Origin of the sequence: Paenibacillus sp. Lou8.1 (assembly GCF_024213565.1) — a bacterium.
GTDB lineage: Bacteria > Bacillota > Bacilli > Paenibacillales > Paenibacillaceae > Paenibacillus > Paenibacillus polymyxa_B.
In genome coordinates, this window is sequence record NZ_JANAVN010000016.1 from 1 (window position 1) to 57671 (window position 57671).

The window sequence follows — 57671 nt, forward strand, 5'->3', positions numbered from 1 at the left end:
TTCTCCAGAGACCAGAGCCTTATGATGTAAAGAAAAAGAAACCCACGTCTCAAAAGACGGGGTTTCTCGACAATCTGGGGATACCCGTTTTTGGGTATCCTTTTTTTAAGTTTGATGGAATAAGTGAATAAAGATTTTCAGCATCTCCCTCCCTATATGACGGTACAATTGTTGGGGATTATAAAACATAATGCTCTCCACGAGGTTATAAAATAAACCTGAATCAGTTGCACCAACCATCACGAAGAAAAATTTCCCTTTTGTAAACAGTTCTGAAATTCTCTTTAAATTTGATATAAACAATGTGTCGTTTGTTGTCGATATAGTATCTAATATAAAGAGAACTGAGGAGCGAATATATGAAATTTAACATTCGAACAAAATTGATATTGGGTTTTCTTGCAGTAATAATATTATTGATTGTCATTAGTACAACATCTATCTCAAAAATGAAAAATTTAGGCGACACTTCGATGGAAATAGATAGCCATTGGATGCCAAGTGTGACTATCCTGGGAACACTAAATGGCGATATATCTGATGTAGAGCGGATCTCATTAAACATTATTGTAGAACGTGACCCAGAGGAAATGGAGAAGGTTCAGGCCGAATATGATAAGGTTTTAAAAAAGGTTGAGGACGATCGAAAAATATACGAAAAATTAATTGCTACCCCTAAAGAACGTGAAATGTATGAAGAATTCTCCAAAAATTATACGGAGTATTTGGCTAAGTTGCCAGAAATGATTGAAGCGGGGAAAGCTAATGATTACACTCAATCAAGCATCCTTCATCAAGAGTCCTATAAGTTATGGTATAGTTCAAACGATATGATCAGTCAGCTCATTAAATTGAATGCAGATGGATCTAAACAGACTACGAAAGAAGCTGTTGACAACTTTATTTCAGGTAGACAACTGGTCATCGTTTTGAGTATAGCAGCCGTTATATTAGCATTGATCATGGCAATCATCATAGCCCAAATTATTTCTAAACCTATCTTGCGAATCAGTCGTGCTGCTGAAAGTATCGCATCGGGTGATCTTACAAGTGAAGCTATCATTGTGAAGGGCAAGGATGAGATCAGTACGTTGGCACATTCCTTCAATGTCATGGTTGAGAACCTTCGTGAACTGATTCAATCTGTGAGTAAGACGACTGAGTTGGTAACCACTTCCTCAGAAGAATTGACGGCCAGCGCAGAGCAAAATAGCCAAGCTTCTGCACAAATAACCGAAACGGTGCAAGAAGTAGCTACTGGAACAGGAGACCAGGTAGATATGGTGACGAAATCGTCCCAAGCTATTGAGGAAATGTCTATCGGTGTTGAGCAAATCGCCATCCGCGCGCAAAATGTATTCGCATCTGCGCAAGATGCGGCCCATAAATCTGCTGAAGGTAACCAGATGATTCAACAGGCAGTTACGCAGATGAATGCCGTGAATGATTCGATGAATGGATTGGCAGATCTCATGGCTGGATTGGGAGAGCGCTCAGACGAAATTGGCAAGATCATTGATGTTATCACCAATATTTCTAGTCAGACCAACCTTCTTGCCTTGAACGCTGCAATTGAAGCGGCCCGTGCAGGAGAACATGGTCGCGGATTTGCTGTAGTTGCAGGCGAAGTTCGCAAGTTGGCTGAACAATCGGCTCATTCTGCTCAACAAATTACGGAGCTTGTGGGATTGATTCAAAAGGATACTACCCATGCTATTGAGGCGGTAGCGTCCAACGGGAAGGATGTCATGACAGGTCGTGAAGTTGTACAAAATGCAGGCGCATCCTTTGAATTAATTCAGGAAACTGTAAATAAAGTGGCCAGTGAAATTGAAGAGGTTTCTGCCGGATCAGAACAAATGTCTGCAAGTACTGATGAGATTGTTGGTTTTGTCAGACAAATTTCAGCGATTGCTGAAGAAGCCGCAGCAGGGACACAACACGTATCTGCCGCAACTCAGGAACAGCTGGCATCTATGGAGGAAATTGCTTCTTCTGCAAGAAATCTGTCCCAAATGGCGGAAGACCTGCAAGGGCAAATTGGTAAATTCAAAGTATAATTCGTATACTGCTTTTTATGTTTCAGAGGAACTAGCTGCTCTATTGTGAGCGGCTTTTTTTCTATTTTTTATTAATATATTATGATTAAAGAGTGGAGATATGAGGAGCCTGTAATTGGAACGATATGATATAATGGTGTGAAATTCTTTGGGTTGGAGTGACATGATGGATAATAAGACTGAACTTAAAGCAAGTGAACTACGTCAGTTAGCGATAGACAAAATCATAGCTACACCATTTTTGAATGATTTTAAATATCTGAAAGGCAGAAAAGTTTTGAAAAAAGTAACCAAGGAATTTATATTTGAAATTAGTTTTGGTGCGACTAAATATGGTGCATTAAAAGTTTATATTATCGTAGAATCCAAAAGAATAAAAAAGAAGTATAATACTGACGCTTGTTTTCACAGTGAGTTGATTGCTCTTACCAAGAAATATACGGAAAACAGGGATTACCTTGTGTCCACAGAAGCTGAAAGAGAACGGGTGATCCAAGAGATTATTGAAGATATTTACACTTTCGCGTTGCCCTTTTTCAAGCGATTTGAACATGTAGAAACACTAGCAGAACAAGTACATAAGTCAGGCTTTTTACCGCACCGCAAACGCTTTGATAAGTTTAATCCGTTGACGAAAAGATTCATTGATTTTTATTATCAAGGGGAGTAATGTAGCCATCTGGGCCATTTTTATTCTCACCATTGGGCTATGATAAGGAGAACGATCTTCATAGAGGGGATATTATCGTTTTTCAAAAGGATGATGTACAATTTGTAAAACGGGTCAATGTACTCCTCAGGAAAAGATGATTTACCTAATATGCTCAGTTAGAGGCGAGTCGGATGTTGCACGGGAGGGTACGATTTTTATATGGAGACAATCGGATGAACAGCACAGAGGCTGTATACACGGGTATATTTCAATGGATAAAGCTATAGGCTAAGTCATCGCAATGAACGGGCTAGTGGTATTAACCCAATTAATTCTAAAGCAAAGGCGGGAATGAGAGCATGTGGAATAGTCTGACTTGGGTGTTCTTCGGCGTGTTGTTGGTGGCATTGGGTTGGATTGTTAAAGTAAGGCGTAGTCGCAGCAGCAACAAACAATTGAATGAACAGCGGGGCAGTAATGTCGTTGAATTTCGTCCTCGTAAGTCCGCTCGACAATCCCGTACCGGTAATGAATCTAAGTCTAAAGTGTCTTTCGGTCCACGCGCAAATACAAAATCAGCAGGTATTCAGGCCCAAACTGGATTTGGACTGTCTGACTCTATCCAGGGCACAGGCAAGCAAAAATGCTCCTTTTGTAAAAAAGAAGACAAATTAACCTTCTATGCGGATGACAATGGATCGCTGTATGGGGTATGCAAAGAGTGTAAGCATAAGGCGGAAAGACAGGATATGTTGCCACTTTAGTCTATACAGACGATTGAGGACCATCATTAAAGAATTCTTTTAATTAATAAAAACTCCCAACCGATGTAGTAAATTGGTTAGGAGTTTTTTGTTTGTATTTTACATTGTTATCTAATTTGCCTGTCAATTAGTTCCTCGAGTGCATCCGCTATGTGATCGGGTCCATAGGAGAGCTCTTCCCGGCTTAAACTCAACCAGGCATGACGCTCATCCATATCAAATGCAGTCTCAAGCCAACCAGATAACCCTCTGCCCCTGCGGTCTACTTCTACAAGCACATGCACACCCTCGGGTTCCAACTGCATAACCAGCTCCAGCTCCTCGATATCACGTGCATATTCTGATCCGGGCGTAAATTCAAATTCCTGTACGTACGGAACGCCGCGTCCCAGCTTAGGATGACGTTCGCAGGTGGAGGAGCGGAATCGGAAGCCCAACAGGTGAACCGCCTCAAACACTGTATTCATATAGGGATGTGGCTCGATTTTGAGTGAATCACGATCGGTCGGGTCCAAAGCCATGCCAATATCTAATGCTGTTTCCAGCCAGACGGGCTGTTTGGCGTGAGTAACAGGAGTTTCCAACGGCAATCTGAAGGAAAAAGGAATTTCAAGCTCCTGTCCTTGCTCTAGATGAAAGCCGTCAGATACCTTAATCCGTGCAATGCAGCAGGTGCTGATAGTTTTTTTATCATCGTGCTCCACGATATATTCTGTCTTGAGCTCGATGTCAATTTTGCCGATTTCCTGATCAATTTTGCCGCCTTTGATGCGCATGATGCCACTAAGTTCTTCCCCAGGCACATATACAGCTTGATCCACCAACGTATCGACTTTAGCTGAACCGATTCCTGCGCTTGCTAAGATTTTGTTAAAAAAACTCATTATTCCGTCCCCCCAGATAATCTCATGGTCATGATATACAAACGAAAACTAAAAACTTGTACAGCTTAACCGGATATACGGGGCAATGGTTCGATTCGTTCCAAAAAAATGCAAGAAAAAAGTTACTGGTACTCACGTAGGCATATTGCAGCTTGTCGATCTATCTGTCCACTAATCGCAGTTCACTTTATGAGGAGGTATAAAGCAATTTCGACAACGAGGCTCATAAGCCTCAGAGTCGCCGATCATCACAATAGGTCCCACAGTGGAAGGTTTACCATTTACCATACGTTGCGTAAATACTGCTTCCGAGCTACCGCATACAGCGCAAAAGGAAGTCAGCTTCTCGATGTCATCCGCCATGGCGAGCAGACCACCGACATAGCCGAACTCCTTGCCTCGATAATCCAGATTCAGCCCATCGGCAATTACATGCTTGCCGCAATAAGCTAGCTCTTGTACAAGCGACATAATATGACGACTGAAAAACTGGACTTCGTCAAAGGCAACCACGTCGGCATCTTTTGTTTCTTGCAAAATACGCTGAACGAGCTCATCTGTAAGTTTTCTTGGGATAGAGATAGCGGGTAGCCGATATCCGATCCGGCTTACTATTTCGTCCTCGGCATAGCGGTTATCTTCAGCGGGTTTGTAAGCGACCACTTTATGATGCCCGTATTGGATTAGTTTTTGACAGCGGCGAATCAATTCGCCGGATTTTTCACTGAACATGGGGCCTGTAATAATCGTAATTCGTCCTGTAGGCAAAGCGAATTCCCCTCTCTGTAACATGTACATAACACTGTAAATCTTCTTCTCCGAAAGAAAACGCCATTATAGATTACCATAACCAGCCGTATACAGACTAGAGAAAATATATTGATTTTCGACATGTTTTTGTATGTTCATTCCTAAAACGTAAATGTGGTCGTCATTGCTCTGCCGCCGCGGGCATGATATGGTGAAGCGTAGTGGAATGAAGGGAAGAGTGAAAGGCATGGACGAAAAAAATACGGATTATAGTGCCAAAAAAGGAGCATTACTGGAGCAAGGGCTGATCAGCCCGCAAGCTCTAGAACTCATCACTGAGCTGGAGACAGAGCTGAACTTTCTGCGCAAGCAAAATGAATCATTTCGCAAGGCGCTGCGAGCCAAATCAGCACAAAGTCCAAGGATGTCTACCAAATTACGAGATGCACTGTATGAATGATATGGAAAGATATCTGGATTAAAGGGTTAGCTTTTTTGTTGCCTATGCCTAAACGCTATATTTTGTACAGTGAAATAAAGAGAGTACAATAAGCTATATATAATCAATTGTTAATGGAGGAGAAACATGACTATACATTGTGATGTCGCTATTTTGGGTGGAGGAACCGGGGGGTATGTAGCAGCCATTCGTGCCGCCCAGCTAGGCAAAGAAGTGGTTATCATCGAAAAGGACAAGCTTGGCGGAACCTGTCTGCACCGTGGTTGCATTCCGAGTAAGGCCTTGCTACGCAGTGCGGAAGTATATGCCACGATTAAAGAAAGTGCACAATACGGTATCGAGACATCGGGAGCACAGCTTGTATTTCCCAAGGTTCAGGAACGTAAGGAAGCCGTTGTGGAACAACTGCATCAGGGCGTTCAATTTTTGATGCGTAAAAATAAAATTACGGTACTGAGCGGTAAGGGGCGCGTGATTGGTCCGTCTATATTTTCTCCAAAAAGCGGGGCAGTTGCCGTGGAACTAGAAGATGGTGAGATGGAAACGATTGTTCCTGCACATCTCATTATTGCAACAGGATCACGCCCGCGTGTGCTGTCCGGACTAGAGCCAGATGGCGAATTTATTCTGAGCAGTGACGAAGCGTTAACGATGGAGGAGCTACCAGCATCCCTGATTATCGTGGGCGGTGGTGTTATTGGCGTGGAGTGGGCTTCCATGCTAAATGATTTTGGCGTGGAGGTTACGGTGGTTGAAGCTGCGAATCGACTTATTCCCACGGAAGACGAAGACGTTTCGCGTGAAATGCAGCGCTTGTTAACCAAGCGTGGTGTCAAGGTGCTGACGGGTTCACAAGTGCTGGCTAAAACATACGGCAAAGATGAGGAAGGTGTGCAGATTGACGTGCAAAAAGGGGAAGAAACCGAAACCCTCAGCGCTACCAAACTGCTCATTTCTGTAGGGCGTCAGGCAAATGTGGAAAATATCGGGCTGGAAAATACGGATATCCGCGTAGAGCGTGGCTTCATCTCAGTTAATGAACATTTGCAGACGAATGAACCACATATTTACGCCATTGGGGATTGCATCGGCGGCTTACAACTGGCGCATGCAGCGAGCCATGAAGGCTTGCAGGCGGTTCATCATCTGGCGGGCGAAGATTTTCACAGTGTACCTAACCATCTGATTCCGCGGTGTATTTATACACGTCCTGAAGCCGCAAGCGTCGGCTTAACGGAGCAAGAAGCTCGCGAGCGTGGACATCAGGTGAAGACAGGGAAGTTCCCTTTTCAAGCTATCGGAAAATCGCTAGTATACGGCAGTCGGGACGGCTTCGTCAAAGTAGTGGCCGACGAGAAGACCAATGATATTCTCGGTGTACATATGATCGGTACGCATGTGACGGACCTGATCAGCGAGGCGGCTCTTGCGCAACTGCTGGATGCTACGCCGTGGGAAGTCGGACAGCTTATTCATCCGCATCCGACGTTGTCGGAGATTTTGGGAGAAGCGATGCTGGCCGTTGATGGACAGGCGATTGGCATATAAACGTTTCAAATAAATCGGTGCTTTTCTTTTTGGGGAGAAAAGGATTATAATGGGGTTAGTCAGAGTTTAGTACCAGGTTTTAAGACAAGATGGTACTAGGTACTGGAAGTAGGATGTTTGACACTTAAGGAGGTGCCTCAATGAGTTCTAAAGGCGCTGTAGACGCTGGCTTCAGACATGAACAGCTGGGACTTACTCACGGACAAGTTATTGATATGTACAGATATATGTTGCTTGCAAGAAGATTTGACGAGCGCAACATGCTCCTGCAACGGGCAGGGAAAATTAATTTCCACGTTTCCGGCATTGGACAGGAGGCGGCACAAGTAGGTGCAGCTTTCGGCCTTGACCGGGAAAAGGACTATTTTCTTCCCTATTATCGGGATTATGGATTCGTGCTTGCGGTAGGAATGACGCCGCGCGAACTGATGCTGTCGGCATTTGCTAAGGCAGATGATCCCAATAGCGGTGGTCGCCAGATGCCAGGACATTTTGGTAGTAAACGGCTGCGTATTGTGACAGGCTCCAGCCCAGTAACAACACAGGTTCCGCATGCAGTAGGTGTAGCTTTGGCTGCCAAAATGCAGAAAAAGGATTTTGTTTCGTTTGTTACGTTTGGAGAAGGCTCCAGCAATCAGGGAGATTTTCACGAAGGCTGTAACTTTGCTGGTGTACAAAAGCTGCCAGTCATCATTATGTGTGAGAACAATCAATATGCGATATCGGTTCCGATTCATAAGCAGTTGGCAGGCAAGGTAAGCGACCGTGCTTTGGGATATGGATTTCCAGGGATTCGAGTCGATGGTAATGATGCATTGGCGGTATATGCGGCGGTGAAGGAAGCACGCGAACGTGCTGTCCGCGGTGAAGGTCCTACGCTGATCGAAGCCATGATGTACCGACTGTCTCCTCACTCCACCTCGGATAATGATCTGGCTTACCGGACCAAGGAGGAAGTGGATGAGAACTGGGCCAAGGATGGCGTAGCCCGTATGAAAAGCTACTTGATCGAATGCGGCATTTGGGATGAGGCCAAGGATGCGGATCTGTCGGCTGAGCTGCTGCTCGAAGTCAAGGAAGCGATTGAATATGCAGATAAAGCGCCTTTTCCAAAGCCCGAAGATACGCTGCTGCATGTGTATGCAGATAGCGATGGGGAGGGCCGGTAACGATGGCGATTATGGAATATATTGATGCGATTCGTCTTGCCATGAAAGAAGAGATGGAGCAGGATGAAACGGTTTTTGTATTAGGTGAGGATGTTGGGGTGAAGGGCGGTGTATTTACAACGACAAAGGGGCTTATGGACCAATTCGGTGAGCAACGTGTCATGGATACGCCATTGGCTGAGTCGGCTATTGCCGGGGTTGCGATTGGTGCGGCCATGTACGGAATGAAGCCGATTGCCGAAATGCAATATTCGGACTTCATGCTTCCGGCGACCAATCAGATTATTAGTGAAGCTGCTAAAATCCGCTACCGCTCTAACAACGATTGGAACTGTCCTGTGGTAATCCGCGCGCCAATCGGTGGTGGGATCTTTGGCGGTTTGTATCACTCTCAGTGTCCAGAATCGATCTTTTTTGGTACGCCGGGTTTGAAAATTGTTGCTCCATTTACCCCTTATGACGCAAAAGGATTGCTGAAAGCAGCCATTCGTGACCCTGATCCGGTGCTGTTTTTTGAAAATAAAAAATCCTACAAGCTGATCAAGGGTGAAGTGCCTGAGGATGATTATATCGTTCCGATTGGCAAGGCTAATCTATTACGTGAGGGTGACGATATTACGGTCATCGGTTATAGCCAGCCTTTGCATTTTGTCATGCAGGCTGCTGAGGAATTGGAGAAGGAAGAGGGCATTACCGCACATGTTGTGGATTTGCGCACACTCCAACCGCTGGACCGCGAAGCCATTGTTGAGGCTGCACGACATACAGGTAAGGTATTAATCGTGCATGAGGACAACAAAACGGGCGGCATCGGTGCCGAGGTATCGGCTATTATTAATGAGGAGTGTCTGTTCGAGCTGGATGCGCCGATTGAGCGTCTATGTGCTCCTGATGTACCAGCCATGCCGATCAGTCCACCGATGGAGAAGTTTTATATGTTAAACAAGGATAAAGTTAAGGAAGCCATGCGCCGTCTTGCAATGTATTAATATAGGGCAGATTGGACGAAAGCATTCCAAAAGTATAGCGGGGGTAGCGGTAAAACGCGCCCTCCTATGATGTTAAGGAGTTGAAAAAATGTCAGACCAAACACAATGGAACGACGTGACCATGCCACAATTGGCAGAATCGCTCGTATCGGCGACAATTGCCAAATGGCTCAAACAACCTGGTGAAACGGTAGAGCAATTCGAGCCGATTTGCGAGGTTATTACAGATAAAGTGAATGCAGAAATCCCATCCACGTTGGACGGCATTATGGGTGATCTGTTGGCAGAGGAAGGTCAGACAGTAGCGGTAGGAGAGTTGATTTGCCGTATCCAGACGAAGTCGGCTGCACCTGCGGCGGCATCAGGGGCGACACCTGTTGCACCAGCATCTCAAAGCACCGTACAAACACAATCTCAGCAGGGTGCTGGATCGGATCAGTCCATGAGAGGACGTTTTTCCCCAGCGGTGCAAACCCTGGCTGCTGAGCATAATGTGGACTTAAGCCAAGTATCAGGCACGGGCATGGGGGGAAGAATTACCCGCAAAGACGTGCTGAATTATGTGCAGCAGGGCGGTTCTGCTCCTACTGGAGTATCTGGACAGCCGACTGCGACGACATCAGGACAAGGGTCTCCTTTTGCAGGAAGACAGCAGTCTGCCACTCAGTACAGTACACCGATTCAAAATATGGACCCTGCTATTCCGGTTCGTAACAGTGGGATTCATTTGACGGAGGCTCCAAAAGCTCCTGTGATCGAAGTTGAAGGTGGCAACAACAACAGATCCGAGTATTTTATTGATGTTACACCCATTCGCAGTGCAATTGCTCGTAATATGCGACAAAGCGTTTCCGAAATTCCACATGCTTGGACGACGATTGAGGTGGATGTGACCAACCTGGTGATGCTCCGCAACAAGATCAAAAACGAATTTAAGCAAAAAGAAGGCATTAATATTACGTATCTAGCTTTCCTCATGAAAGCAGTCGTGAATGCAATCAAGGAATATCCGATTATGAATTCGGTCTGGGCAGTGGACAAAATTATCGTCAAAAGAGACATCAATATTTCGCTAGCCGTAGGTACGGAGGACTCCGTTCTTACCCCTGTTATTAAAAAAGCGGATCAGAAAAATATTGCTGGATTAGCTCGTGAAATTGACGATTTGGCACGTAAAACCCGGGAAGGCACGCTCAAACTGGACGACATGCAAGGCGGAACGTTCACTGTAAACAACACAGGCTCCTTTGGTTCAATTTTATCTTATCCGGTGATTAATTATCCGCAGGCTGCAATTCTTACCTTTGAATCCATTGTCAAAAGACCCGTGGTTATTGATGATATGATTGCGGTTCGCTCGATGGCTAATTTGTGCTTGTCGCTGGATCATCGCATTTTGGACGGAGTGATTTGCGGACGATTCTTGCAACGGGTTAAAGAAAATCTAGAAGGCTACACTTTAGATACGAAGCTGTACTAATCATCCGAACAGTGGGGGAAATGTACGGAGAGGAAGTGACAGGCCGTGAACAGACGACCGCTTGATGTAACCTATACGAATAGGATGGAATATGCCCATGCATGGGATGTCCAGAAGGAGATCGTGGGAAAGCTGGATGCAGGAGAGGCAAGAGAAACGCTTATGCTTCTCCAGCATCCGCCGACCTATACGATTGGTTCTCAGCGGCATCCTGAACATTTGCTCCTCACACCAGAGCAGCTGAAGGAGCAGGGAATCAGCGTCTTTCAGATTGACCGTGGGGGAGACATTACATATCATGGGCCGGGGCAGCTTGTCGGATACCCTCTACTTATGCTCGGCAACCGGGAGGCGTTGAATCTGCACGGATACCTTCGAAGTCTGGAAGAAGTGATCATCCGGTTGTTGGCATCTTATGGAGTTGAAGGAAGCCGTAAGCCTGAATATACGGGGGTATGGATCGGGAATCTTAAAATTGCGGCCATTGGCGTCAAATTCAACAAGTGTAAGCACCGTCGGGGCTTCGTAACCAGCCATGGCTTTGCCTTTAACATCAAATCAGGGATACAGCATGAGGGCTTTGAGGGTATTGTCCCGTGCGGAATTCAGGAATACGGTGTGACATCATTGGAGGACTGCATACAGAAGCCTATATCGGTGGAGCAGATTGCGAAGGAAATTGTACCGTACTTTGAACAGCAATTTTCATTTGTTGCGCAATGGCAAACGCATTCTTTCCAATAAAGTAAGGCGGGCTATTGTGTATCTACACGGAAGCCCGCCTGTTTGCTTTACGTAACAGCTCGTCCACTTCAAGGCTTCAATAGTGCCTTAGAGCAGCCGGATACCTTGAGCGGTAATTTATTATAGTGGCATAATAAACGGCTCAATTACCATGAACAGCGTAGAACCAATCATAGCTGCGAGCATAATGTAGACGAAAAAACGAACCCATTTTTTGTTCGACATGTGTAACTCCTTTAGGATAGGTTTAAGTCATAGATAAGAACATCTATCCGTATTGTAGCGTAATCGGGAAAGAGAGGAAAGTTTAATGACAGTAAAAGTAGTAAAAGACCGAATCGTACAGGAATTTATGGAACTCGTACAGGTGGATAGCGAAACGAAAAATGAGCAGGAAATATCACGTGTTCTAAAAGAAAAGTTTAATGCACTCGGGCTGGAAGTAATGGAAGACGATTCTCGTGAAAGAACCGGACATGGTTCAGGCAATCTGATCGTCACCTGGAAAGCGGAAGGTGTGGAGCAAGCACCCAAATTGTTTTTTACCTGCCACATGGATACCGTTACTCCGGGTAAAGGCATTAAGCCGCAGTTGGGTGAGGATGGCTGGATTCGTAGTGACGGTTCAACGATTCTGGGGTCTGACGACAAGGCGGGAATTGCTGCTTTGTTCGAGGCGATTCGTGTCGTGCGCGAGCAGAATATTCCCCATGGTCAAATCCAGTTCGTGATTACGGCTGGCGAGGAATCTGGATTAATGGGTGCACGGGCGATGAAGCCGGAAGTGCTAGATTCTGATTTCGGATATGCTTTGGATTCAAATGGTGAGGTCGGCTCTATTTGTATAGCTGCCCCAACGCAGGCACGTATTGAAATGAAGATAACTGGGAAGTCCGCTCATGCGGGGGTAAATCCCGAAGATGGCATTAGTGCCATTCAGGTCGCTTCTAAAGCAATTTCTAAAATGAAACTAGGACGGATTGATAAGGAAACGACCGCTAACATTGGCAGTTTCGAGGGCGGCGGTGCGACAAATGTGGTCTGCGATTTTGTATTGATCCGTGCAGAGGCACGTAGTATTGTGCAAGAAAAGGTTAATCATCAAATCCAGCATATGCGTGAAGCACTGGAAACCACCACACGTGAATTTGGTGCACAGGGAGAGTTCCGCAGTGAAGTCATCTATCCGGCATTCAGCTTTACGGAGCATGATGAAGTTGTACAGGTTGCTCAGCGTGCGATTCAAAGACTGGGACTGGCAACGCCAACCTTCCATTCCGGTGGTGGCTCAGATGCTAATGTATTCAACGGGCTTGGAATTCCAACGGTGAATTTGGCTGTGGGCTACCAGAACATCCATACAACAGAGGAAAAGATTAAGGCTGATGACCTGGTGAAGGTTGCTGAAGTTGTCGTAGCTCTGATTCAAGAAACCACAAAATAAATTTGTATTATACACTTGCAACATACTGAAAAAAGGTTCAGGTTAAAGACAGGAACAGCGTTCCTTCGTCTTTAGACCTGAACCTTTTTTGGAACAGCTAGCGAAGCGATGGTGGCTGTAGGTCCATGTTCCTTTTGCCATTGACGCAAGAGTGCTTGAATCTGCCAGGCTTTACCAACGATATGGAGGGTGCTTTCAGTACAGTAGCTTTTCATTTCTGCATCTCCTCAGGACAGGAAGTTTGTTATTCTACCACCAGCATATGTACAAAGTGGACAAGTTAGACTAACTTTGGTGATAATTAATAAAGAAAGATAGATATGAAGGAGGAAACTTACCGATGAACGAGCAAACGAACGGACAATTGAACAATCCAACAAACGATGCACATCGCAAGCCTTATTCCAATCCTGCGCTGGAGGAAAAGACCGTGTCAACACAGCCTATCTTTGAGGGAAAGGTCATTACATTACAGGTAGACACGGTAGAGCTTCCCGACGGCTCCACTGGCAAGCGAGAGATCGTAAAGCATCCAGGTGCGGTGGCTGTTTTGGCTCTACATGAAGGGAAAATGCTGGTCGTGGACCAGTACAGACAGGCGATGGGGCGCTGTGAGGTAGAAATTCCTGCAGGTAAGCTAGAGCGGGGTGAAGACCCGATGGAAGCAGCGGGGCGTGAGCTGAGAGAAGAGACAGGTTATACTGCTAAGTCGTTGAAGCTGCTGCACTCCTTTTATACCTCTCCTGGCTTTGCGGATGAAATCATTCATCTGTATGTGGCCGAAGAACTGGAGTTAGGTGAGATGGAACCGGATGAGGATGAATTTCTGGAGCTGTTTGAGGTGACGCTGGAAGAAGCACAGACGCTCATTCATGAAGGACGGATAAGTGATGCTAAAACGATTCTGGCCGTCTATGCATGGCAACTCCGCCAACTTACAGGGAGCTTCTAAGCGTATGGATGAAAATATAGTAGAACTTAACGACTACTTTGCAGACTTGCATATTCATATTGGCAGAACAGAGAAGGGAAATCCGGTCAAAATTAGTGGCAGTCGCGATCTGACCTTTGCCAACATAGCTAAGGAAGCCTCCGGTCGCAAAGGAATTGGGCTGATCGGTATCATTGACTGCCATGCACCTAATGTACAGGAGGATATTCGTACCTATTTACATACGGGTGAAATGAAGGAAATCAGCGGCGGAGGTATCGCATACCGGGATACGGTCATTCTCCTTGGCACGGAGCTGGAAATACGTGCTGAAGGTCGTCCTGAGGCGCACGTACTGGCCTATTTTCCAGATCTGGCGGCGATGGAGGATTTTACCCAATGGCTGGCTCGGCATATGAAAAATGTTAATCTCAGCTCACAACGAATCTATGCACCGCCACGCGAGTTGCAGCAGCAAATTTACGGACGTGGAGGCATTATGGTGCCTGCGCACGTCTTTACTCCTCATAAGGGCATATACGGCAGTTCAGCGGCTCGTATGGAAGAACTGCTGGATATGGAGCTCATTAGTGGGGTGGAGCTGGGGCTGAGCGCAGATTCATCTATGGCCGGTTTGATTTCGGAACTGGATCGCTTCAGCTTTCTCACGAATTCAGATGCCCATTCACTTGGGAAAATCGGACGAGAATACAATAAATTATCACTGGCAAAGCCGTGTTTTGATGAATTCAGAATGGCTTTGGAGCGGCGGGAAGGACGACAGGTGCGTGTCAACTACGGATTAAATCCGAAACTGGGCAAATACCATCGTTCTTACTGTCAAAGCTGCGGTACGATTATTGACGAGCAACAGATGGCGGATGAACGTTGCCCTGACTGTGGTCATACCAAGCTTGTGCGAGGTGTGTTGGATCGAATATGGAGCATTGCCGACCGTGAGCAACCCATGATTCCGCCCCATCGTCCGCCGTACATTTACCAGATTCCACTGGAGTTTATTCCAGGTCTGGGCAAAGCCAAGCTGAACCAGCTATTGGCTGCATTTGGAACAGAAATGAATATTTTACATGAGGTTACACAGGAGGAGTTAGCAGCAGTCGTCGGAAAAGTGCTGGCAGAGCAAATTGTGCTTTCACGCGAGGGGCGACTGTCGCTTGTATCCGGTGGTGGTGGAACATACGGCAAAATAGCTAAGTCCTAGTAAAGTCTTGTCCCTCTAAAGGCATATCAGCGTCTGCTTGTTCATAACCATAAATTATCTATGCCGCTGGCCTGGCACATCATTCGTGATGTTTGATCTGCAGCGAAAGCTACCCCATTTCTAGCCATCAGCCGTCGGATTACGGTTGTTTTTTGGACAAACAAGCAGATGAAAGGGGCAGGACGCCGATGCAATGGTTTCGTCATACGTTAAAGGATCAGACGCCGTATTATGTTTTCTTGGCTGTGCTGTTTCTGGTGGGAGTCGTCTTTGGCGCACTTATGGTAAACGCGCTCTCGCTGGAGCAGTTACAGGATTTGTCCCGTTACCTGAAGGATTTTTTTGTAACGGTCAATCAAAACGAACAGGGCTTCGCTGATTCGCAGGCGGCCTCGACCTTTTGGGATAGCGTATCTTTACATCTGAAATGGGTCGGCCTAATTTGGGTGTGTGGCCTTTCGGTTATTGGTCTACCGGGCATTCTTGTATTGAATTTCCTCAAGGGTGTGCTAATCGGATTTTCAGTAGGTTATATGGTGGGGCAATATTCGTGGAAAGGACTGCTATTTTCTTTGGTTTCAGTTGCTCCCCATAACCTGCTCGTGATTCCGGTACTGCTCGTCTGCAGCGTGGCTGCGATGACTTTTTCCATCCATATGATCAAAACCAAAATACTCGCTACCCGGCCGTCAGACGGAATGCTGCGTCCGTTGCTGTCTTACGCAGGATTGACTGCTGTGATGATGGTGCTTCTTATTGGTAGCGCGTCCTTTGAAACTTGGATCACCCCGGTTATGATGCAATGGGTCACTCCTATGCTGACAGCTTCCGTGTCATCTTAATCCGTTTCAAAATGTTTGACTTTATTTGTATAGACCCCCTATAATAATAGGAGTGAAAAAAGTGCAGTAGGCAGTAGCTTTGCAGGGGGAGGGAGACACATGGAAGCACGGATCGAAAAAATTAAGCAGCAACTACAATCCCAGGGCTACAAACTAACGCCTCAGCGGGAAGCCACCGTCAGAGTTTTACTTGAGAACGAAGATGATCATCTGAGTGCGGAAGATGTATTTATGCTCGTCAAAGAGAAAGCTCCCGAAATCGGTCTGGCAACCGTATACCGTACCCTAGAACTGCTAAGTGAACTGCATGTCGTGGAGAAAATTAATTTTGGTGATGGCGTTGCGCGTTATGATTTGCGCGGCGATACAACCAAACATCACCATCACCATTTGATATGTGTGCAGTGTGGCAGTGTAGATGAAATACTGGAAGATTGGCTTGGACCATTGGAGGAGCGCCTGGAACGGGAATATAATTTTACCGTAGTGGATCATCGTTTGGACTTCCACGGTATTTGTTATCGTTGTAAGGCGAAGAACGATACGACCGCTCAGAAATCTTTGGGCAAATCCAAAAAAAACAAATCTCAGGACTAAAAGCTGACTACCCAAGCTCTCACCGACGAAGATGCGTTCGGGAGAGCTTTTTTGGTTCGGGATCTGTTGTTCGGGATTAAGCGGTATAAAAAGGAATAGCTTGTCATACCCTTCCATAGAGAGTCCTAATTAGGGCCATATTCTGGGGAAAAGGCGGCTGATTCACATGGTACTATCGTTGCGGAGAGGACTAAAATGGCTGCGTTTGGTAATCTTGTTCGGGGTGCTGGCATGTATGCTCTTTTTTAGCCTCAGGCTCTTTACAGATTGGATAACACCTGTAGATCATTACCGAATACCGGAAGGACATGCAGTTAAGGTATTTGGCGGACAAAAAGTAAATGAAGGGTCCGAGCATCGAATAGCAGTGTTGGAACGTTTACGTTTCTTTTACTGGTATGGTGAATAGTCTAAGTAATCGGTCTTGATGAGCTTATGAAATGAAGGCAGCACACGAAGAAGCAGACGCTGAGACTGAACCGCTGTATGCAGAACAAGGAGACTTTTGGAACTCATGAAAATGTACATTCAACCTTTCGCTCAATATATGGAAGAGGAAAAGGGTTTGTCGCGCAGCACTTTGGAAGCGTATCAACGAGACGTACAGCAGTTTGTCGAGTTCGCAGAAAGCTGTGGTATTGAGCAGCCGGATAATGTCCAACGGTCACATCTGGTACTGTATTTGGGCCATTTGAAGGAACAGGGAAAAGCTGCGGCGACGATATCACGTAGCGTCGCCTCCATTCGCTCCTTTTTTCATTTTCTTATTCGGGAGGGAATTACGATCCATGATCCGTCCGTTCTGCTGGAGTTGCCTAAAGCGACTAAAAAGAAGCCCTCGGTGCTAACGCAGGATGAGGTAGAGCGTTTGCTGGCCGCGCCAGATGTGACTGTCCCGCAAGGGGGGCGAGACAAGGCGATGCTGGAGTTGTTATATGCGACGGGCATTCGCGTATCGGAGCTGATTGCCCTTAACGTGCGTGATGTGCGCACCGATCTGCGCTTTGTGCACTGTGGCGGCGAGGCAGGCAAGGAGCGTGTTGTACCGATCAGCCGTGAGGCATCACAGTGGGCACAAGCCTACATGGATGAGCAGCGTCTATTATTGCTGAGATCCGGGCAGGGTGAAGAAGCTCAGGTAGAGCAGGAAGCCATGTTCCTGAACGTATCTGGACAGCGTCTCAGTAGACAGGGCTTCTGGAAAATGATTAAGAAGTATGGCCAGGAAGCAGGCATAAGCGAGGATATCACGCCCCACACGCTGCGGCATTCCTTTGCGGTACATATGCTGGAGGGCGGAGCGGACTTACGCTCTGTACAGGAAATGCTGGGTCATGCTGATCTGTCAACGACGCAGGTATATGCGCAGACGGCCAGACGGAATATGAAGGAAGTATATGAGAAGCATCACCCGCACGGCGGCAACCGCACTTCTCATGAAAGCAAAGATCGAACGTAACGATACTTTACTTTCATAGAAAATGTGATAATGACTATAACTTTACGATTGTACAAGTCAGGAGAGATACTAATGTCAACAGCCAACCAAGCTACAATTCAGGAAGCAGCAGAATATATCCGTGCCAAAAGCGGAATACGTCCAGAGATTGGTCTTATTCTGGGATCGGGTCTCGGTATTCTGGCCGATTTAATTCAGGATGGAATTAGTATTCCTTATCAGGATATTCCCCATTTTCCTGTATCGACAGTAGAAGGTCATGAGGGAGAATTACTGTTAGGCACAATTGAAGGTCGCGCTGTCGTCATGATGAAAGGGCGCTTCCATATGTATGAGGGCTATGGCCCGCAACTGACGGCTTTCCCAGTTCGGGTGATGAAGCAATTGGGGATTCAAAGTCTGCTGGTGACGAATGCAGCAGGTGGTGTAAATACTTCCTACGAAGCAGGCGATCTGATGGTCATCTCGGATCATCTTAATCTGACAGGACAAAATCCGCTGATCGGACCGAACGATGCCGGTCTGGGCGTTCGTTTTCCAGACATGTCGGAGGCGTACAGCCGCCGCTTGCGTGAAATTGCTAAGCAAACGGCTAACCAACAGGGCTTCAGCCTGCAAGAAGGTGTATATGCTGGATTGCTGGGCCCTAACTATGAAACGCCTGCTGAAATCGTTATGCTGCGTACACTGGGCGCAGATGCGGTGGGTATGTCGACCGTATCTGAGGTTATTGTAGCCCGTCATGCAGGTATTGAGGTACTGGGCTTCTCCTGTATCACGAATATGGCCGCAGGCATTCTGGATCAACCTTTGTCCCATGGTGAAGTGATGGAGACGGCAGAGAAGGTACGTGAGCAATTTTTAAAACTTGTGCTAGCGATTATTCCACAAATGTAGATTGGGGATCATGTTCAACCGAAGCGGTGGACATATATCCCAAGAACCCCGTATCCGAACGCCTTTTGTTGGCGTGGGTACGGGGTTCTTTTTCACATACAGCGGTTGAGCTGAGTATGATCTCCTAATGAAGAGGCTGTGTGCTCAATGCAGTTGAATTCGCTTTTTCTGCTACAGCCAGTTTATGTCGTTCTTGCACCTTGATCACAATAACCATAAAAATAATCCAGTAAATAGATAGCGAGTTCAGGAAACGGCTGTCCGTTATATTATTCAATACGATAAAAAGGAAAAAAACCGCTGCCGTTAGCCATGTATACATATCTGCTTTACCAATTCTGAATTTAAATAAAGTGGTTATGGCGAGTGTAATGGTTGCCAGTAGTCCTGTAAGGCCCACATCGATCCACAGATCTCGGAAACCGCTATGGCTGCTTGTCAGATCAAATCGAATTCCATTCGCATAGATACTGGGCCGGGCTGCCCAGTAGGAGCCGTAACCATGTCCGAACCAGTAATGGCTCTGAATAGCACCACCAATCCCCTGCCAGATTTCCGTTCTTCCAGTTAAGGTCGTTGTTTTTCCAAATTCCGACGCAATCGCATCTCCATAAGTAAAGATGAATACCAAACCCAAAAGAACGAACAAGCAGGAACAGCTAATGAAGAAACCACGTAATGCAATGCTTCGGATTCTCTTGAATAGCAATATAAACAAAATAAATACGAAGAGCGAAGATGTCAGCACCAAAGAGGTGGTAGATTGGCACTCGATGAGCAATAAGGCATTGAGTAAGATGAAGCCAATATGCAAAACTTTATGTTTACCCCTGAAAAAGTAAATAACATGTGAAACAAAACTTAACAGAGAGAGAGTTCCAAGTGTATTTTTATGACCAGAGATGCCCTTCCATAGCCCAGTATGTTCTACGCCACCATGAATAGCAAAGGAGGGAACGAGCAAAACGGCGAGTAGATTGAGGATGCTCAAAATACTTAACGTAACGACTAAGAGGCGAATGCAGCCCTGTGTTGTATAATGGGTGACCAAATAGAGCCCAAAGGTAGAGAAGGCAAGAAATTTGAGAACCATCAGCAAGGAAGAGGTCTGCTCTTGTTCAGCCCATAAACAGGAGGCAGCGATGTACAGCATGAGTAAAGTCAGCAACGGATTGTCGACTAAGGTTGCGATCAATGACTTGAGTGAAGGTAGTAGCATGGTATAGCTGAACAACAGAATAAGCAGGGAAATCGTGATAACTCTGGGGGACAAACCCTGACAAGCATAAGGAATCGAAAAAGCCAGTAAACCAGCTACGGTAAGTACATGTTTCACGATTTCACCACCTAGATACATTATGTATCTATAATATACAAAACGTATCTTCTTGTACAATAATAATAAAATATTTATTTTCATTTTTCTCAAGCCTAGAGCAAGCCCTATTGTGCATATACTCAGTCCATGCTAAGAAAATGAAGAATTCTTCGGCTTGGTTGAAAAGGAACTTTTTACGTTTTTAAACCTGGGGGTGTTCGGGTGGCGGATCATTTTACAGACCGTTTGAAGTTGAATTTGAGTGGTACAGGCAAAGACTTAACGCCGCAGCAATTAAATGAAAATTTTAAAACCATTGAAAAAGAATTCATTGAACGCAGTGTAAACGTAAGTTGGTTTGGAGCTGCTGGTGATGGTATTCAGGATGACACGGCAGCTTTGCAGGAGTTGATTAATAAGACCCCCGATTATTCCATTCTTCACATCCCCAGTGGACGGTACAAAATAACCTCTACCCTACAGATTCGCAAGCAGGGTGTGCGCATTTTTGGCATTCATAAGGGCAGATACCGACAAGGCAAAGGTGTTACGTCGATTGAATATTATGGTACGGGTCCTTGTTTTCAAATTGGAGATGAAAGTCTACCATCGTTTAGCGGATTTCAAAATGTGCAGTTTCATGACTTATCGATCCGGTACGAGGGGGCTGACAGATCCACATTAAATAATCCGTTTTCGCAGTCAGTGAAGCGTGGATATTATGGCAAAGGTACTTTAGGTATTCAGGATTGGAAGGGCGGCGGAGTTGCCCTAGATAACGTCCTAATTGAGCATTTTGAAACGGCTTTTTGGGGCTACGAAAGTGATGTGAATTTATTTAAATGCACGGAGATTAATTACAATAAAACAGGGATTCACTTACAGAATAGAAGTTCACAGTTTACTAGCATAGCGCTTTTTACATTGGGGAACGATACGGCATTGGATCTGAACAGCTCCAACGGAGCCAGATTTTTGGCTAGCCAGCACATTAAGGATGGAAGTTCCAATGATATTCCCATTCTAATTAATGATTTTATGAACGCTGAATTTATAGGCTGCTGGTTTGAGGGACTAAGCAGAGAGCATAAGATGACAGTGCCTTCTTTTATTCAAATTGGTGCTACCAAAGAAACGAAAAATGTGGCCTTGCGTGACTCCATTTTAGCGATAGCGGACAAATTCGATGACACCCAATCCGTATGTAACTATTTTGTGGATGTGGTCATTGGCAAAAAAGTTTTGGTGGACGAGGTGGGAGGGTATCCCCGTAATCTAAAGCAGCTTATTTCTTTCTCTGGCAGCTCTTCCACACAGCAGGTGACACTTCGCTCACATTTGGATTTTAGCTATAGCAATAATCGTTATGACGAGAACAATGGGACAGGGCAGGCTTTGCTGCTGGTCGAGAAATACTCGAACAACGGAATTGAGCATTTGGACGAAACCTTTGTTAAAGCCTACCTGGGAGCAAGGCAAAATCTCCCCGCAGGTAGCTGGCAGAAGGTAAAGTTCAATCAAATCAACCATGATGAGCTGATTGAATTCGACGCGGCGAATAGCCGATGGCGAGCCAAGCGAGCTGGGAAATTCAGAATACAAGTCTACATTTCGACCGATCCTCAAGTGGATGGTAATCGCACACGGCTGGCACTTCACCTGAATGATGAGCAGCTTGCCGGGAGCTCCGCCTATGCCTATCTCGATGATAGGGTTATCGGCGGACTGAACTATAGTGCATTGAGTGGAGCAATGGAACTTAGGCTGGAAGCGAATTCTTTTATTGATATACGGGTGTTTAGTCAAAATACAATGGATATTTTACCGGGTGGCGGTATCACATATCTCACCGTAAGCCGAATTTAAACCATTATTTCACAGACGATAGATGTTCTGTCGTTTTATATATTGGAAAATGCGCACCATGCTGACTCAGCTTGGTGCTATTTGATGTTTTTATCCATATGGAATATTTTTCTTTCATTCTGACGACAATGGTTAGCAGCACGCGAATAGACCGGAGAGATCAGTAAATGGGCTCCGGTGCTTTACGCCAATATGTTGAGGAGGGAACCGATTGTGAAGAAAAAAGTGGTGGCGTTCATCCTGGCTTGCCTTATAGCCTTGACTGCCGTCCCTGTCGGCGGTTGGGCCGAAGAAAGCATACCTGAAAGCAAAACCAAAGAGGGATCAGCGGCTGAGCTAGCTCCCCAGGCTCTCTCGGCGATCCTGATGGATGCAGATACGGGCACAGTCATCTATGAAAAAAACAGTCGTGAAAAGCTTCCTCCAGCGAGCATCACCAAGATTATGACGATGTTGCTGACCATGGAGGCCATTCAGGATGGCAAGCTTAAGCTGACCGATAAAGTTCGTGCCAGCGAATATGCATCTTCAATGGGGGGCTCGCAAATTTTCTTGGAGCCGGGAGAAGAAATGACGGTCGATGAGATGCTGAAGGGAATCGCGATGGCTTCCGGCAACGACGCTTCTGTGGCGATGGCTGAGAAAATTGCAGGGTCTGAGCAGGTTTTTGTCGACATGATGAACGCCAAGGTGCAGCAGCTCGGGCTCAAGGATACGCATTTTGCCAATTGCAACGGTTTACCCGTAGAAAATCACTATTCTTCTGCGCATGATATTGCGGTTATGAGCCGGGAGTTGTTGAAATACCCGCAAATTACGAAATATACGGGAGCCTATCAGGACTATTTGCGCAAATCCTCAGTCAAACCCTTTTGGCTGGTGAATACGAATAAACTTGTCCGTTTCTATACTGGAGCAGACGGGCTGAAAACAGGCTATACGGGAGAAGCAAAGTTCTGTCTTTCCGCTACTGCGAAGCGTGATGGCTTGCGCGTCGTAGCTGTCGTGCTTGGGGAGCCGAATACGAAGATACGCAACAATGAAGTATCTTCCATGTTCGACTATGCGTTTTCTCAATATACAATGAAATCCATATACAAGCCGGGTGAATTGCTGGGCAGCGTAAAAGTTGAAAAAGGCGTATTGCCAGAGCTGAAAATTCAGGCTGATCGTTCCTACAGCGTGCTGGTGAAAAAAGGTGGCAACAAACAAACGTTGCGTCATGAATTACAACTGGCCCCAAGCCTCAAAGCTCCTGTCCGGGCTGGTGACCCAATCGGTAAGCTGGTCGTCTATCAGGATGGACAACGTCTTAAGGAGTTTAATATCATTTCGCCTGTGGCTATCGAAAAGGCCGGATGGTGGAAATTGTTTAAACGTACCATGTCGAACCTATTTTCTTTGTAGATTTTACGGGGTTTTCTTCTAGTTTTGTCGGAGGGCAGGAATCGTCTGCGGCTACGTAGAAATCCTTGTCCAAGACCGGGAGGAGAGTGAGTAAGCATGAACCTGCAAATTGAAATGGAGCATCACCGGGGGGTACTGATTGTAAGGCTGTCTGGTGAGCTTGATCACCATACGTCGGACATGGTCCGTATGCAAATGGATGAGGCGATTCAGCGTCGGCAATGCGAGCATATTGTGCTCAGCCTGAAGAATCTTCAGTTTATGGATAGCTCCGGCCTTGGCGTTATCTTGGGACGGTACAAATTGATCAAGCAAAAGGGCGGGAAAATGGCAGTCTGTGATGTCAATCCGCCAGTACACCGACTGCTGGATATGTCCGGGCTGTTCAAAATCATGCCCATATATGACAACGAGGGAAATGCGCTCACGGAACTGGAGGTAGTGTCATGAGAGAAGGCACGGGTAACAATTTCATGAGCTTGCAGTTTGCTGCCAAATCGGAGAATGAAGCATTTGCTCGTGTGGCTGTCGCGGCATTTATTTCTAGGCTTGATCCCACAATGGATGAGCTAAGTGATTTGAAAACCGTGGTGTCTGAAGCGGTGACAAACAGCATTATTCACGGTTATGACAGCGACCCGTCAGGTGTCGTAACGATCAAAGTCAGGATTGAAGCGGACGTGATTACGTTGGTTGTTGAGGACGCAGGCCGAGGAATTGAAGATCTGGAACTTGCCAAGCAACCTCTATATACGTCCAAACCTGAATTGGAACGCTCCGGCATGGGCTTTACGATTATGGAAAATTTCATGGATGAGTTTGAAGCAGTCAGTGAGCCGGGCGGAGGCACGTCGGTCCGGATGAAGAAAAGGATTGAATCCAAGAAAGCTTTATATAATTAGGAGTTGATCCTATGGAAGCAGGAGGAAAAAAAACTTCGCACAGCTATTTGGAGGATGCGGAAGTCAAGCGGCTTATTGCACTGAGTCAATCCGGTGATAATGAGGCTCGTGAGACACTGGTCAATAGTAATATCCGGCTCGTCTGGTCTGTCGTGCAGCGCTTTATGAACCGGGGGTATGAACCTGACGATCTTTTTCAAATTGGTTGCATCGGCTTGTTAAAATCGGTGGATAAATTCGATCTCAGCTACGAAGTCAAATTTTCAACATATGCAGTACCGATGATTATCGGTGAGATTCAACGGTTCCTGCGTGATGACGGTACACTCAAAGTTAGCCGTTCCTTGAAGGAAACGGCCAATAAGGTCCGCAAAATGAAAGACGAGCTATCCAAACGGCTCAACCGTCTGCCTACAGTCAAGGAAGTTGCTGATGAGCTGGGAGTGACACCGGAGGATGTTGTTTTTGCGCAGGAGGCCAATAAGCCGCCTACCTCCATTCACGAAACGGTGTTCGAAAATGACGGTGATCCAATTACACTTATGGATCAGATTGCTGACGAATCACAGGAAAGGTGGTTCGACAAGCTGGCACTCAATGAAGCCATTGGCGGACTATCTGAGCGGGAGCGGTTGATTGTGTACCTGCGCTATTACCGGGATCAGACTCAATCAGAGGTTGCAAGTCGGCTTGGTATTTCTCAGGTACAGGTATCACGGCTGGAAAAAAAGATTTTACAACTGATCCGCGATCAGATTGCCCAATAATAACAGTCAGGATCTTAGTGAAATCCTTATGCTTACGTATTTAAAAAGGGTATTCCAAAGCCATTTTAATGGCCAGGGGTACTCTTTTTTGCGTGGGATAAAAGACAATACACAGAATAGGTTTCCTCGCTTCGTTCCATACTAATCGATAATTACGAGGATAAGGAGGGGATCGGATGACTCATAGTCCGGCTCCTACAGTAGCTCCTATTGTCTACTTGCGGCTCCGCAGCCGTGTTCGCATGATACAAGGGCAGGATTTACATTTGGGTGATGTAGCCCATCTGCTGACTAATCCTGAATGGGAAAAGGATCTGCTTGAGCTTGTTCTCAAGCGGCCGCAGCACCAGGACGGTAATCTGATACTGATAGACATGCTGCAGATCATAGCAAAAATTAGAGATCATATTCCGGGGGTCGTAGTTGAATCTCTCGGGAAGCCACATGTACTTGTGGAACTCGTGGAGAAACCCCGTAAGCCGTCCAAAATACTGTTTGTTTTGGTATGGGTGCTTCTGTTTTTTGGTTCTGCGCTGACAATTATGAATTTTCATGCCGACGTTAGCATGATGGAGGTACAGGTTCGGATTGTGGAGATGATTACGGGACATAAAGATGAACATCCGTACCTGTTTCAAATTGCTTACTCGATCGGCATCGGCTTTGGCATGATCGTTTTTTTTAATCACTTGTTCAAGAAAAATTGGAACGAGGAGCCGACGCCGCTGGAGGTGGAAATGTATCTGTACCAGGAAAATGTGGATCAGTATGTTGTGGCAGAGGAGTATGAAAAGATGGCCCGTTTGCACACAAAGGATAAGAAACCATGATATTTGTACAGGCTGCACTTCAGATTATTTTAGGTATTGCTGGGGGCCTTGCGGTGGGTAGCGGTGTAATTGCTTTTTTTATTGTGCTGGATATCATGCCGCGATTAGCACAACTCACCCGTACGTATAAAAAATCACGTGCATACGAAAAGGCAATGATTATAGGTTCAGTGCTGGGGACTGTGGTCGATTTTTGGAACATCTGCTTGCCACTACCGGGCATATTTACATGGATACCTGGGTTATTTTGCGGAGTGTTTATTGGTTTGCTCGCCGCGGCTTTAACGGAGGTATTGAATCTCCTGCCTATACTCGCCAAGCGACTCCACATGACCGTGTATATGTTCGGCCTATTAATGGCAATGGTGCTTGGAAAGGTGACGGGTTCCTTATTTGACTGGTTTGTATACAACCGTTAACAACGAAAGCGAAGGGGGCAAGGAATATGGATCACAGAGCGGATCAAGAGCAACATCAAGAAGACGGGGGAAACGGAAAGGAATATCATACTGACGGAGAAGAGTTGAGTCCATGGAAGGAAAAGCAGGCGCAGGAATCTGCACGTTTTAAACACAAAAAAGAGAGTGAGCGGTCTGATAACGTAGAGGAGTCCGTTCGCTACTGGCAGGCCGAAGATGATATATCGCCGAGGATGAAGGATAATAAGAATACACTTGAAACAGTATTAGGTTTGGGGGAGACCTTTGATGTTGTATTCAGGGAAATGACACTGGGTGGGCGTCATACCGGATATCTGTTCCTAAATACCTTTGCGAAAGATCAGATCATGCTTGAAGTGCTAAAGCGTCTCACCTATCTGACGCCAGATAATCTCTCTTCGGATGGACTACAAGCGTATTTCGAAAATTTTATTCCACATATTCAGGTGGAGAAGACAGATAAGATGTCTGTCGTCATTAACAAGGTGCTGACAGGGATGAGTGCCTTTTTCATGGAAGGCGAACGTTTTTCCCTTATTCTGGATACTCGTAATTATCCGGTGCGTAGTCCGGAGGAACCTTCTTTGGAGCGGGTTGTGCGCGGTGCCCGCGACGGGTTTACTGAAACAATGCTTACAAATGTAGGTTTGGTGCGCCGACGTTTGCGGGACCCAGGACTTAAATTTGAGGCTATGCAGGTCGGACGTCGAACCCGAACAGACGTATGTTTGGGCTACATTGACGATATTGTGGATAAGGTGATGGTGGATACTGTACGAGACAAAATTAAAAATGTTAATTTGGATGGTATTCCTCTGGCCGATAAGCAATTAGAGGAGACGATTATCAATAAAGGTTGGAATCCATATCCATTAGTACGATATTCGGAGCGACCAGATGTCGTGGCTTCGCATATTATGGAAGGAAGGCTCGTTATTTTCGTCGATACCTCACCCAGCGTGATGATCTTGCCTACCACTTTTTTTGACTTGTGTCAGCATGCAGAAGAGAATCGGCAAACTGCTTTTATGGGAAGTTATTTGCGCTGGGTACGTTTTTTAGGCATATTTGCCTCGATGTTTCTGCTTCCCATGTGGTTGCTAATGGTCATCAATCCCGAATTAAAACCGGCGTTTCTCGATTTTATCGGTCCTCAAAAGGAAGCACATCTTCCGCTGATTGCACAGTTTATCATCGTGGAACTAGGGGTCGATCTTATGCGAATGGCGGCTGTGCATACTCCGACACCACTGGCTTCCGCTATGGGCTTGATCGCAGCCATTCTGGTCGGTGACATAGCGGTTCAGACGGGACTTTTCGTGAATGAGGTCGTGCTGTATATGGCTGTCGCTGCCATAGGAATGTTCGCAACACCGAGCTACGAGCTAGGGCTGGCGAATAGACTGATTCGACTATTCCTGCTGGTTGCTGTTGCAATTTTTCACGTACCGGGCTTTGTCGTGGGTACGACACTGATCATTTTGATGCTGACGCTGCATCGGTCATATAATTCTTCGTATTTGTGGCCGTTCATTCCTTTTAATGCCAAAGCGTTAGCTTCCATCTTGTTCCGCATGCCTGTACTAGATGCACCTAACCGCCCGTCATCTAACAAAACGAGGGACAATACGCGTATGCCCCATACGGATGCCGACACAGATTCGAACTCAGGCAATGGACAAGAGCATTAATATAAATGATCTGCATAAAAATCCATTGTTCTTGATGTTTTTTTTGCTATACTGGTGTAAACATTCGATGGAATATGACTAGCTTGTTCCAGAAAGAGAGGCGCCAGAACATGTATTTGCATGGAAGCAGTAAAATTAACAGCAATGGACATTTGGAAATCGGCGGTTGTGATACAACACTTTTGAAAGAGCGTTTTGGCACACCGCTATATATTGTTGACGAACAGTTAGTCCGCCGGCGCTGCCGGGAGTATATAGAAGCTTTTCGTGAAACCGGATTGAAGTTTCAAGTCGCTTATGCAAGCAAAGCGTTTTGTGTTATGGCGATGTGCGCTTTAGCTGCTGAAGAAGGGATGTCACTTGACGTAGTTTCCAGTGGAGAATTGTTTACTGCGCTACAAGCAGGGTTCCCGGCAGAGCGAATCCATTTCCACGGCAATAACAAAACACCGGAAGAAATTGAAATGGCGTTAGATGCGCAAATTGGCTGCTTCGTCGTCGATAGCGAAATGGAGTTGCATTTGTTGCAGGCCCTTGCCTCCGAGAAAGAACAGCAGGTGAATATCTTACTGCGGGTTACACCAGGGGTTGAGGCGCATACGCATGAATATATGGCCACAGGTCAAGAAGATTCGAAATTTGGCTTTGACATTGGAAACGGTACAGCACGCCAAGCAGTGGAACAGGCTATCAAGCTAGACCATCTTAACCTGCTGGGGGTACATTCTCATATCGGTTCGCAAATATTCGAAGTGAATGGCTTCCAAATGGCTGCTGAACGGGTTGCAGCTTTTTCCAGAGAAATTAAGGAACAGCTTCAGTTTTCTTTCAAAGTGATTAATCTGGGTGGGGGATTTGGCATTCGCTACACAGAAGAGGACACACCACTGAAAGTATCAACCTATGTACAGGCTATCGGCGAAGCGGTGAAAACTTATTTTTCAGGACTTTACGATGAACTTCCAGAAATTTGGATTGAGCCGGGACGCAGTATTGTAGGCGATTCAGGCACGACCTTATATACGGTAGGAAGCATCAAGGATATTCCGCAGGTACGTAAATATGTCTCGGTAGATGGCGGGATGACAGATAATCCACGCCCTGCACTGTATCAGGCCAAGTATGAAGCGATGCTGGCTAATCGAGCGCAGGATACGAACGAAGAGACGGTGTCCATTGCGGGCAAATGCTGTGAAAGCGGCGATATGCTGATTTGGGATGTAGAGCTGCCTCGTATAAATAGCGGCGATTTGCTCGCTGTTGCCTCAACCGGAGCCTACAATTACTCCATGGCGAGTAATTATAACCGAATACGTCGACCAGCAGTTGTATTTGTCAACAACGGTGAGGCCGAGTTGGTAGTGCGTCGGGAAACCTACGAAGATATCGTACGCAACGATGTTGTGCCACAGCGCTTGATTCGTGATCAAGCTAGTCCGGTGGTTCAGCCCAACGCCAAGATTACCGTTTCGTCCTGATTTTAGAATTGTAAGATCATGCAGGCCATTGAGTCGGTAATAATACGCCGGGGACAATGGCTCTTTTTTTTTGGACAAGACTTTGCTAAGCGCGGCAATTCATAGTAAACTGGAACTTGATGTTATTTAGTTCTCAAAACAGGTTGAAAAGGAGATACAAACAATGAAAAAAGGTAGAATAGATCTTGAAAACGGCGGTATCGTTGAAATTGACTTTTTCCCAGAAGAAGCTCCAAACACCGTTGCTAACTTTGAAAAGCTGGCAAACAGCGGTTACTACAACGGTTTGAGCTTCCACCGTGTCATTCCGGGCTTTGTTGCTCAAGGTGGTTGTCCAATCGGTAACGGTACAGGCGGTCCTGGTTACACGATTGACTGTGAAACAGCTACGAATACAACAAAGCATGCCAAAGGCGTTCTGTCCATGGCTCATGCAGGTCGCAACACAGGTGGCAGCCAATTCTTTATCTGCTACGCTCCACAACCACATTTAGATGGAGTACATACTGTATTTGGTAAAGTAACCAAAGGTATGGAATTCATTGATGCTGTAAAACAAGGCGACAAAATGAAAGAGGTTAAAGTATTTGACGTGTAATTTTACCGTTAATTACATGATCTTTTTCAAATAGCGTTGCACCTAAGCCGTTCTGTCTTTGGACAGGGCGGCTTTTGTTGTCTTTTGTTTGACGGTTTATTGATTTTCGCAATCATGTAGGCATTACAGTGCGTTAGATCACATTCGAAAAGTAAGTGTTGTGATAGCCTTTCGATAAGAATGCATTTTCCATTTATTTTATATGAGTATTCAAACTCAGTAAGGATTGGAAAAGAAGGGGGCTTATCACATTGTCTATTTTAACGCGCACAAATCGACTCGGATTTTTTGAAATCCGGCTGGAATCCATTGGTGGACTCGGCGCTAATCTGGCTGGCAAAATGTTGGCCGAAACCGGGGTGCTTGGTCTGGGGCTGAATGCTTCAAATTTTTCGTCCTACGGTTCGGAAAAAAAGGGAACTCCGGTTAAAAGCTTCGTCCGCTTCTGTGAGCCGGAGGTCGATATTCGGGATCACAGTCCGATTGAGCAACCGCATGTGGTAGGCATTTTCCATGAAACGTTATACAAAACGGTAAATGTAATCAGCGGACTGCCAGCGGATGGGATTGTAGTGGTTAATTCCACGCGTCCAGCAGAAGAAATACGGGCTGATTTGGGACTGGTATCCGGTACACTAGCGGTGGTGGATGCGATGGGCATCGCACTGGAAGAGCGGACCAAACTAAATACGTCCATGCTCGGTGCCTTGTTCCGTGTCTGTGATTTCCTGGACCCGGAAGCGATGAGATCGGTTATACGCAGTACCTTTGAAAAGAAAAATCCACTGTTAGTGGAACCTAATCTCCGTACGTTTAACCGGGGGTATGAGGAAATGGAACTGCACGTATATCCAGTTACTGATGACGCAGAGGATCGGGCCTTTGAACGTCCGCAGCCACTGCTGGGATACGAAACGCAACTACTGGGGGGCGTTATTGCGACTCAGGGCAACAGCATGACGAGAGATGTTAGTGGTTCACGCCAGGGGTATGTGCCTGAATATGAAGCTGATAAATGTACCCATTGTGCCAAGTGTGATTCGATTTGCCCGGATTACTGTTTTGTATGGGAAGAGCAGGCAGACAAACGCGGAAGAATGACGCCATTTTTGCAAGGGATTGATTACCAGTATTGCAAAGGATGTCTGAAATGTGTAGATATTTGCCCATCGGGGGCACTAAGCTCGCGTCGGGAGCAATGGGGATGGGCGGAACGGAATCGAGTTGCCTACCAATTTCCGGTATATGAAGGAGGGCGTGCGTAATGGCAAAACTGGAGGAAGAACTCAAACAGACAGGCGCCGCGCAAGTGACAACGTTCGAATCCGGTAATGAAATGGCAGCTACGGCGGCTGCGCAGATTAATTATCATATGATGGGATATTTCCCGATTACTCCATCTACTGAGGTAGCGCAGTATTTGGATCAGATGAGAACGAGAGGTCAGCATAATATTAAGCTGGTTGCAGCAGACGGAGAACACGGATCGGCAGGGATTTGTTATGGAGCTGCCGCAGCGGGAGCGAGGGTTGTGAACGCCACTAGTTCGCAAGGTTTCCTGTACATGCTGGAGCAGTTACCTGTTCAGTCAGGTACCCGTTTTCCAATGGTTATGAATCTGGTGACACGAGCTGTCAGTGGTCCCCTGGATATTCGCGGGGATCATTCGGATCTGTACTATGGTTTGAATACAGGCTGGGTCATTTTGACGGCAAGTACACCACAGGCTGTGTATGATATGAACATCATGGCACTAAAAATCGCAGAGCATAGCGATGTTCGGCTACCTGTAATGGTTGCATATGACGGTTTTTATACGTCCCATCAAAAACGTAAAGTGCAATATTTTGCAGATGCTGAGACCGTGCGCGGTTTTGTAGGTCCTAACCCGAACTTAAATTATCCGAATATTACTGATTTTGATCATCCTGTTACCGTAGGTGCGCATATGAACGGTGATGACCTGACGAATAATCATGTTCAGCTGTCCGAAGCACTGAAGCTGTCAGAAGGAGTATATGAGCAGGTAGCAGCAGAATATGCCGCTTTATCCGGTCGGGAATACCCGATTTTAGATCTGTATCAAATGGAGGATGCTGAGGTCGCGGTATTCTTGTTGAATTCGGCGGCTGAATCGGCTAAGGATGTGGCGGATCAACTCCGTGCGCGCGGAATTAAAGCTGGTGTGATACGTCCGAATATCATCCGACCGTTCCCAGCCGCACAACTGCGGGAAGCCTTACGTGATGTCAAGGCGCTGCTGGTAGGTGAACGTGCAGACTCGTATGGGGCAGACGGCGGGAATTTAACGCATGAAATTAAGGCGGCCTTGCAGGAGGACCCACTGAATCGGACACTCGTGTTGAGCCGTATTTTTGGCTTGGGCGGCAAGGATTTTTATGCGGAAGATGCAGAGGCGTTCTTCCAGCTTGCGATTGAGGCGGCAGAGGCCGGACGAGCGGAGAAGCCCTTTGATTATTACGGTATTAATCCGGGTTCACCGGACAAGGTGATGCCGCAAGTTATGCAGCCGCCACGTGGCAATGCATACCGTACGGGCCTGATTCAGGTTACGCCGGACGAGGCGACCGGGAAGCTCAAAGTCAAGGTGCCACCCCTGCGGTCGTTGACAACCAAACCACGCCGTCTTACACCAGGTCACGGGGCTTGCCCAGGATGTGGGGCATTGTCTGCGCTGGAACTGTTTTTCAAAGGTATTGAAGGGGATATTGTCGTGTTGTTCCAGACAGGCTGCGTTTATGTGACGACGACAGGGTATCCATATACATCACACAAACAACCGATGATCCACAATCTTTTTCAAAACGGGGCCGCTACACTTTCAGGAGCGCTGGAAGCTTATATGGAAATGAAGCGCCGTAATGAAATTGAAATGTCGGACGATCCGACCTTTATCATGATCAGTGGTGACGGTGGGATGGATATAGGTATGGGTTCTGCGATTGGTGCGGCTCTGCGTAATCATAAGCTGATCATGCTGGAATATGATAACGAAGGGTACATGAATACAGGTTCACAGCAATCATACTCCACTCCGGTTGGTCACATGACCAGTACGTCGGGTGTAGGGAAAATGCAAAAAGGAAAGCAAGGACATCACAAGGATACCGTACAAATCATGGCTGCTTGTAACATTCCGTATGCTTTTACAGCAGCTGAAAGTCATCCGCAGGATATGCTGCGCAAAGCAGCCAAGGCTCAATGGTATGCGAACAACGTGGGTACGGCCTATGGTAAGATCCTGTGCGCCTGCCCGCTGAATTGGAAATCTGATGACAGACTGGGCACCAGCATTGTGGGCGCTGCAGTCGAGTCTTGTTTCTTTCCTTTGTACGAAATAGAGCAAGGCAGTACGACAATTACGTACAATCCGGAAGACAAGGGAAAACGGATTCCAGCTGCTGAATGGTTGAAATTAATGGGTAAAACGAAGCATCTTCTCAAGGAGGAGGCTACGCTGGCTACCTTTGAGCAGGAGATTGAGCGTCGCTGGACTATCCTGAAAAAGAAACATGAAATTTCAGAGCTATAATTACGTTTTTTGCATAATCATCGATTAACATTGTTAGCCGCTGTTACTGTAGTGGTTCAATCAAGATTCTTTGCGTTTATTGCGCAAAGAATCTTTTTTGTCGTTTATGGGTTGAAGCATAAAAAAACAGGTAATGATTTCCGATATAGGAGTGGAGGCCTATAAGAGGCACGTTAAAAAGTTTTCTTCTGAATTTTAAGATGCAATGAGGTGCAGGTAATGATTAAGCTGAATACAGTTGAAATAATCGAAATTATAAAGAAGCAGATCCCTAAGGTTATGAACATCCAGCCAGTGGAGCTAAAGTTTACGGATGATTTTGGACGGGCATCGTTGGCAGCGACAGAACACAAATTCACGCTGACGAACCAGCATTATTCTGCCAAGGTGATGGATTGCGTGTTAGAAACACAGGTACGCCCCATTTTAATGTGCGAAATTATTTATTTTCTGAAATGCGAGTTTATTGACGGACATGTTGATGTGCGACTGGATTATGAAGCAAGTTCTGAGGAAGGACGGGGACCGGTTGCTTCAGCCGTAATTACCTTTGATCATGCAACAGAGTTGGGAGTCGAGGAACTGGCCGATCTGATTGACTTGGCGCTTCATATGAATGATAAAACCTGGTTTGAAGAACTCTCCAGCCAATATGTCAAAACCAAAGCAGGAGCTTCTATTAGATAACTTGCTTTTTTTAGAAGTCGGTGCTAATATACGTAACAAGTTTAATGTTAATTCAATTAAATAAGAGCAAGATCCTTCGGGGCGGGGCGAAATTCCCCACCGGCGGTGATGACATGTTTGTGGACCGTTTTTGTGAGAAACAGCATGGCTTAGTCCGTGACCCGGATGCTGAATGATCGGCAGAAGGTGGACCTGGTGCAAATCCGGGACCGACAGTATAGTCTGGATGGGAGAAGGATACGAAGCGCATGTGCATGACGTGACATGTGCCGATTTTTAGCATACCCAATTGTGCGTACGGCTTATTTCGTTGTAGGACAGCATCGGGCGATAGCTTGCTTAAGCTTTCTTTTTGATGGTGTTCAGAGCGTATTTGGTTGTATCCTCAGTCATGCTTTCTATTGGCAAACCTATGATTTCATGTCGTCTTAAGATGCATATGAACTGCGCTTGTATACTACAAATGTGACTCTCATCACCCCCATGACGGATTGAATCCGAACTGGGGGTTTTTTGCGCTTATAGCTGATGAATTAGGGATAAACTGAAATGTAGTGGAAAGGAGTGAAGGCATGTTTACCGGATTGGTCGAGGAAGTGGGTCGCATTCAAACTATTTCCAAAAGCGGTGAAGCGATGGTGCTGGGGATTTCGGGTTCCGTGGTGTTGGGCGATTTGAAAATAGGAGACAGTGTCTCAGTGAATGGCGTTTGCCTGACGGCGATACAGATCGGTACGAAAGACTTTAAGGTTGATGTGATGCCGGAAACCTTTCGCAGCAGTAATCTGAAAGAGTTGAGATCAGGCAGCCGAGTCAACCTGGAGCGAGCGATGGCGGCGAGCGGAAGGTTCGGAGGACATATCGTGCAAGGACATGTGGACGGGACGGGAACGATTCGCGGGGTAACATCAGATCAGAATGCAGTTGTGTTCGAAATTGAGCCTAAAAATAAAACATTATTTAAATATATTCTTCTCAAAGGGTCAATCACAATTGATGGTATCAGCCTCACAGTCGCACAGCGTACGAGAGATACCTTTGCCGTATCCATTATTCCCCACACCTTATCCGAAACGGCCTTACAAGCCAAACGTGAGGGAGATACCGTCAATATCGAATGCGATATTTTGGGCAAATATGTAGAACAGCTTTTAAATTACAGAGGTGCAGCGGAGGCGGAGATAGTAGAAGAAGCTCCTCTCAGTTTGGACTATTTGGCGAAACACGGCTTTGCCTGATATTGAAGGGTAAGCCTGTTTAGAAGCATTCGTGGCACAAGACATAAGGAGGAAAGTGTTATGGATAGAGGTAGCCAAACAAGTGCAATGGCAAACGTCATAGAGCATGGCGAGTTGGAACATGACGAAGAGATTCGTTTGGATTCCATCGAAGCAGCGTTGGAGGACTTAAAAAACGGTAAAGTCGTTATTGTAGTGGATGATGAACAGCGCGAAAATGAAGGCGATTTTATCGCTTTGGCTGAAAAAGCGTCGCCTGAGGTCATTAATTTCATGATTACAGAGGGTCGCGGGTTGGTCTGTGTGCCAATCACACGACAAAGAGCCGAGGCCTTGGAATTGCATCCTATGGTAGAGCAAAATACAGATTTCCACGGTACTGCCTTTACGGTATCGGTAGATCATATGAAGACAACAACGGGTATTTCAGCGGCCGAGCGCTCCTTGACTGTACGCGCCTTGGCAGACGAAGCAGTCACAGGCAGTGATTTCCGCAAGCCTGGTCACATGTTTCCGCTGATTGCTCGCGATGGTGGTGTCTTGCAGCGTGCTGGTCACACTGAAGCGGCTGTTGATCTGGCCCGACTCAGTGGCTTCAAGCCTGCTGGGGTCATTTGCGAAATTATAAAGGAAGATGGCTCAATGGCCCGCCTGCCTGATCTGGCAGTGGTCGCCAAGCGACATCAATTGAAGCTGATCAGTATTCAGCATTTGGTGGACTACCGTCGTCGTTTGTCATTGTAAAAATACATCTTGGTTCCAAGTAAATCTGAAGTATTGTCCGAAGTCCCTAAATAATTAAACTAAGAGAGGTTGATTAAACATGGCACGTTTTCTAGAAGGTAATCTCATATCGAACGGTTTAAAATATGGTATTGTGGTAGGCAGATTTAATGAGTTTATTACGACCAAGCTGTTAAGCGGCGCAATTGACGCACTTCAACGACATGGTGCACAGGAAGATGAAATTGATGTAGCCTGGGTACCGGGTGCATTTGAAATTTCACTGATTGCACAAAAAATGGCTGCAAGCGGCAAATATGATGCCGTAATTACGCTGGGTACGGTCATCCGTGGTTCTACTTCACATTATGATATCGTCTGCAATGAAGTGGCCAAGGGTGTGGCAGCGAGCAGCCTGAAAACGGGAGTGCCCGTTATTTTTGGTGTAGTGACTACAGAAAACATTGAACAGGCTATTGAACGAGCAGGTACAAAGGCTGGTAATAAAGGTTGGGATTCTGCACTGGCTGCGATTGAAATGGCCAATCTCGGCAAGCAATTTTAATGATAGGAATAGCTGAATAGAACGCTATAAACTGCAAGGTGAAAAAGGGATTGGATTGTTAAGCAAGGCGATGACGTATATACTACAGAAAGAGGGATTGATAACGTAGAGCATAAGTGCTATAGGGAAAGGTATTGTTGAATGATGATTGGAGTAAGGCAGGGGGAAGCACATTGACAGTCGTAAATTACAAGCTGGAAACATTCGAGGGTCCGCTGGATCTACTGTTGCATCTGATTGATAAAGCCGAGATCGACATTCAGGATATCCCGATTAGCGATATTACTGATCAGTATATGGCTTTTTTGCACAGTATGCAGGAGCTGGAACTGGACATTACGAGCGAGTTTCTGGTGATGGCGGCGACGCTCTTATCTATTAAGAGTAAATTGTTGCTTCCCAAGCCACCTGTGATGGAATATGACGATTTGGATTTTTATGAGGAAGAGGATTATGATCCACGTGAGGAACTGGTCCGCAAGCTGGTGGAGTATCGTAAATATAAAGGGATTGCTCGCCATCTAAGTGAACGTGAGTGGGAGCGGAGTCTAATTTATGGCAAGGAGCCAGAAGATCTAAGCGCATTCCTGCCCACTGAACCCGCAAATCCGGTGCATGGGCTGCATGCAAGCGATTTGGTTGCGGCCTTTCAGCGTGCTTTGCGCAAAGCAGAACGACGTACGACGGTAACCCGTGTTCATCGGGATGAAATATCAGTCAAGGATCGTATCCGGCAAGTTATTGGAGCTTTAGAGATGGTGGGGAATGGAGGACGGCTGCTGTTCTCCAAGCTGATGCATGAGGATATGTATCGGCATGAAGTGGTTGTGACCTTTTTGGCTATCCTTGAACTGATGAAAATGAAGCAAATTTTCTGTTATCAGGAGAAGCTTTTCGATGATATTGTAATGGAGTGGAGAGGGGATTTACGGGTTAATGGATTATCTGAAGCTGAAATCAATTATTGAGGGACTGCTGTTTCTCGCAGGAGAGGAAGGGTTGTCCACCAAGCAGATCGCCGACATTGTAGAGCAGCAGCAAGAGCTGGTTGAACAGTGCCTGGAAGATATGAAGCAGGACATGGAGCAGGGGGGAAGAGGCCTGCAACTTGTCCGTATTGCCGGTCATTATCAGCTTGCAACTTTATCCGAACATGCACCTTACTTTGAAAAGCTCGCATACTCTCCGGCACGTGCCTCACTGTCTCAAGCTGCTTTGGAGACGCTGGCCATTGTGGCCTACCGCCAGCCCATTACAAGAGTTGAAATCGAAGAGATTCGGGGGGTCAAATCCGAGCGGGCCATACATACACTGGTCAACAAGGAGCTCATTGAAGAGAAAGGTCGAGCTGAAGCCATCGGACGGCCAATATTGTACGGAACGACGAAATCATTTTTGGATTATTTCGGTCTGGGCTCTTTGGCAGATCTACCACAACCGGAGTTGTTCGAAGATTCGGACAATTTGGAGGAAGAGACTCAATTATTGTTCGAGCGTCTGGAGAGCAGCCAGCCTGCAGCCAACGATCTGGATCTTGAATCCCAATAAAGTTCATCCGGATCTTGCGGCTCACTTATGTAAAATTTCAAATAGACAGCCAGTCCTCAAGTATTTAGGGGCTGGCTGTTGGTATTTAAGATGCATGATTTTCCGGCGAACGGTCATACTATTTTTGCCATGATATTTATAGCAAAAAGGTAGGGAGGACTCGCCAGTGTGGAAATGGATCAGTATCGCCATCATCGTCGTTATATTACTTGTGCTGGCTATTCTGCTCTCTCGTATTCGATTGAAGCTGGATATTGCCAAACATGACAATGATGATCGGGCGCATCTAGAGATCAGATTTCTATACGGGATGATTAAAATAAATTACGATGTTCCGGCCATTCTCATAACAGGTTTGAAAAAAGGGCTTCTCTATCGGCTTGATCGCAACAAAAACATACATAAAACGGATGCTTCCGTGGATAGCGGTAATATTGATACAGAAAAAATCAAGCAATTTATATATGATATACGGGTTTTGCTCAAGGGAACGAAATCCTTCAATCGATGGTTGCGACATACATTGGCACATGTGACGATGTCCAAAATGGAGTGGTCCACCAACATTAGTCTTGCTGACGCGGCTTATACAGCTACCTCAACCGGTATTTTGTGGGGATTAAAAACGACCTTGATCGGTTTTGCTTCCAGCTTTGTGCGCATGGATTGTACCCCTAAGCTGTATGTTGTGCCGTATTGGGTGGATCGCTTGCGTTTTACCACCACTTTGAACTGTGAAGCAAACGTATCGCTCGGCTATTTAATTTTCTCCATGCTCATCTTAGCTTACCGCATATGGCGCGTTCCGGGTGGACCCGAGGCATGGAAGCGGGTTTTTTTCAAAAAAAATGAAGATCTTCAAGCTAACAATGAAAGATAAACAATGAAGTGTGGTGAAACTTAATCTTTCTGAACTTTGGGATTTCAGTGTCCTCCAGATTAAGACATAACCGAATCGGATGACATACATATTTCCTTGAACCCTTGCGCACAATAGCGAAAGAAAAGGCAATCTACGCTTGAGATAAGCAGAGGAGGAATTAATCATGTCAGATCACCCGATTCAAGGGCTCATGCAAACCGCAATGGAAAACATCAAAGCCATGGTAGACGTGAATACGATTGTGGGAGACGCGGTGGAAACACCCGATGGTTCCGTTATTTTGCCAATCAGTAAGGTAGGATTTGGTTTCGCTGCCGGGGGAAGTGATTTTAACGTAGACGAAGAGGCACTTCATACTTCCTCGGCTTCCGGTAATCATAGCGGGAAGGAAGTTCATCCTTTTGGTGGCGGTAGCGGTGGTGGTGTATCTATTCATCCCATTGCTTTTCTGGTTGTTGGCAAACAGGGGGCACAAATCGTTCCATTGGACAATCAAACGCATCTGATTGAGAAACTCATTGACTCTACCCCATACCTGATTGATAAGGTTCAGTCTATCTTCCAGAATACAGGCGGCAACGTGCAGACTCCACCTCCACAGGTACCTGTAGATATTAATATTGATCAAAGTAATTCTGGACCGGCTTACTTGTAAAAGTCATTGGAAATGAAATGCGTTCTCTCCGGAAGGTATCCCAAAGCCGAGTATAGGCTAAGGAATACCTTCTTTTCTGCTTACACTTGGTCCTATCCCAGAATATACTGCCTTCCCCCAATGACAGCATGTATACGGTGACTGTATTCCTGGTGATACAAAGTATGCAGCGACAATTCATTTTTCCGAATTCCTTCGGTAGCGAACTGCGATAAGTAGATGAAGTCCGGATAGACCACTTCATTCGTCAAATAAGCAGATACCGTGGCTTCCGGCCGACGATGTTGATTCAGGGAATCGATAATACCCTTCGCCGGCAAGATGCCAATCCCATGTCCATAAAACAAGTCTTCCTTCAGCTTAACGACATTTTCTCCTTTCCATTCCAATGTTTCAGATGACACATCCGGATTGTTGAAATACAGAATATCGCCAGGAGCTGCTTTATGACTCCCTTGCTGCTGTATGAGCCTGAGGTCACTGTCATAATGCCAGTCATACAGCAGCATACCTGCAAAAATCCGATTAAACTCACTTTCCAGAATGGAATCCAGCACTCCTTTGTACAGCACAATAACCATAGATGTTGCACATTCAAAAGCGTATTGATGACCGTTTAAAAAAATGTCTCTGATCCCCTCTGCCGGAGTGACACCTGCTTTGATCTGAAAACCACCCTTTTCCGTTAAATCCCAAAATTGCTGGTTGCAACGTGCGGTAGCAAAAGTGGCAAAGGATACACCGCTTCGATGCAATGCTTCTGCGGACTCTACAATCCGTGATCTTAAAATCATTTCAAACTGGAGACGCAGCATGATGTAACCCCCGATCCATATTTAACTTTGCTAACTAATATATATGTACTCGGGAGGGCAAGTTGCTTGGTTTATGCAGAAAGAAAGCAAAAAGAGAGCGGCTAATGGCTGTCCCGTAAAGGAATTTTCTGTTATAAAGGTGGACATACTTTGAACAGCTTGGACATAGAATGGTACAAGACTTGCTCAAAACCGGAGGAATCCAAATGTTTAAAAAAAAGCAACACATTCACGCGGACCACAGCCATTTTTTGAATAAGGCACGCGCATTTGTTTTGCCGCTGGTGCTTCTGCTTATTTTGTCATTACCGCTTACGTTGCTGAGTCCACGGCCCGTTCTGGGAGCGATAAAAACAGAAGCAACGCCGCCCGCATTAGGAACCCATGCACAGGCTGCTTCTTTAATTGATGTCACATCAGGAAGAATCATTTATTCTACCGAGGGTGACCGGGAGCTACGTATTGCCAGCCTGACCAAGATTATGACTGCAATCGTGGCCATTGAACATGGACGCTTGCAGGACCGGGTAAAGGTGAGTCCAACCGCGTATGCCAAAGAAGGGTCCTCGCTTTTTCTGCAAATGGGTGAACAAATGTCGCTGGAAAATATGCTGTACGGCTTAATGCTCCGTTCTGGTAATGATGCCGCTTCTGCCATTGCTGAGCATGTGGGGGGGACGGAAGAGGGATTTGTCCATTTGATGAATGACAAGGCGGTTCAGCTTGGGCTAAGCCATACACATTTTGCTAATCCTCACGGGCTGGATGCCGAGGGACATTATTCCTCAGCCAATGATATGGCCCGGCTAACTGCTTATGCGCTGCATAATCCAACTTTTGCCCGTATCGTAAAAACAGAACTGAAAAAAGCACCGAATCCCAACGATTCTTGGGACTACTCATGGCACAACAAAAACAAAATGCTGCGGCTGTATGAGGGAGCTGACGGTGTGAAAACAGGCTTTACCAAAAAAGCGTTTCGCTGTCTGGTCAGCTCTGCCACACGGGACGGTCGCCAGCTCGCTGCCGTTACCTTGAATGACGGGGACGATTGGAACGATCATGCACGTATGCTTGATTACGGATTCCGATATTATCCGCTCATCCCGATTACGGACAAGCAGCAACCTATCGATGGTTACCCACTATTAACAGGTACAAGCTTTGCCTATCCTTTACATGATGGTGAGAAGACCCAGTTGCACAAAAGACTGGTGTTGTATAAAAATTCTGCTTCTGCAGACAGAGCGGACGTATCTTTTGGCTTACGAGGGCGGGTCGAATTCCTATTGGAAGGTAAACTTATCGGTTCTGTTCCTGTGTATGAAAAAGGTAGTAAGCTGCCTGCTCAAAGTACCGTACATCCACAGCAAGAGGCTCCAACTGCACAAGATCCTGCGAACAATACTCAGCAACAAGGTTGGACGAGCAGATGGAACGAAATCCTAAAAAATTTGTTTGGAGCCTAGGGCAAGCAGGAAATTAGAGCTGGGACGTGTCACATCATTGGGAAAAGGAGGAATCAGCCATGATTCATCTCATATGGGTGGCTTTGATTTGTATTGGATTTGTATTTGCTGCCGCGCAGGGAAATATTGAGGTGGTGACGAAAGCAGCTTTTGACGGGGCAACTACGGGTGTTACAGTATGTTTTGGACTGATAAGTGTGCTGGTATTCTGGATGGGTATGATGAGGCTGGCTGAAGACGGTGGGCTCTTGCAGAAAATATCTAAGCTGCTTTCTCCTTTGGTTGCCTTTCTCTTTCCTGATGTTCCGCGTAATCATCCCGCTATGGGTTACATTTTGTCCAATATGAGCGCCAATTTGCTGGGTCTGGGGAATGCAGCCACACCGATGGGAATCAAGGCGATGCAAGAGTTGCAGACGCTCAATCCAGATAAGCAAACCGCCACACCAGCCATGTGTACGCTGCTCGCCCTGAATACGGCCAGTATTACGCTTATTCCTACGACGTTGATCGCGATACGGCTTAATTTTCATTCCGCACATCCGGCAGAAATCGTCGGTACGACACTGGTAGCGACCGCAATAGCCACCTTTGCCGCAATTGCGGCGGACCGTTGGTACCGTAGTCGAGAATTGCGCCGTCGTCCTCCAGCAATTCCGCCGTCCCAGACATCCTTGGCACCACTCACCTCATCAGCACCAACATCTGCTGCCTCTTCAACGACGCTGCCCGTATCTTCACCTGCCGTTCCGCGAACGGGAATCACGGCTGCCAAGGGCAGGGACACCACTTGGAAAGGATGAGGGAGGCATGCTTAATTTTATAAACCTCGTATCGACTTGGGCCATTCCGGTTATTCTCGCTTTTATTCCTTTATATGCATATGCTAAAAAGGTACCTGTCTACGATTCTTTTGTGGATGGAGCCAAAGACGGCTTTTCTACGGCCATCAGCATTATTCCTCATCTCGTAGGCATGATGGTGGCGATTAGCATTTTTCGAGCATCCGGCGCTTTAGACTATTTGATCTCCTGGGTAACCCCATGGATTAAACACTGGGGTGTACCCGGTGAGGTACTGCCTTTAGGCTTGCTTCGTCCATTGACGGGCACCGGTTCACTTGCGTTCACGACGGATCTAATTCGCACTTATGGCCCGGATTCCATGATCGGTCGGATCGCCTCAACGATTCAGGGCAGCACAGACACGACGCTATATGTGCTAACTGTATATTTTGGTGTGGTAGGTATCCGCAATGGACGGTATGCTTTGAAGGTAGGACTATTTTCAGATGTGGTTGGTTTTGTGGCAGCCATTGCCATTTGCCTGCTTGTATTTTAATTTCTGCATCGTTTTTTGAACGGGGGTTGTGATTTTGCTCATGGATGGGTATCATTAGCATGAGGTGAATTAGCGAACATGGAAAGATTGCAGAAAATATTGGCCCAAGCTGGTGTAGCTTCCAGACGTAAATGTGAAGAGCTTATTCAGGCGGGCAGCGTGGAAGTGAACGGGGTTGTCGTAACTGAACTGGGAACGAAGGCAGACCCTGATCAAGATATGATTACGGTAAAGGGACGCCCGATCAAAACCGAGAAAAAAATCTATCTGATGATGAACAAACCTAAAGGAGTCATTACGAGTGCTTCCGATCCGGAAGGCCGTAAAATCGTGTCAGACTATCTGAAAGGCGTTAAGGAACGCGTATATCCAGTAGGGCGTCTCGATTACGACACCGAAGGACTGCTGTTGCTTACCAATGATGGCGAGTTCGCCAATCTGCTCACGCATCCCAAGCATCATGTGCCCAAGACATATGTGGCAACTGTCAAAGGCGTTCCGCATGGTACTGAGCTGGACAAGCTGAAAAAAGGAATCGTGCTGGAAGATGGCATTACTGCACCAGCCGAGGTAGAATATAAAGATGTAGATCCGAATGGTAAGGAGTCTGTGATCCAGATTACCATTTATGAAGGCAGAAATCGCCAGGTAAGACGGATGTTTGAGGCCATTTCACACCCGGTCATCAGACTCAAGCGGATTGCCTTCGGTGATCTTTTGCTACAAAACTTGAAGCGCGGTCTGACCAGACCCTTAACCAAGGACGAAATCAACCGTCTCATTCAACTTGCCAAATCAGACAACACGAAAAAGAAACGGACAGGACGGGGGTCATAACCCCGGCCTTTTTGGTGTAAAGAGACTGTTGGATGAGAGTAAAGTTTGACCAAGCACGGGAAAATAGTAAAATAGAGAGAATGGTTTTTTTAGCGAAGGGGCTGGGAATATGTCAGAACAAAGCAACCGCATATTAATTGTAGATGATGAAGAACGCATTCGCCGCCTTCTGCGGATGTATCTGGAAAAAGAAGGATATGCAATTGACGAAGCTGAGGATGGTGAGATTGCCCTCCAAAAAGCGACTGCAAGCGATTACAGCATTATTTTGCTCGATGTGATGCTTCCGGGGATGGATGGGATTGAGGTGTGTACACGGCTGCGTCAGACTAAATCTACACCTGTAATTATGCTGACTGCCAAAGGTGAGGAAGTGAACCGTGTACAAGGCTTTGAAGTCGGAGCCGATGATTATGTGGTTAAGCCCTTTAGCCCGCGAGAAGTCATTTACCGGGTGAAGGCGATTTTACGCCGTTCGTCGGAAACTGCCTTTTTAACGAAAGAGGCGGTACCAAGCAATAGTATTGTTTTTCCGAATCTTATCATTGAGCATGATGCGCACCGGGTAACTGCGGGCGGGATTGAAATCAGTCTCACGCCTAAAGAGTACGAGCTGTTGCACTATTTGGCGGTGTCGCCAGATAAAGTCTTCTCGCGCGAAGAACTGTTGAAAGATGTTTGGAATTACGAATTTTTTGGTGATCTGCGTACTGTGGATACGCATGTGAAACGGCTTCGTGAAAAGCTGAATAAAGTATCGCCAGAGGCAGCGGCTATGATTACAACCGTGTGGGGCGTAGGTTATAAGCTGGAGGTTCCAAAATAACGTGAACTTCTGGAGATCGCTGGTAGGCAAGCTGTGGATCACCATCATTTGTCTTGTAGGCTCTGTGCTTATTTTTCTAGGGCTTTTTTTATTGCCGTACATCAACAGAAATTTTGCGGCGTATGAATCGACGGAAATCAAGCATTTGTTCACCTATACATGCATTGTCGGATTTTTATTGACGACCTTTTTTGCCTTATTCCTTTTTACTAAAATCACACAGCCTATGCAGCTGTTGATTCAGGCGGCGAATGCGATTCGTGAGGGGAGGTATGATACTCGGCTTTCGCTGGTGACCAGTGACGAAATTGGAGAACTGGCGAAAACTTTTAATCATATGTCCACGGAACTGGAAGCAACGATCCGCAGTCTGAATGAGGAGAAAAACCATTTATCCAGCGTACTGCGAAGCATGTCTGATGCCGTAATCACCTTCGACAGAAGCGGACAAATCATCTTGACGAATCCGCCGGCACAAAGTCTGTTGGATATCTGGAAAAAGCTGGAGTGGCAGGAGCGTGATCTGGAGGAGTTTGGAGCTTCTGTACCTGAGCCTTTGCAGTCTCTGTTCCATACTGTTATGGACAGGGGAGAGGATGTCGGAGACTATATCCATGTCAAGAAGGGCTCCTGGTCGGTGCAGATGGCGCCTCTGTATACGGATAATGCAATCCGCGGTGCAGTAGCTGTGCTTAGAGATATTACGGAAGAAGTGAAGCTGGAGAAGATGCGGAGCGATTTTGTGGCCAACGTATCTCATGAAATCCGTACACCTTTATCTATGATGCAGGGCTACAGTGAGGCGTTGCTGGATGGAATGGCGGGTTCCCCTGAAGAATCCGAGGAGCTGGTACAGGTCATCCATGATGAATCATTACGCATGGGAAGGTTAGTCAAGGATCTGCTTGATCTGGCCCGAATGGAGGCTGGTCATACAGACATGCACCGACAGGAAGTGGATATGAATGAGCTGATCGAGCGTGTTCACCGTAAATTTACGGTACGTTCAAAGGAACAGGGACTGACACTCGATTACCATGAGCAAGACCAACGTTTGCTGCTGCCTGAGGCAGATGAGGACAGACTGGAGCAGGTATTGACCAACTTGCTGGATAATGCTTTCAGACATACACCCGGCGGGAAAAAGGTTACTATTGCGGCGGATCGAATTTTGGGAGAACGGCATGAGTTAATCCGTATTCGGATTAAGGATGAAGGTGTAGGCATTGCCAGCGAGGATCTACCTTATATTTTCGACCGCTTCTACAAGGCAGATAAGGCCAGAGTACGTGGTGAGGATAAAGGGACTGGTTTGGGGCTTGCTATTGTCAAGAACATTGTAGAGGCTCACGGAGGCTCTGTCTCTGCTGCCAGCGTATTGGGGGAAGGGACGGAATTTACTATTTTGCTGCCGATCTCCAACAAAACAAAGCTGGGTCTGTAACAGATTTATAAGCCCCAGCTGATATACCCCGGTTTGCAGGCATCCTCGGAAGAGGGTGCTTTTTGTTGAAAAATCAACATTTATCTTGTTCAACGTGGAACATCCTGTTTCATGCATGATGATTGCTCTCATGACAGATAACGGTATAAGAGAAAAAGACGCCTGGGTAGCCAGGCGCCTCTCTTTATTATAAAACTATGGACTTCTCAATATGTCTGGAATTAATTTAACACTACTTCTTGGGCAGTATTTAGTTCTGGCAAACCAACGAGTTGAATCAGCACGTCTTTTGGCACGGCTTTATCGACGGTCAGGATCATGATGGCTTCACCGCCGACAATTTTACGCCCTACTTGCATGGAAGCGATATTGACGCCGTTCTCCCCAAGCAAGGTGCCGACACGGCCGATAATGCCTGGTTTATCATTGTGGGAGATAAGCAGGAAATGAGCTTCCGGTGCTACATCTACCGGGAACTGGTTCAACCGAACGATCCGTTCGCCATAGCCTGCCAGCAGGGTGCCAGATACACGTTGCTCTTCGCCGCTCTGCGTCTTGAGTGTAACGGTAATCAGATTGGTAAAACCCTTGGTGGCGGGCGCCTGAGATACGACAAGATGGATGTCACGTGTTTTGGCCAGATGTACAGAGTTTACAATGTTCACATCGCTGCCCAGATGACGGCTAAGAACACCTTTCAAAATATACCGTGTCAGCGGCTGTGTATCCACAGAGGACAAATCGCCAGCGTAATCTACCTGAATTTCACGTACAGCCTGATTCGTGATCTGAGCGGCAAAGCTGCCAAGCTTTTCTCCAAGCGAGAAATATGGCTGCAATTGCGTCATAACGTTGGATGGCACTGGAGGCATGTTGACCGCATTTTTAAAAGGCTCATCACGCAAAATATGCAGCACTTGCTCGGACACATCGATAGCTACATTCTCCTGAGCTTCGACAGTCGAGGCACCCAGATGTGGTGTGACGATAATTTTCGGATGACTCAGGAATGGGTGATCCTGTGCTGGCGGCTCTGACTCGAATACGTCAAAGGCTGCACCGGCAACGATACCTTCATCAATAGCTTCAACAAGAGCCATTTCATCGATAACTCCGCCCCGGGCACAGTTGATGATGCGCATTCCTTTTTTCATCACTTCAAACTGTGGACGAGCAATCATATGTTTCGTTTCCGGTGTTAATGGTGTGTGTACGGTCATAAAATCTGCGTTGCGGATAATTTCGTCCACGCTCGCCAGCTTAATGCCCAGCTTCTCAGCGCGTTCTTCCGTTAGAAATGGATCATAGCCGAGGATGCTCATGCCAAATGCTTTAGCACGTTTAGCCACCTCACTGCCGATACGTCCCATGCCGAGGACTCCAAGTGTTTTGTTACGCAGTTCGACACCGAGGAATGTTTTACGATCCCATGTACCGCCAATGGTTTTGGCATATGCCTGTGGAATATGACGTGCTAGAGCCATCATCATCGCAAAAGTGTGCTCACAAGTCGTAATCGTGTTGCCGTCAGGAGCGTTAATAACGATAATCCCGCGTTGTGTTGCTGCTTCGAGGTCGATGTTGTCCACTCCGACCCCAGCTCGCCCTACAACCTTGAGGTTCTTACCTGCCGTCATGATGCGTTCGGTTACCCGAGTTTGGCTTCGAACGAGTAATGCGTCATAGTCACCAATAATTTGAACCAATTCATCCTCGCTGAGACCTGTGTTCTTGTCCACCGTGACATCGTCTGCATCCATCAGCTGCTGGATGCCCAGGTCACTGATCGGATCGGATACTAACACTTTAAACATTTGGTTTCCTCCTCAAAGTTAACTTCTTTTATGGACAGGATGTACTTCAAACTGAAATACATTCCATAAAGAACATGAAAAAAACTTGAAATGCTTCTAAAAGTACAGGAGAGCGGTGTAAAATACTAGTGTGATAACGCATTGACGCAGAAAAGGGATAAAATAGTATTATGCACCAAACTGACGATCAAAAGTCTTACGCGGAGGCGCTTTGCGTTTTTCGGGCATCAAAAAAACCCCCGAATCACATACTATCTCCATAGTAAGGGACGAGAGTTATCGTGGTACCACCCTAATTCGCAGCCATTTCGCAATGGACTGCCTTCAGCGGTCATAAAATGACCGAAAGGATAACGGTTTTCTGCCGATTGCATCTAATGCCGGGAAGTATTCCACAGACCTCGGTGCAATAACTCAGGAGCGCTGAAAGTAGTTACTTCGTCACCGGCTTCCACCCAAGCACCGGTTCTCTGAGGACGAAATCAATACCTTTTCTCCATCATTGTTGTTGTCGCTAATAATTTTTTCATAATGTATCATGGCTTACATGGGCATGTCAATAGGACATGCGACATGTGTGGATAGCCGGCTAGATATATAGCTACAGAATGCGGAAAATTAAGATTTAAGTCTTCTTGAATCCGCCCGACTTTTTGGCTATGATGCTAAAGAAGACTATGCAGAGGACTAACTAACTATGAAAAAGCTTAAAGTGAAATGGAAAAGAGCGCAAATTCATGAATTGAACGACCGCTTGCTGCTTTACAATTTGTATCTAACTCAGGGGCTGACCCTGCTGATTGGCGCAATCTGGATATTTTTTCAGAAAAGAAATGTGTTAGAACTATTTGCATTGCCGAACACTCTGCACGTCTTATGGTGGGGATTGGGATTGGCCGCCGCTATGTTACTTGTGGATCTGTTGCTGTCCCGGATTATGCCTGAGGATGCTATGGATGACGGTGGTATTAACCAAATGCTGTTTCAAAATCGTCCGGTGTGGCATATTATTTGTATAGCAGCTATCGTCTCTATCTGTGAGGAACTCTTGTTCAGAGGTGCAATTCAGTACAGCTTTGGTCCTTATTGGACAAGCATTTTGTTTGCGGTGATTCATATCCGGTATTTACGGCATTGGATTCCCACTGGCTGGGTTTTTCTTAGCAGTTATGGATTGGGCTACATATATGTGCAGACCGGTAGTCTGTGGGCACCGATCATTTGTCATTTTGTGATTGACCTTATATCTGGCTTAGCGTTACGTTTTCGGAGGTATGAAGAATGAATCAGGAACTTAGCAGAGTGCAGACCTATGGTAGCCGTCGAAATGGTCGCAAAGGCAAGGAGGAGGACAGGTCAAAATCTAAACCAGTTCGCTCCCGTGCTTCACGGCCCGTGCCAGAATTGGCTCACGTTGCCGCTGTACCAGAAGTTGCTGTGACGCTGGAGGATGATACTCCTGCCAGTGAGTACCGAACGCGGGCAGAAATGTTTCCGTCCCGCCGTATTCGGGTAAGCAAGTGGTTTTTAAATTTTTTGAGTACTCTTTTTGTGCTGATTACTGCAGCGTTACTGTGGTGGGGCATCAAGGGTGCACCACCCATCAGTGAAATGCTTTGGTAAAGGCGCAAAATGATACGGTAAAAAGGCCTCCGTCTCCGCATGAATAGCGGAGAGTGGAGGCCTTTATTGCATCATCTACAGTTAAGACTGAGTATACGCAAGTCTCTATTTGCTGGCAGGAACCTCAATGCTTTGAGGATCAACAAATTGGTACCCCTTTTGCTCAAGGCGTGTCAATAGACTGTCCAGAGCCTCAGCTGTCCATGGCAGTTCATGCATCAAAATATTGCTGCCTGGATGAAGTTGTTCCGTTACGTTTTTGAGAAGTGCCTCCGTTTTATTAGGCTGATTCTTTTTCATTGTCCAGTCCAGAGAACCGACGGACCATGTCATGTATAGGAGACCGTTTTCCTTAGCGACCATGCGACCTACGTCTCCGCCGGCACCATGAGGGGGACGGAAGAATACGGGGGCTTGTCCTGTAATGTCCTTAACAACTTTTTGTACCGATTCAATCTGTTTTTTGACCTCAGGCTCAGATTTATTCTTCAGCACGATGTGATCCCAGCTATGGTTGCCGATGGGCTGTCCACGGTCATGGATAAGCTTAAGCAACTCAGGATGCTCTTTTACACGGTAACCGTTTACGAAGAAAATCGCTTTCGCTTTGTGTTTATCGAGTACATCTATGATTTTGTTAATCATGGCTGCTTCCTTAGGACCATCATCAAAGGTCAGTAACACGACTTTTTTTTCGGTGCCTTGTTGGTTAGGAATTACATTGTAGGCTTTGTTCAAGTGATACATTTTGTTATTGGTAGTTGCAGATGTCGCAGCTCCTGTTTCATTGCTTTCGCTGGTTTTATCATTTTGTGCATTGGTTTTACCCGCTGAGTTATGATCATCACTGCCTGCTTGCTTACTGCTGCTTTTTGGGGAAGAGACGCTGCTCTGATCTTTGGCGCTGTTACTTGAGTCAGACGCTACCGAATCCTGCTGTTTGCTTGTTGCCGCAGATTCCGGCTTGGTTGCAGTGCAAGCACTAAGCAGCAGACATGCGGTGAACAAAATGGCTGCTGTTTTTGTACCCATTATTTCATCTCACCTTCCTGTATTTTATACCGTATGAGTTTGTCACTACTGACGAACACTATGCTTGATTCTACCACAAAGGGAGGTTCTAATTGTGAAAACATCTTCATTTTTCCTGGGAATCGTCTTGGGCGCTGTAGCAAGCTCTTTGATCTCCCGCAACCGCGACATGTTGGGCTTATCCATGGACATGGGTGGAAAAAAAAGCGGCAATTTAGTGCAGAAAGCCCGTACTAAAATGATGGACGCGGCATTCCCCGGAATGGGCGAGATAACGCTAAATAAAGAAGACACCCATAAGGATCAAGACCATCATTCACCAACAGATAAAACCGCTCATAACGCCCATACTGCCAAGAACAAAGAAGAGAATATGAAGTTGATTAAAGACTTCATCAGAACAAGTCCCGATGTTAAGCGTGAGGTCGAGCAAATTTTGAAAGAAACTCATACAGCCGTACCGGGATTGTAACCCAGAAACCTTTATTCCGAATCATTTTGCGGCTTTTTTGTAAAAGCCGTTCAAATGATTCTTTTTTTTATCTTTTTATTGCGTGCATTTACGATTATAAAATGATAACATGATTACATAGAACCATTTTCATCACAGGCATCATAATTGCATCATAATCTGTTAATAACACTCGGCTGCCAGGAGGAGGGTCCAGTATGAAAATAGAAAGATTAAGTCAGGACAAGATACGGATTTTCCTTACCTTTGACGATTTGAGCGAACGCGGTATTCAAAAAGACGATATGTGGCAAGAAATTCCAAGAGTTCATGAGCTGTTTACCGAAATGATGGATCAGGCATACAGCGAACTGGGCTTCGACGCCACGGGACCGTTAGCTGTCGAAGTCTTTGCGCTTCCTGCTCAAGGAATGGTTGTTATCGTCACCCGGGGAAAATACGACCATCAACAGTATGGTTCGGGTCCCGATGAGGAGCTTCCAGAGGAAGTCTACGAAATGGAAGTCACGCTGGAGCATAGCGATTCCATCGTTTACGCGTTTAGCGATTTCGAAGTACTCATAGAAGCGGCTCATATGCTTCGTAGTAACACTACGGAAGCAGGTAAGCTGTATCATTATAGAGGAAAATGGATTCTGCATTTGGAACCAGAAGAAGTAGAGGAGTCCAAGCTTGCGGCTTTAATTGCGGTTCTTGCTGAATTTGGAGAAGGCTCATCCGTTACACCAGCTATGTTGGAAGAGTACGGCAAGCTGGTCATTCCTGAGCAGGCAGTTGCTGTCATCTGCACTCATTTTGACAGCCGTTCTTGATTCGTTTTATCGAAAGTGATATCGAAGTGAATTTGTCGGCTCTGCGCTAAAGCAGGGCCGACTCATTTTTATGGAGGGATGATCGGTGCTTCTGTTTTCGGTTTTAGCGGCAGCCACAGCGCCGGGTCTCGCCTTATTGATGTATTTTTACTTGAAGGACAGGTATGATTCGGAGCCACTGCACATGGTTTTTAAAGTGTTTTTGCTCGGCTTTTTGGTGGTTCTTCCTGTCATGATTTTTCAACGCGGGCTGCTGCTTTGGCTAGGGGATCACACGTTAATCCAGGTGTTCGGCATTTCAGCGGGAGTGGAAGAGTTTTTTAAATGGTTTCTGTTGTATCACATCATCTATAATCATACCGAGTTCGACGAGCCTTATGACGGTATTTTGTATGCGGCCGCAGTCTCACTCGGATTTGCAACAGTTGAAAATCTGTTATATGCCTGGGCGGGCCATGCTTCGATTAGCATGATGCTGATGAGATCATTGCTACCGGTATCCGGTCATGCGATGTTTGGTGTAATGATGGGCTACTACATGGGGAAGGCCAAGTTTTCAGAGGGCTTGAGGAGCAAATACATGTTGCTGCTGTCATTGGTGCTTCCATGGTTCTGGCACGGAGTATACGATTTGATTTTAACGAAATTTTCGCATGACTGGATCTGGTTTATCATTCCACTTATGGCATTTCTATGGTATGGAGGAATGGCGAAGATCAGTCGAGCTAATAACCGTTCTCCTTTTCGTTTGTTAAAACGGGAAGAAAAGGTTAACATGTAACAAAATGGGGCACACTGATCTGACAAACCTGTTAGAGAAAGAGGTGTCTTTTTTTTGCGTATAAAAGTAAGAATTCATTGTAAAAGATGTGGAGAACGTTTTGTGCTGAGAGGACGTATAGAGCAAGGACAGATTCAGACCGGCTTTAAACGCTGCATTTGCGATAACTGTGAGTTTATTGTTGAAGTCATGGAAAACCATGCATAAGAGAGCATTCTTCTTGTCACACTATCGGTAGTGTACTTGAAGAAAGGAGACTCCCAATATGTATAAGCGACTTAGTGCCGTATTGTTCCCGGTGGTTACCCTGATGATGATAGGAGCATTTGTGTGGGGTTATCAGCAAAGCCAGATGAGAAAAGAGGTGTCTCTTCAGGCAAATAGCATGTCGATAAAAGCGGAAAATCAATACCAGCGTGCGTTTCACGATTTGTCGTTTCATATGGATCAGCTGCATTCTCAACTCGGGAACGCGGTTGCTGTCCATAATACTTCACACGCGATGCACCGCAAATGTTTGATGAACGTGTGGAGGATTGCAAGTGAGGCCCAAAATGAGGTTAATCAGTTGCCTCTGAATGTAATGCCTTTTAATCATGCCAAGGATTTACTGTCACATCTATCCGCGTTTTCGTATCAGACCGCTGTCCGTGATCTGGATCACGAGCCTTTAAACGAGAAAGAAATTTCAAACCTGAAAACGTTATATAACAATTCCAAAGAAATTTCGAAAAACATGCAGGAAGTGCAGCAAAAGGTCCTTAGTAAAAATTTGCGATGGATGGATGTAGATATGGCGGCAGGTTCGCAAACTGGGCCGAAGGACAATACCATTATTGATGGCTTTAAAACCGTGGACAAAAAGGTGGAAAACTACAAGGAGCTGGATTGGGGACCGTCTGTAGCCAGCATCTATGATAAACGCTCTGTGAAAAAATTGAGTCTCCCGGCAGTGAATGCAGAACAAATTAAACGAAATGCCGCTGAATTTACAGGAAAACCGGAAAGTCAGATCCGTGTGAACGAAAACGGTAAAGGAACGGAATGGGCATCTTATACAGCTACCCTGCTAAATAAGAAGCAACCCGTGGCCAGTATGGATTTCACGAAAAAAGGCGGCAAGCTTATTTCTTATCATGACATGAGGGCAGTAGGTCCTAAAAAAGCAACACGTAATGAAGCGATTCGCTATGCTAGTGAGTACCTTGAACAAAAAGGTTACAAAGGAATGAAGCCAGTTGCGTATGATGAGAGCGGGAATTTAGCTAATATTACATTTGCGAGCCAACAAGGGGACGTGATTATCTATCCAGAAAAAATCACAGTCAGATCAGGCCTTGATAACGGACAAGTGATCGGTTTTCAATCCAGTGATTATGTGTATGAGCATAGTCATCTCCGCCGCATTCCGCAAGCGAAATTGAATTTGAATGCAGCACGAGCAAAATTGAATCCTGAATTTCGTGAAACTTACCACCGTAAAGCTTTAATTGAAAATGAACTTTCGAATGAAGTTCTATGTTATGAATTTGGTGGTAAAATCAATGGTTCCGTCTACCGGATATACATTAACGCCAATACGGGAATGGAAGAAACGATTGAAGAGGTTAAAGATTCAGATGAACCTCAGGTTACTGCAAGTAATGCGTAGTTGATTACATGAAAATGAATCAATAGTCACTCTAAACCTCCTTCATGAAGGAGGTTTTTTGTGCTTTAGTCATAGATCGAACAAATATAATGCTTAATATAGGCACAAAGTCGTGGTATTATATACCTTAATTAGAGCTTTTAATGGACAAGGATGGTGGATCATTTGTTTCCCAAAATTAATGATGTGTTATACATACAAGTGGCTGGTAGTGACCATAAGGACGAGATTTTTGAATTTAAGTCTCGTATTGCAGAAGAGGAGTCACAGAACTTTCTAATTGAAATTCCTATGTCACAAACAAGTGGGCATTTGAAAAAATTGTTTCTAGGGGAAGAACTGTCTATATTTTTTATGAGCGAGGGTGGGATTAAAAATTATTTTAATACCCACGTTACGGGTTTTAAAGAGGATATCCTCCGGATGGTTCGTATCCACAAACCTGCTCCAGACAGCATCAGCAAAATTCAGCGCCGCAACTTTCTTCGGGTTAAGGCCAACTTGGAAATTGCAGTAAAGCATGGTGCGAACGAGTCCAGATTTGTAGCAGAGACACATGATGTAGGAGGCGGGGGTGTTTCTTTTCACACCCAGGGAACTCATCATCTTGAAGAAGGAGAATCATTGTCTTGCTGGATTTTAGTTCCATATAAAAACGGTACTCAGGAGCATGTTCCGTTCCAATCTGAAATTGTGCGCATTCAGCAGATGGAAAACGGTCGCAAACTCATTATGCTGAAATATGAGGAAATCGCTGATCAGGAGCGCCAAAAACTGATTAAATATTGCTTTGAAAGACAGCTGGAATTCCGGGGGAAATCTTAATCATCCGAAATTTTTCTTTTTTAGTAAACCTGTCGCTTATTTTGCATCGCCTATAAATGTGTGGTATAATTTTCACGTCGCAGGCAATGCCTGCTTTTTTCTTGAGGTTAGGTTAGGAGGAATTCCCTGTTGGCAAGGCAACATGTATCTTCAAGTAACAAAATAAATGTAGCCATTGATGGACCTGCTGGTGCAGGGAAAAGTACAGTGGCCCGCCTGGTGGCGAAAGCACTTTCTTATGTATATGTAGATACCGGAGCCATGTACCGAGCAGCAACGTGGTACATGATGCGTAAGGAAATTCCTGCAGAAAATGTACAAAAAGTGCTTCAACATGTACCTGAGCTGGTGATTGAATTAGTACCGGACCCCACAGGCCAAAAGGTTTATTGTAACGGGGAAGATGTAACCACTGTGATCCGTTCGATGGAAGTGACTAGCAACGTGTCACAGTATTCAAGTATTGCTGGTTTACGTACACGTTTGACTGAAAACCAGCGTGAGATGGCTGCACGCAAGGGTGTCGTTATGGATGGTCGCGATATTGGAACAACTGTACTTCCCGATGCGGAAGTCAAGGTGTTCATGACCGCAAGTGTTCAGGAACGTGCCTCTCGCCGTTTTAAAGAACTGAGCGAAACTGATGATATCACTCTGGAGCAGCTAGAACGTGACATTGCGGCACGTGACAAGCTTGACGAGGAGAGGGAGGTATCCCCGCTTCGTTGCAGTGAGGACGCCATCGTGCTCGATACGACTCAAATGGGCATTCAGGATGTCGTTGATACGATCGTATCTTATTGCTTAACGGAGAAGGATGGAGAGATCAGCCAATGATATATACTGTATGCGCCAGTATTTTGCGTCTCATTTACCGCGTTCTGTTTAGACTTGAGGCGGTAGGCAGGGAAAATGTTCCTGCTGAGGGTGGAGTGCTGTTGTGTTCTAATCATATTAGTAATCTTGACCCTCCTACAGTTGGTATTTTGCTGAAGCGAAAGGTTCACTTTATGGCAAAATCCGAGCTGTTTAATGTTCCTGTACTGGGTCCACTAATTGGGAAACTGGGAGCTTTTCCAGTCAAACGTGGTGGTGTAAGTAAGGAATCCATTAAGCTGGCATTGAACATTTTGCGTGATGGTAAGGTTATGGGAATCTTTCCCGAAGGTTCCAGAGGAGCTGGGGGAATCGGTAAAAAGGGTGCTGCAAGCTTTGCGCTACGCAGTGGAGCGGCTGCCGTTCCGGTCGCCATTATTGGTGATTACAAGCTTTTCCGTAAAACGAAAGTGTTATACGGTAAACCTGTCAATTTGGACGCTTACCAAAAGGGTGCCGATATCGAAGGAGATCCGCTTGAACTTGCAACAGAAGCAATTATGTCTCGTATTCGCACGATGAAGGAAACGGGTAAGCCTACGAATAACTGAAGGCTTGCATGAATTGTGTCTAAGCTCGGAAAACTAGAACAAAAGTTTATTTATGTTTTGAACTCTGCCATGCGCAGGTTTAAATAAATGGTTTTTTTTGAATTGAGGAGGGTATTGACATGTCGGAAGAAATTAAAAATCAAGAAGCTGCTGAAGCGGCAAATCAAGACGAGCTCGATCAAATCGTCTCCCTGAAAAAAGGTGACACCGTTAAGGGTACAATCGTGAAATTGGAAGATAACCAAGCGGTAGTAAGCATTGGATATAAATACGATGGAGTTATTCCAATTCGCGAGTTGTCTTCTGGTTTGGATAACGCAGAAGAAGCAGTACAAGTAGGCCAAGAGGTTGAAGCTAGAATTATCAGCATTGACGATGGCAAGGAAAAACTTGTTCTGTCCAAACGTGCAATCGACAGTGAAAATGCTTGGGAAAAGTTGGAGCAACTGTTTGAAAGCAAA

General features: G+C 46.0%; 61 protein-coding genes, 1 riboswitch and 1 other annotated feature (1 of these 63 running past the window's edge). Of the genes, 53 read left to right on the top strand and 8 right to left on the bottom strand.

Translation table 11 applies throughout. The annotated features are described in order from the left end of the window. Positions 1-359: 359 nt before the first annotated feature. The 3 genes from NLX78_RS20965 to NLX78_RS20975 all read left to right on the top strand — a co-directional run bounded on the left by NLX78_RS20965 (position 360) and on the right by NLX78_RS20975 (position 3476). Positions 360-2060, top strand: a complete 1701-nt coding sequence (locus NLX78_RS20965) for a methyl-accepting chemotaxis protein (RefSeq protein WP_061829254.1) — start codon at positions 360-362, stop codon at positions 2058-2060. A gap of 148 nt (positions 2061-2208) precedes the next feature. Further along, entirely contained in the window at positions 2209-2730 is a 522-nt protein-coding gene (locus tag NLX78_RS20970; protein WP_237166259.1) for a hypothetical protein, read from the top strand. Between the two features lie 341 nt (positions 2731-3071). Further along, a complete protein-coding gene (locus tag NLX78_RS20975; RefSeq protein WP_069289845.1) occupies positions 3072-3476 on the top strand; it encodes a hypothetical protein in 405 nt (134 codons plus the stop codon). 107 nt (positions 3477-3583) lie between these two features. Here NLX78_RS20975 and NLX78_RS20980 read toward each other — a convergent pair whose 3' ends face one another. Then, positions 3584-4360 carry a sporulation protein gene (locus tag NLX78_RS20980; RefSeq protein ID WP_039270969.1) on the bottom strand — a complete coding sequence of 259 codons (777 nt, stop codon included), beginning with the start codon at positions 4358-4360 and terminating at the stop codon, positions 3584-3586. Between the two features lie 171 nt (positions 4361-4531). After that, entirely contained in the window at positions 4532-5128 is a 597-nt protein-coding gene (locus NLX78_RS20985) for a thymidine kinase (RefSeq protein ID WP_367988583.1), read from the bottom strand. A 208-nt stretch (positions 5129-5336) separates the two neighbouring features. On the opposite strand from NLX78_RS20985, the gene NLX78_RS20990 reads away from it, so the two are divergent. From NLX78_RS20990 to lipB, 6 genes are all read left to right on the top strand, one after another. Beyond that, positions 5337-5570 (top strand): hypothetical protein, encoded by a 234-nt coding sequence (locus tag NLX78_RS20990; RefSeq protein ID WP_013310799.1) that lies wholly within the window; start codon positions 5337-5339, stop codon positions 5568-5570. 126 nt (positions 5571-5696) lie between these two features. After that, positions 5697-7118, top strand: coding sequence for a dihydrolipoyl dehydrogenase (gene lpdA / locus NLX78_RS20995; RefSeq protein WP_209947339.1), 1422 nt, complete (start codon positions 5697-5699; stop codon positions 7116-7118). 140 nt (positions 7119-7258) lie between these two features. Then, entirely contained in the window at positions 7259-8287 is a 1029-nt protein-coding gene (locus tag NLX78_RS21000; RefSeq protein ID WP_025723034.1) for a thiamine pyrophosphate-dependent dehydrogenase E1 component subunit alpha, read from the top strand. A gap of 2 nt (positions 8288-8289) precedes the next feature. Then, positions 8290-9276 (top strand): alpha-ketoacid dehydrogenase subunit beta, encoded by a 987-nt coding sequence (locus NLX78_RS21005; protein WP_039270974.1) that lies wholly within the window; start codon positions 8290-8292, stop codon positions 9274-9276. Positions 9277-9364: 88 nt separating this feature from the next. Next, the gene (locus NLX78_RS21010; protein WP_254351435.1) at positions 9365-10756 is read left to right on the top strand and encodes a dihydrolipoamide acetyltransferase family protein; all 1392 of its coding nucleotides are present in this window, start codon (positions 9365-9367) and stop codon (positions 10754-10756) included. A 45-nt stretch (positions 10757-10801) separates the two neighbouring features. Then, complete coding sequence (lipB, locus tag NLX78_RS21015; protein WP_039270978.1) at positions 10802-11500, top strand: lipoyl(octanoyl) transferase LipB; 699 nt, start codon at positions 10802-10804, stop codon at positions 11498-11500. Positions 11501-11620: 120 nt separating this feature from the next. On the opposite strand, the gene prli42 is transcribed toward lipB, so the two are convergent. Then, the gene (gene prli42 / locus NLX78_RS21020; RefSeq protein ID WP_023989226.1) at positions 11621-11725 is read right to left on the bottom strand and encodes a stressosome-associated protein Prli42; all 105 of its coding nucleotides are present in this window, start codon (positions 11723-11725) and stop codon (positions 11621-11623) included. An 85-nt stretch (positions 11726-11810) separates the two neighbouring features. On the opposite strand from prli42, the gene NLX78_RS21025 reads away from it, so the two are divergent. Next, positions 11811-12944 carry a tripeptidase T gene (locus NLX78_RS21025; RefSeq protein ID WP_039270980.1) on the top strand — a complete coding sequence of 378 codons (1134 nt, stop codon included), beginning with the start codon at positions 11811-11813 and terminating at the stop codon, positions 12942-12944. Between the two features lie 71 nt (positions 12945-13015). Here NLX78_RS21025 and mciZ read toward each other — a convergent pair whose 3' ends face one another. Beyond that, entirely contained in the window at positions 13016-13159 is a 144-nt protein-coding gene (mciZ, locus tag NLX78_RS21030) for a Z-ring formation inhibitor MciZ (protein WP_250261079.1), read from the bottom strand. 125 nt (positions 13160-13284) lie between these two features. Between mciZ and NLX78_RS21035 the strand changes: the two genes are divergently transcribed. The 7 genes from NLX78_RS21035 (at position 13285) to NLX78_RS21065 (ending at position 18892) form a co-directional block, all read left to right on the top strand. Then, on the top strand, positions 13285-13896 hold the full coding sequence (locus NLX78_RS21035; protein ID WP_039270981.1) for an NUDIX domain-containing protein: 612 nt from the start codon (positions 13285-13287) through the stop codon (positions 13894-13896). A 4-nt stretch (positions 13897-13900) separates the two neighbouring features. Continuing rightward, positions 13901-15097, top strand: a complete 1197-nt coding sequence (locus NLX78_RS21040; protein ID WP_254351436.1) for an endonuclease Q family protein — start codon at positions 13901-13903, stop codon at positions 15095-15097. A gap of 188 nt (positions 15098-15285) precedes the next feature. Further along, positions 15286-15939 carry a stage II sporulation protein M gene (gene spoIIM / locus NLX78_RS21045; protein WP_023989222.1) on the top strand — a complete coding sequence of 218 codons (654 nt, stop codon included), beginning with the start codon at positions 15286-15288 and terminating at the stop codon, positions 15937-15939. Between the two features lie 99 nt (positions 15940-16038). Continuing rightward, positions 16039-16536 (top strand): ferric iron uptake transcriptional regulator, encoded by a 498-nt coding sequence (gene fur, locus NLX78_RS21050; RefSeq protein WP_039270985.1) that lies wholly within the window; start codon positions 16039-16041, stop codon positions 16534-16536. 166 nt (positions 16537-16702) lie between these two features. Further along, positions 16703-16945, top strand: a complete 243-nt coding sequence (locus tag NLX78_RS21055) for a YqzK family protein (protein ID WP_069289838.1) — start codon at positions 16703-16705, stop codon at positions 16943-16945. A gap of 105 nt (positions 16946-17050) precedes the next feature. After that, positions 17051-17995, top strand: a complete 945-nt coding sequence (gene xerD / locus NLX78_RS21060) for a site-specific tyrosine recombinase XerD (RefSeq protein ID WP_039270986.1) — start codon at positions 17051-17053, stop codon at positions 17993-17995. A gap of 72 nt (positions 17996-18067) precedes the next feature. After that, positions 18068-18892 (top strand): purine-nucleoside phosphorylase, encoded by an 825-nt coding sequence (locus NLX78_RS21065; RefSeq protein ID WP_209947348.1) that lies wholly within the window; start codon positions 18068-18070, stop codon positions 18890-18892. A gap of 124 nt (positions 18893-19016) precedes the next feature. On the opposite strand, the gene NLX78_RS21070 is transcribed toward NLX78_RS21065, so the two are convergent. Next, positions 19017-20228, bottom strand: a complete 1212-nt coding sequence (locus NLX78_RS21070; protein ID WP_039270991.1) for an O-antigen ligase family protein — start codon at positions 20226-20228, stop codon at positions 19017-19019. 204 nt (positions 20229-20432) lie between these two features. Here NLX78_RS21070 and NLX78_RS21075 point away from each other — a divergent pair, with 204 nt between their 5' ends. From NLX78_RS21075 to ytfJ, 20 genes are all read left to right on the top strand, one after another. Continuing rightward, positions 20433-22076: a glycoside hydrolase family 55 protein gene (locus NLX78_RS21075; protein WP_254351437.1), complete on the top strand. Its 1644-nt coding sequence runs from the start codon at positions 20433-20435 to the stop codon at positions 22074-22076. Positions 22077-22289: 213 nt separating this feature from the next. Then, complete coding sequence (locus tag NLX78_RS21080; protein WP_250268720.1) at positions 22290-23483, top strand: D-alanyl-D-alanine carboxypeptidase family protein; 1194 nt, start codon at positions 22290-22292, stop codon at positions 23481-23483. Between the two features lie 96 nt (positions 23484-23579). Then, the gene (gene spoIIAA / locus NLX78_RS21085) at positions 23580-23933 is read left to right on the top strand and encodes an anti-sigma F factor antagonist (RefSeq protein WP_013310782.1); all 354 of its coding nucleotides are present in this window, start codon (positions 23580-23582) and stop codon (positions 23931-23933) included. Beyond that, positions 23930-24385, top strand: coding sequence for an anti-sigma F factor (spoIIAB, locus tag NLX78_RS21090; protein ID WP_039270996.1), 456 nt, complete (start codon positions 23930-23932; stop codon positions 24383-24385). The genes spoIIAA and spoIIAB overlap by 4 nt, the downstream gene beginning before the upstream one ends. 11 nt (positions 24386-24396) lie before the next feature. Beyond that, positions 24397-25152, top strand: coding sequence for an RNA polymerase sporulation sigma factor SigF (gene sigF / locus NLX78_RS21095; RefSeq protein ID WP_023989213.1), 756 nt, complete (start codon positions 24397-24399; stop codon positions 25150-25152). Positions 25153-25328: 176 nt separating this feature from the next. Beyond that, entirely contained in the window at positions 25329-25982 is a 654-nt protein-coding gene (locus tag NLX78_RS21100; RefSeq protein ID WP_039270998.1) for a stage V sporulation protein AA, read from the top strand. Next, entirely contained in the window at positions 25979-26401 is a 423-nt protein-coding gene (locus NLX78_RS21105; RefSeq protein ID WP_039271000.1) for a stage V sporulation protein AB, read from the top strand. Before NLX78_RS21100 ends, NLX78_RS21105 begins: the two co-directional genes overlap by 4 nt. A gap of 26 nt (positions 26402-26427) precedes the next feature. After that, positions 26428-28113, top strand: coding sequence for a spore germination protein (locus NLX78_RS21110; RefSeq protein ID WP_254351438.1), 1686 nt, complete (start codon positions 26428-26430; stop codon positions 28111-28113). A gap of 110 nt (positions 28114-28223) precedes the next feature. After that, positions 28224-29591 carry a diaminopimelate decarboxylase gene (lysA, locus tag NLX78_RS21115; protein ID WP_061829240.1) on the top strand — a complete coding sequence of 456 codons (1368 nt, stop codon included), beginning with the start codon at positions 28224-28226 and terminating at the stop codon, positions 29589-29591. A 163-nt stretch (positions 29592-29754) separates the two neighbouring features. Continuing rightward, complete coding sequence (locus NLX78_RS21120) at positions 29755-30189, top strand: peptidylprolyl isomerase (protein WP_013310775.1); 435 nt, start codon at positions 29755-29757, stop codon at positions 30187-30189. A gap of 251 nt (positions 30190-30440) precedes the next feature. Continuing rightward, the gene (locus NLX78_RS21125; RefSeq protein ID WP_254351439.1) at positions 30441-31454 is read left to right on the top strand and encodes a 2-oxoacid:acceptor oxidoreductase family protein; all 1014 of its coding nucleotides are present in this window, start codon (positions 30441-30443) and stop codon (positions 31452-31454) included. Beyond that, on the top strand, positions 31454-33742 hold the full coding sequence (locus tag NLX78_RS21130; protein ID WP_061829238.1) for a thiamine pyrophosphate-dependent enzyme: 2289 nt from the start codon (positions 31454-31456) through the stop codon (positions 33740-33742). Before NLX78_RS21125 ends, NLX78_RS21130 begins: the two co-directional genes overlap by 1 nt. A gap of 219 nt (positions 33743-33961) precedes the next feature. Then, positions 33962-34429 (top strand): IDEAL domain-containing protein, encoded by a 468-nt coding sequence (locus tag NLX78_RS21135; protein WP_039271008.1) that lies wholly within the window; start codon positions 33962-33964, stop codon positions 34427-34429. A gap of 68 nt (positions 34430-34497) precedes the next feature. Continuing rightward, a riboswitch (FMN riboswitch) is annotated at positions 34498-34671 on the top strand. A gap of 330 nt (positions 34672-35001) precedes the next feature. After that, positions 35002-35667 carry a riboflavin synthase gene (ribE, locus tag NLX78_RS21140; RefSeq protein ID WP_254351440.1) on the top strand — a complete coding sequence of 222 codons (666 nt, stop codon included), beginning with the start codon at positions 35002-35004 and terminating at the stop codon, positions 35665-35667. Positions 35668-35727: 60 nt separating this feature from the next. After that, on the top strand, positions 35728-36411 hold the full coding sequence (gene ribB / locus NLX78_RS21145; RefSeq protein WP_302057459.1) for a 3,4-dihydroxy-2-butanone-4-phosphate synthase: 684 nt from the start codon (positions 35728-35730) through the stop codon (positions 36409-36411). 79 nt (positions 36412-36490) lie between these two features. Beyond that, the gene (gene ribH / locus NLX78_RS21150; RefSeq protein WP_250268717.1) at positions 36491-36955 is read left to right on the top strand and encodes a 6,7-dimethyl-8-ribityllumazine synthase; all 465 of its coding nucleotides are present in this window, start codon (positions 36491-36493) and stop codon (positions 36953-36955) included. Positions 36956-37128: 173 nt separating this feature from the next. After that, on the top strand, positions 37129-37923 hold the full coding sequence (locus tag NLX78_RS21155) for a segregation and condensation protein A (protein ID WP_103048712.1): 795 nt from the start codon (positions 37129-37131) through the stop codon (positions 37921-37923). Further along, entirely contained in the window at positions 37892-38503 is a 612-nt protein-coding gene (gene scpB, locus NLX78_RS21160) for an SMC-Scp complex subunit ScpB (RefSeq protein WP_013310766.1), read from the top strand. Before NLX78_RS21155 ends, scpB begins: the two co-directional genes overlap by 32 nt. Before the next feature lie 166 nt (positions 38504-38669). Beyond that, positions 38670-39383, top strand: coding sequence for a DUF2953 domain-containing protein (locus NLX78_RS21165; protein WP_061829235.1), 714 nt, complete (start codon positions 38670-38672; stop codon positions 39381-39383). A gap of 166 nt (positions 39384-39549) precedes the next feature. Then, positions 39550-40041, top strand: coding sequence for a GerW family sporulation protein (gene ytfJ, locus NLX78_RS21170; protein WP_254351441.1), 492 nt, complete (start codon positions 39550-39552; stop codon positions 40039-40041). 92 nt (positions 40042-40133) lie between these two features. Here the strand turns inward: ytfJ and NLX78_RS21175 are convergent, their stop codons facing one another. Next, complete coding sequence (locus NLX78_RS21175; protein WP_254351442.1) at positions 40134-40856, bottom strand: protein-glutamine gamma-glutamyltransferase; 723 nt, start codon at positions 40854-40856, stop codon at positions 40134-40136. A 206-nt stretch (positions 40857-41062) separates the two neighbouring features. Between NLX78_RS21175 and NLX78_RS21180 the strand changes: the two genes are divergently transcribed. The 6 genes from NLX78_RS21180 to NLX78_RS21205 all read left to right on the top strand — a co-directional run bounded on the left by NLX78_RS21180 (position 41063) and on the right by NLX78_RS21205 (position 46773). Continuing rightward, positions 41063-42325: a D-alanyl-D-alanine carboxypeptidase family protein gene (locus tag NLX78_RS21180; RefSeq protein WP_254351443.1), complete on the top strand. Its 1263-nt coding sequence runs from the start codon at positions 41063-41065 to the stop codon at positions 42323-42325. Positions 42326-42384: 59 nt separating this feature from the next. Further along, positions 42385-43128, top strand: a complete 744-nt coding sequence (locus NLX78_RS21185) for a nucleoside recognition domain-containing protein (RefSeq protein ID WP_039271021.1) — start codon at positions 42385-42387, stop codon at positions 43126-43128. Positions 43129-43135: 7 nt separating this feature from the next. Next, a complete protein-coding gene (locus NLX78_RS21190) occupies positions 43136-43666 on the top strand; it encodes a spore maturation protein (RefSeq protein ID WP_254351444.1) in 531 nt (176 codons plus the stop codon). 78 nt (positions 43667-43744) lie between these two features. Continuing rightward, positions 43745-44503 (top strand): pseudouridine synthase, encoded by a 759-nt coding sequence (locus NLX78_RS21195; protein ID WP_023989197.1) that lies wholly within the window; start codon positions 43745-43747, stop codon positions 44501-44503. Between the two features lie 109 nt (positions 44504-44612). After that, the gene (locus NLX78_RS21200; RefSeq protein ID WP_039271023.1) at positions 44613-45329 is read left to right on the top strand and encodes a response regulator transcription factor; all 717 of its coding nucleotides are present in this window, start codon (positions 44613-44615) and stop codon (positions 45327-45329) included. A 1-nt stretch (position 45330) separates the two neighbouring features. Then, the gene (locus NLX78_RS21205; RefSeq protein WP_254351445.1) at positions 45331-46773 is read left to right on the top strand and encodes an ATP-binding protein; all 1443 of its coding nucleotides are present in this window, start codon (positions 45331-45333) and stop codon (positions 46771-46773) included. Positions 46774-46994: 221 nt separating this feature from the next. Here the strand turns inward: NLX78_RS21205 and serA are convergent, their stop codons facing one another. Continuing rightward, positions 46995-48587, bottom strand: a complete 1593-nt coding sequence (gene serA, locus NLX78_RS21210; protein ID WP_039271025.1) for a phosphoglycerate dehydrogenase — start codon at positions 48585-48587, stop codon at positions 46995-46997. A 262-nt stretch (positions 48588-48849) separates the two neighbouring features. Continuing rightward, positions 48850-49099, bottom strand: a binding site (T-box leader). A 185-nt stretch (positions 49100-49284) separates the two neighbouring features. Between serA and NLX78_RS21215 the strand changes: the two genes are divergently transcribed. After that, positions 49285-49872 (top strand): type II CAAX endopeptidase family protein, encoded by a 588-nt coding sequence (locus NLX78_RS21215; RefSeq protein ID WP_061829230.1) that lies wholly within the window; start codon positions 49285-49287, stop codon positions 49870-49872. Next, positions 49869-50210 carry a hypothetical protein gene (locus tag NLX78_RS21220; protein ID WP_254351446.1) on the top strand — a complete coding sequence of 114 codons (342 nt, stop codon included), beginning with the start codon at positions 49869-49871 and terminating at the stop codon, positions 50208-50210. The genes NLX78_RS21215 and NLX78_RS21220 overlap by 4 nt, the downstream gene beginning before the upstream one ends. Positions 50211-50315: 105 nt before the next feature. Here the strand turns inward: NLX78_RS21220 and NLX78_RS21225 are convergent, their stop codons facing one another. After that, the gene (locus tag NLX78_RS21225) at positions 50316-51242 is read right to left on the bottom strand and encodes a polysaccharide deacetylase family protein (protein WP_254351447.1); all 927 of its coding nucleotides are present in this window, start codon (positions 51240-51242) and stop codon (positions 50316-50318) included. A 94-nt stretch (positions 51243-51336) separates the two neighbouring features. On the opposite strand from NLX78_RS21225, the gene NLX78_RS21230 reads away from it, so the two are divergent. The 8 genes from NLX78_RS21230 to rpsA form a co-directional block, all read left to right on the top strand. Then, positions 51337-51714, top strand: a complete 378-nt coding sequence (locus NLX78_RS21230) for a hypothetical protein (protein WP_039271033.1) — start codon at positions 51337-51339, stop codon at positions 51712-51714. 197 nt (positions 51715-51911) lie between these two features. Then, on the top strand, positions 51912-52526 hold the full coding sequence (locus NLX78_RS21235; RefSeq protein ID WP_013310751.1) for a genetic competence negative regulator: 615 nt from the start codon (positions 51912-51914) through the stop codon (positions 52524-52526). 85 nt (positions 52527-52611) lie between these two features. Beyond that, the gene (gene prsW, locus NLX78_RS21240) at positions 52612-53307 is read left to right on the top strand and encodes a glutamic-type intramembrane protease PrsW (RefSeq protein ID WP_254351448.1); all 696 of its coding nucleotides are present in this window, start codon (positions 52612-52614) and stop codon (positions 53305-53307) included. Between the two features lie 265 nt (positions 53308-53572). Then, on the top strand, positions 53573-54958 hold the full coding sequence (gene ypeB, locus NLX78_RS21245; RefSeq protein ID WP_061829227.1) for a germination protein YpeB: 1386 nt from the start codon (positions 53573-53575) through the stop codon (positions 54956-54958). 165 nt (positions 54959-55123) lie between these two features. Next, positions 55124-55783 carry a flagellar brake protein gene (locus NLX78_RS21250; RefSeq protein ID WP_254351449.1) on the top strand — a complete coding sequence of 220 codons (660 nt, stop codon included), beginning with the start codon at positions 55124-55126 and terminating at the stop codon, positions 55781-55783. Positions 55784-55912: 129 nt separating this feature from the next. Next, positions 55913-56620, top strand: coding sequence for a (d)CMP kinase (gene cmk, locus NLX78_RS21255; RefSeq protein ID WP_039271040.1), 708 nt, complete (start codon positions 55913-55915; stop codon positions 56618-56620). Beyond that, positions 56617-57210: a lysophospholipid acyltransferase family protein gene (locus NLX78_RS21260; protein WP_254351450.1), complete on the top strand. Its 594-nt coding sequence runs from the start codon at positions 56617-56619 to the stop codon at positions 57208-57210. The genes cmk and NLX78_RS21260 overlap by 4 nt, the downstream gene beginning before the upstream one ends. A 119-nt stretch (positions 57211-57329) precedes the next feature. Beyond that, positions 57330-57671 carry the 5' end (the start) of a 30S ribosomal protein S1 gene (rpsA, locus tag NLX78_RS21265; RefSeq protein WP_013371699.1) on the top strand. It continues 885 nt past the right edge of the window, so only the first 342 of its 1227 coding nucleotides appear in the window; the start codon lies at positions 57330-57332; the stop codon falls past the right edge of the window.

Bases quoted from the DNA above. Each gene is read 5' to 3' on its own strand.
- prli42 (WP_023989226.1), bottom strand. From the start codon at position 11,725: ATGTCGAACAAAAAATGGGTTCGTTTTTTCGTCTACATTATGCTCGCA.
- spoIIAA (WP_013310782.1), top strand. From the start codon at position 23,580: ATGAACCTGCAAATTGAAATGGAGCATCACCGGGGGGTACTGATTGTA.
- scpB (WP_013310766.1), top strand. From the start codon at position 37,892: ATGGATTATCTGAAGCTGAAATCAATTATTGAGGGACTGCTGTTTCTC.
- NLX78_RS21130 (WP_061829238.1), top strand. From the start codon at position 31,454: ATGGCAAAACTGGAGGAAGAACTCAAACAGACAGGCGCCGCGCAAGTG.
- ribE (WP_254351440.1), top strand. From the start codon at position 35,002: ATGTTTACCGGATTGGTCGAGGAAGTGGGTCGCATTCAAACTATTTCC.
- NLX78_RS20975 (WP_069289845.1), top strand. From the start codon at position 3,072: ATGTGGAATAGTCTGACTTGGGTGTTCTTCGGCGTGTTGTTGGTGGCA.
- NLX78_RS21120 (WP_013310775.1), top strand. From the start codon at position 29,755: ATGAAAAAAGGTAGAATAGATCTTGAAAACGGCGGTATCGTTGAAATT.
- NLX78_RS21215 (WP_061829230.1), top strand. From the start codon at position 49,285: ATGAAAAAGCTTAAAGTGAAATGGAAAAGAGCGCAAATTCATGAATTG.
- NLX78_RS21105 (WP_039271000.1), top strand. From the start codon at position 25,979: ATGATATTTGTACAGGCTGCACTTCAGATTATTTTAGGTATTGCTGGG.
- NLX78_RS21185 (WP_039271021.1), top strand. From the start codon at position 42,385: ATGATTCATCTCATATGGGTGGCTTTGATTTGTATTGGATTTGTATTT.
- ribB (WP_302057459.1), top strand. From the start codon at position 35,728: ATGGATAGAGGTAGCCAAACAAGTGCAATGGCAAACGTCATAGAGCAT.
- NLX78_RS21055 (WP_069289838.1), top strand. From the start codon at position 16,703: ATGGTACTATCGTTGCGGAGAGGACTAAAATGGCTGCGTTTGGTAATC.
- NLX78_RS21035 (WP_039270981.1), top strand. From the start codon at position 13,285: ATGAACGAGCAAACGAACGGACAATTGAACAATCCAACAAACGATGCA.
- NLX78_RS21235 (WP_013310751.1), top strand. From the start codon at position 51,912: ATGAAAATAGAAAGATTAAGTCAGGACAAGATACGGATTTTCCTTACC.
- NLX78_RS21110 (WP_254351438.1), top strand. From the start codon at position 26,428: ATGGATCACAGAGCGGATCAAGAGCAACATCAAGAAGACGGGGGAAAC.
- fur (WP_039270985.1), top strand. From the start codon at position 16,039: ATGGAAGCACGGATCGAAAAAATTAAGCAGCAACTACAATCCCAGGGC.
- NLX78_RS20965 (WP_061829254.1), top strand. From the start codon at position 360: ATGAAATTTAACATTCGAACAAAATTGATATTGGGTTTTCTTGCAGTA.
- serA (WP_039271025.1), bottom strand. From the start codon at position 48,587: ATGTTTAAAGTGTTAGTATCCGATCCGATCAGTGACCTGGGCATCCAG.
- lysA (WP_061829240.1), top strand. From the start codon at position 28,224: ATGTATTTGCATGGAAGCAGTAAAATTAACAGCAATGGACATTTGGAA.
- mciZ (WP_250261079.1), bottom strand. From the start codon at position 13,159: ATGAAAAGCTACTGTACTGAAAGCACCCTCCATATCGTTGGTAAAGCC.
- NLX78_RS21175 (WP_254351442.1), bottom strand. From the start codon at position 40,856: ATGCTGCGTCTCCAGTTTGAAATGATTTTAAGATCACGGATTGTAGAG.
- NLX78_RS20980 (WP_039270969.1), bottom strand. From the start codon at position 4,360: ATGAGTTTTTTTAACAAAATCTTAGCAAGCGCAGGAATCGGTTCAGCT.
- NLX78_RS21190 (WP_254351444.1), top strand. From the start codon at position 43,136: ATGCTTAATTTTATAAACCTCGTATCGACTTGGGCCATTCCGGTTATT.
- NLX78_RS21100 (WP_039270998.1), top strand. From the start codon at position 25,329: ATGACTCATAGTCCGGCTCCTACAGTAGCTCCTATTGTCTACTTGCGG.
- spoIIM (WP_023989222.1), top strand. From the start codon at position 15,286: ATGCAATGGTTTCGTCATACGTTAAAGGATCAGACGCCGTATTATGTT.
- xerD (WP_039270986.1), top strand. From the start codon at position 17,051: ATGAAAATGTACATTCAACCTTTCGCTCAATATATGGAAGAGGAAAAG.
- sigF (WP_023989213.1), top strand. From the start codon at position 24,397: ATGGAAGCAGGAGGAAAAAAAACTTCGCACAGCTATTTGGAGGATGCG.
- ribH (WP_250268717.1), top strand. From the start codon at position 36,491: ATGGCACGTTTTCTAGAAGGTAATCTCATATCGAACGGTTTAAAATAT.
- NLX78_RS21200 (WP_039271023.1), top strand. From the start codon at position 44,613: ATGTCAGAACAAAGCAACCGCATATTAATTGTAGATGATGAAGAACGC.
- NLX78_RS21195 (WP_023989197.1), top strand. From the start codon at position 43,745: ATGGAAAGATTGCAGAAAATATTGGCCCAAGCTGGTGTAGCTTCCAGA.
- NLX78_RS21010 (WP_254351435.1), top strand. From the start codon at position 9,365: ATGTCAGACCAAACACAATGGAACGACGTGACCATGCCACAATTGGCA.
- NLX78_RS21180 (WP_254351443.1), top strand. From the start codon at position 41,063: ATGTTTAAAAAAAAGCAACACATTCACGCGGACCACAGCCATTTTTTG.
- NLX78_RS21005 (WP_039270974.1), top strand. From the start codon at position 8,290: ATGGCGATTATGGAATATATTGATGCGATTCGTCTTGCCATGAAAGAA.
- NLX78_RS21000 (WP_025723034.1), top strand. From the start codon at position 7,259: ATGAGTTCTAAAGGCGCTGTAGACGCTGGCTTCAGACATGAACAGCTG.
- lpdA (WP_209947339.1), top strand. From the start codon at position 5,697: ATGACTATACATTGTGATGTCGCTATTTTGGGTGGAGGAACCGGGGGG.
- NLX78_RS21225 (WP_254351447.1), bottom strand. From the start codon at position 51,242: ATGGGTACAAAAACAGCAGCCATTTTGTTCACCGCATGTCTGCTGCTT.
- ypeB (WP_061829227.1), top strand. From the start codon at position 53,573: ATGTATAAGCGACTTAGTGCCGTATTGTTCCCGGTGGTTACCCTGATG.
- NLX78_RS21065 (WP_209947348.1), top strand. From the start codon at position 18,068: ATGTCAACAGCCAACCAAGCTACAATTCAGGAAGCAGCAGAATATATC.
- NLX78_RS21040 (WP_254351436.1), top strand. From the start codon at position 13,901: ATGGATGAAAATATAGTAGAACTTAACGACTACTTTGCAGACTTGCAT.
- NLX78_RS21025 (WP_039270980.1), top strand. From the start codon at position 11,811: ATGACAGTAAAAGTAGTAAAAGACCGAATCGTACAGGAATTTATGGAA.
- ytfJ (WP_254351441.1), top strand. From the start codon at position 39,550: ATGTCAGATCACCCGATTCAAGGGCTCATGCAAACCGCAATGGAAAAC.
- spoIIAB (WP_039270996.1), top strand. From the start codon at position 23,930: ATGAGAGAAGGCACGGGTAACAATTTCATGAGCTTGCAGTTTGCTGCC.
- NLX78_RS21220 (WP_254351446.1), top strand. From the start codon at position 49,869: ATGAATCAGGAACTTAGCAGAGTGCAGACCTATGGTAGCCGTCGAAAT.
- NLX78_RS20990 (WP_013310799.1), top strand. From the start codon at position 5,337: ATGAAGGGAAGAGTGAAAGGCATGGACGAAAAAAATACGGATTATAGT.
- NLX78_RS21135 (WP_039271008.1), top strand. From the start codon at position 33,962: ATGATTAAGCTGAATACAGTTGAAATAATCGAAATTATAAAGAAGCAG.
- NLX78_RS21260 (WP_254351450.1), top strand. From the start codon at position 56,617: ATGATATATACTGTATGCGCCAGTATTTTGCGTCTCATTTACCGCGTT.